This window comes from Cupriavidus sp. H19C3 (assembly GCF_049393815.1).
Classification (GTDB): Bacteria; Pseudomonadota; Gammaproteobacteria; order Burkholderiales; family Burkholderiaceae; genus Cupriavidus.
Genome location: NZ_CP184985.1, coordinates 3,193,948 through 3,248,892 on the forward strand (window position 1 = coordinate 3,193,948; position 54,945 = coordinate 3,248,892).

General features: G+C 64.1%; 55 protein-coding genes and 2 pseudogenes (2 of these 57 cut by a window edge). 29 read left to right on the plus strand and 28 right to left on the minus strand.

From position 1 onward, the window contains the following. Positions 1 to 408, plus strand: partial view of a methyl-accepting chemotaxis protein gene (locus DFLDMN_RS14685; RefSeq protein WP_423195655.1) — the end only. Its footprint begins 1,224 nt before the window's first position; 408 of the gene's 1,632 nt are visible here — the last part of the coding sequence; its start codon lies off the left edge, out of view; the stop codon is at positions 406 to 408. A gap of 116 nt (positions 409 to 524) precedes the next feature. On the opposite strand, the gene DFLDMN_RS14690 is transcribed toward DFLDMN_RS14685, so the two are convergent. Further along, positions 525 to 1,940, minus strand: coding sequence for a carotenoid oxygenase family protein (locus DFLDMN_RS14690; protein WP_423195656.1), 1,416 nt, complete (start codon positions 1,938 to 1,940; stop codon positions 525 to 527). A 184-nt stretch (positions 1,941 to 2,124) separates the two neighbouring features. On the opposite strand from DFLDMN_RS14690, the gene DFLDMN_RS14695 reads away from it, so the two are divergent. Then, entirely contained in the window at positions 2,125 to 3,198 is a 1,074-nt protein-coding gene (locus DFLDMN_RS14695) for a LysR family transcriptional regulator (RefSeq protein WP_423195657.1), read from the plus strand. A 145-nt stretch (positions 3,199 to 3,343) separates the two neighbouring features. Here the strand turns inward: DFLDMN_RS14695 and DFLDMN_RS14700 are convergent, their stop codons facing one another. Next, entirely contained in the window at positions 3,344 to 3,859 is a 516-nt protein-coding gene (locus tag DFLDMN_RS14700; protein ID WP_423195658.1) for a DUF6630 family protein, read from the minus strand. A 19-nt stretch (positions 3,860 to 3,878) separates the two neighbouring features. Then, positions 3,879 to 4,568: an ArsR/SmtB family transcription factor gene (locus tag DFLDMN_RS14705; RefSeq protein ID WP_423195659.1), complete on the minus strand. Its 690-nt coding sequence runs from the start codon at positions 4,566 to 4,568 to the stop codon at positions 3,879 to 3,881. 193 nt (positions 4,569 to 4,761) lie between these two features. Between DFLDMN_RS14705 and DFLDMN_RS14710 the strand changes: the two genes are divergently transcribed. From DFLDMN_RS14710 to DFLDMN_RS14725, 4 genes and pseudogenes are all read left to right on the plus strand, one after another. After that, positions 4,762 to 5,298, plus strand: coding sequence for a hypothetical protein (locus DFLDMN_RS14710; RefSeq protein ID WP_423195660.1), 537 nt, complete (start codon positions 4,762 to 4,764; stop codon positions 5,296 to 5,298). 360 nt (positions 5,299 to 5,658) lie between these two features. Continuing rightward, complete coding sequence (locus DFLDMN_RS14715; protein ID WP_423195661.1) at positions 5,659 to 7,359, plus strand: AIPR family protein; 1,701 nt, start codon at positions 5,659 to 5,661, stop codon at positions 7,357 to 7,359. A gap of 137 nt (positions 7,360 to 7,496) precedes the next feature. Continuing rightward, positions 7,497 to 8,547 (plus strand): annotated as a pseudogene (locus tag DFLDMN_RS14720) (IS3 family transposase). A gap of 225 nt (positions 8,548 to 8,772) precedes the next feature. Then, positions 8,773 to 9,384: a hypothetical protein gene (locus tag DFLDMN_RS14725; protein ID WP_423195662.1), complete on the plus strand. Its 612-nt coding sequence runs from the start codon at positions 8,773 to 8,775 to the stop codon at positions 9,382 to 9,384. Positions 9,385 to 9,464: 80 nt separating this feature from the next. On the opposite strand, the gene DFLDMN_RS14730 is transcribed toward DFLDMN_RS14725, so the two are convergent. The 3 genes from DFLDMN_RS14730 to DFLDMN_RS14740 form a co-directional block, all read right to left on the minus strand. After that, entirely contained in the window at positions 9,465 to 10,502 is a 1,038-nt protein-coding gene (locus DFLDMN_RS14730) for a Bug family tripartite tricarboxylate transporter substrate binding protein (RefSeq protein WP_423195663.1), read from the minus strand. Then, a complete protein-coding gene (locus tag DFLDMN_RS14735) occupies positions 10,472 to 11,338 on the minus strand; it encodes an NAD(P)-binding domain-containing protein (RefSeq protein ID WP_423195664.1) in 867 nt (288 codons plus the stop codon). Before DFLDMN_RS14735 ends, DFLDMN_RS14730 begins: the two co-directional genes overlap by 31 nt. 139 nt (positions 11,339 to 11,477) lie before the next feature. Next, positions 11,478 to 12,161: a GntR family transcriptional regulator gene (locus DFLDMN_RS14740; protein ID WP_423195665.1), complete on the minus strand. Its 684-nt coding sequence runs from the start codon at positions 12,159 to 12,161 to the stop codon at positions 11,478 to 11,480. A gap of 283 nt (positions 12,162 to 12,444) precedes the next feature. Here DFLDMN_RS14740 and DFLDMN_RS14745 point away from each other — a divergent pair, with 283 nt between their 5' ends. The 3 genes from DFLDMN_RS14745 to DFLDMN_RS14755 all read left to right on the plus strand — a co-directional run bounded on the left by DFLDMN_RS14745 (position 12,445) and on the right by DFLDMN_RS14755 (position 15,071). After that, the gene (locus tag DFLDMN_RS14745; protein ID WP_423195666.1) at positions 12,445 to 13,086 is read left to right on the plus strand and encodes a 4-carboxy-4-hydroxy-2-oxoadipate aldolase/oxaloacetate decarboxylase; all 642 of its coding nucleotides are present in this window, start codon (positions 12,445 to 12,447) and stop codon (positions 13,084 to 13,086) included. Positions 13,087 to 13,167: 81 nt separating this feature from the next. Continuing rightward, positions 13,168 to 14,127, plus strand: coding sequence for a Bug family tripartite tricarboxylate transporter substrate binding protein (locus DFLDMN_RS14750; RefSeq protein WP_423195667.1), 960 nt, complete (start codon positions 13,168 to 13,170; stop codon positions 14,125 to 14,127). Between the two features lie 83 nt (positions 14,128 to 14,210). After that, complete coding sequence (locus DFLDMN_RS14755; RefSeq protein WP_423195668.1) at positions 14,211 to 15,071, plus strand: amidohydrolase family protein; 861 nt, start codon at positions 14,211 to 14,213, stop codon at positions 15,069 to 15,071. 58 nt (positions 15,072 to 15,129) lie between these two features. Here the strand turns inward: DFLDMN_RS14755 and DFLDMN_RS14760 are convergent, their stop codons facing one another. The 3 genes from DFLDMN_RS14760 to DFLDMN_RS14770 form a co-directional block, all read right to left on the minus strand. Next, complete coding sequence (locus DFLDMN_RS14760) at positions 15,130 to 15,570, minus strand: MarR family winged helix-turn-helix transcriptional regulator (RefSeq protein WP_423195669.1); 441 nt, start codon at positions 15,568 to 15,570, stop codon at positions 15,130 to 15,132. A gap of 182 nt (positions 15,571 to 15,752) precedes the next feature. After that, positions 15,753 to 17,417 carry an MFS transporter gene (locus DFLDMN_RS14765; protein ID WP_423195670.1) on the minus strand — a complete coding sequence of 555 codons (1,665 nt, stop codon included), beginning with the start codon at positions 17,415 to 17,417 and terminating at the stop codon, positions 15,753 to 15,755. Positions 17,418 to 17,472: 55 nt separating this feature from the next. After that, positions 17,473 to 17,913: a tautomerase family protein gene (locus DFLDMN_RS14770; protein ID WP_423195671.1), complete on the minus strand. Its 441-nt coding sequence runs from the start codon at positions 17,911 to 17,913 to the stop codon at positions 17,473 to 17,475. A gap of 279 nt (positions 17,914 to 18,192) precedes the next feature. Here DFLDMN_RS14770 and DFLDMN_RS14775 point away from each other — a divergent pair, with 279 nt between their 5' ends. Beyond that, complete coding sequence (locus DFLDMN_RS14775; protein ID WP_423195672.1) at positions 18,193 to 19,233, plus strand: LysR family transcriptional regulator; 1,041 nt, start codon at positions 18,193 to 18,195, stop codon at positions 19,231 to 19,233. Here the strand turns inward: DFLDMN_RS14775 and DFLDMN_RS14780 are convergent. After that, on the minus strand, positions 19,178 to 19,825 hold the full coding sequence (locus tag DFLDMN_RS14780) for an HD domain-containing protein (protein ID WP_423195673.1): 648 nt from the start codon (positions 19,823 to 19,825) through the stop codon (positions 19,178 to 19,180). The genes DFLDMN_RS14775 and DFLDMN_RS14780 overlap by 56 nt on opposite strands. Before the next feature lie 215 nt (positions 19,826 to 20,040). Then, the gene (locus tag DFLDMN_RS14785; protein WP_423195674.1) at positions 20,041 to 20,670 is read right to left on the minus strand and encodes an HD domain-containing protein; all 630 of its coding nucleotides are present in this window, start codon (positions 20,668 to 20,670) and stop codon (positions 20,041 to 20,043) included. Between the two features lie 430 nt (positions 20,671 to 21,100). Here DFLDMN_RS14785 and DFLDMN_RS14790 point away from each other — a divergent pair, with 430 nt between their 5' ends. The 9 genes from DFLDMN_RS14790 to DFLDMN_RS14830 all read left to right on the plus strand — a co-directional run bounded on the left by DFLDMN_RS14790 (position 21,101) and on the right by DFLDMN_RS14830 (position 29,975). Next, positions 21,101 to 22,276, plus strand: a complete 1,176-nt coding sequence (locus DFLDMN_RS14790; RefSeq protein WP_423195675.1) for a branched-chain amino acid ABC transporter substrate-binding protein — start codon at positions 21,101 to 21,103, stop codon at positions 22,274 to 22,276. An 87-nt stretch (positions 22,277 to 22,363) separates the two neighbouring features. After that, positions 22,364 to 23,293: a branched-chain amino acid ABC transporter permease gene (locus DFLDMN_RS14795; protein ID WP_423195676.1), complete on the plus strand. Its 930-nt coding sequence runs from the start codon at positions 22,364 to 22,366 to the stop codon at positions 23,291 to 23,293. Beyond that, positions 23,280 to 24,488, plus strand: a complete 1,209-nt coding sequence (locus DFLDMN_RS14800; protein WP_423195677.1) for a branched-chain amino acid ABC transporter permease — start codon at positions 23,280 to 23,282, stop codon at positions 24,486 to 24,488. The genes DFLDMN_RS14795 and DFLDMN_RS14800 overlap by 14 nt, the downstream gene beginning before the upstream one ends. Then, positions 24,485 to 25,267 carry an ABC transporter ATP-binding protein gene (locus tag DFLDMN_RS14805; protein WP_423195678.1) on the plus strand — a complete coding sequence of 261 codons (783 nt, stop codon included), beginning with the start codon at positions 24,485 to 24,487 and terminating at the stop codon, positions 25,265 to 25,267. The genes DFLDMN_RS14800 and DFLDMN_RS14805 overlap by 4 nt, the downstream gene beginning before the upstream one ends. After that, on the plus strand, positions 25,264 to 25,977 hold the full coding sequence (locus tag DFLDMN_RS14810; protein WP_423195679.1) for an ABC transporter ATP-binding protein: 714 nt from the start codon (positions 25,264 to 25,266) through the stop codon (positions 25,975 to 25,977). The genes DFLDMN_RS14805 and DFLDMN_RS14810 overlap by 4 nt, the downstream gene beginning before the upstream one ends. 35 nt (positions 25,978 to 26,012) lie before the next feature. Next, positions 26,013 to 27,314 (plus strand): amidase, encoded by a 1,302-nt coding sequence (locus tag DFLDMN_RS14815; protein WP_423195680.1) that lies wholly within the window; start codon positions 26,013 to 26,015, stop codon positions 27,312 to 27,314. 171 nt (positions 27,315 to 27,485) lie between these two features. Beyond that, a complete protein-coding gene (locus tag DFLDMN_RS14820; protein WP_423198426.1) occupies positions 27,486 to 28,781 on the plus strand; it encodes a M20 family metallo-hydrolase in 1,296 nt (431 codons plus the stop codon). 54 nt (positions 28,782 to 28,835) lie between these two features. Then, on the plus strand, positions 28,836 to 29,429 hold the full coding sequence (locus DFLDMN_RS14825) for a helix-turn-helix domain-containing protein (RefSeq protein ID WP_423195681.1): 594 nt from the start codon (positions 28,836 to 28,838) through the stop codon (positions 29,427 to 29,429). Between the two features lie 30 nt (positions 29,430 to 29,459). Then, entirely contained in the window at positions 29,460 to 29,975 is a 516-nt protein-coding gene (locus tag DFLDMN_RS14830; RefSeq protein ID WP_423195682.1) for a BON domain-containing protein, read from the plus strand. Positions 29,976 to 30,042: 67 nt separating this feature from the next. Here DFLDMN_RS14830 and DFLDMN_RS14835 read toward each other — a convergent pair whose 3' ends face one another. Further along, on the minus strand, positions 30,043 to 30,879 hold the full coding sequence (locus DFLDMN_RS14835) for an alpha/beta fold hydrolase (RefSeq protein WP_423195683.1): 837 nt from the start codon (positions 30,877 to 30,879) through the stop codon (positions 30,043 to 30,045). A gap of 389 nt (positions 30,880 to 31,268) precedes the next feature. Between DFLDMN_RS14835 and DFLDMN_RS14840 the strand changes: the two genes are divergently transcribed. The 4 genes from DFLDMN_RS14840 to DFLDMN_RS14855 all read left to right on the plus strand — a co-directional run bounded on the left by DFLDMN_RS14840 (position 31,269) and on the right by DFLDMN_RS14855 (position 35,001). Further along, positions 31,269 to 31,580, plus strand: coding sequence for a DUF485 domain-containing protein (locus DFLDMN_RS14840; protein WP_423195684.1), 312 nt, complete (start codon positions 31,269 to 31,271; stop codon positions 31,578 to 31,580). Continuing rightward, positions 31,577 to 33,250, plus strand: coding sequence for a cation/acetate symporter ActP (gene actP, locus DFLDMN_RS14845; RefSeq protein ID WP_423195685.1), 1,674 nt, complete (start codon positions 31,577 to 31,579; stop codon positions 33,248 to 33,250). The genes DFLDMN_RS14840 and actP overlap by 4 nt, the downstream gene beginning before the upstream one ends. 93 nt (positions 33,251 to 33,343) lie before the next feature. Then, positions 33,344 to 33,898: a cytochrome b gene (locus tag DFLDMN_RS14850; protein ID WP_423195686.1), complete on the plus strand. Its 555-nt coding sequence runs from the start codon at positions 33,344 to 33,346 to the stop codon at positions 33,896 to 33,898. A gap of 5 nt (positions 33,899 to 33,903) precedes the next feature. Beyond that, positions 33,904 to 35,001: an NAD(P)H-dependent flavin oxidoreductase gene (locus tag DFLDMN_RS14855; protein ID WP_423195687.1), complete on the plus strand. Its 1,098-nt coding sequence runs from the start codon at positions 33,904 to 33,906 to the stop codon at positions 34,999 to 35,001. Here DFLDMN_RS14855 and DFLDMN_RS14860 read toward each other — a convergent pair. Then, a pseudogene (locus DFLDMN_RS14860) lies at positions 34,906 to 35,775 on the minus strand (LysR family transcriptional regulator); the annotation flags it as partial. The gene DFLDMN_RS14855 and the pseudogene DFLDMN_RS14860 sit on opposite strands and share 96 nt — an antisense overlap. A 77-nt stretch (positions 35,776 to 35,852) precedes the next feature. Between DFLDMN_RS14860 and DFLDMN_RS14865 the strand changes: the two are divergent. Continuing rightward, positions 35,853 to 36,533, plus strand: a complete 681-nt coding sequence (locus tag DFLDMN_RS14865) for an MOSC domain-containing protein (protein ID WP_423195688.1) — start codon at positions 35,853 to 35,855, stop codon at positions 36,531 to 36,533. 35 nt (positions 36,534 to 36,568) lie between these two features. Here DFLDMN_RS14865 and DFLDMN_RS14870 read toward each other — a convergent pair whose 3' ends face one another. Together DFLDMN_RS14870 and DFLDMN_RS14875 are read right to left on the minus strand one after the other, a co-directional pair. Next, on the minus strand, positions 36,569 to 37,210 hold the full coding sequence (locus DFLDMN_RS14870) for a DUF1109 domain-containing protein (protein WP_423195689.1): 642 nt from the start codon (positions 37,208 to 37,210) through the stop codon (positions 36,569 to 36,571). Then, the gene (locus tag DFLDMN_RS14875; RefSeq protein WP_423198427.1) at positions 37,207 to 37,800 is read right to left on the minus strand and encodes a sigma-70 family RNA polymerase sigma factor; all 594 of its coding nucleotides are present in this window, start codon (positions 37,798 to 37,800) and stop codon (positions 37,207 to 37,209) included. The genes DFLDMN_RS14870 and DFLDMN_RS14875 overlap by 4 nt, the downstream gene beginning before the upstream one ends. A gap of 404 nt (positions 37,801 to 38,204) precedes the next feature. On the opposite strand from DFLDMN_RS14875, the gene DFLDMN_RS14880 reads away from it, so the two are divergent. The 3 genes from DFLDMN_RS14880 (at position 38,205) to DFLDMN_RS14890 (ending at position 39,989) form a co-directional block, all read left to right on the plus strand. Continuing rightward, entirely contained in the window at positions 38,205 to 38,483 is a 279-nt protein-coding gene (locus DFLDMN_RS14880; RefSeq protein ID WP_423195690.1) for a pentapeptide MXKDX repeat protein, read from the plus strand. Between the two features lie 82 nt (positions 38,484 to 38,565). After that, positions 38,566 to 39,192: a cytochrome b/b6 domain-containing protein gene (locus DFLDMN_RS14885; RefSeq protein ID WP_423195691.1), complete on the plus strand. Its 627-nt coding sequence runs from the start codon at positions 38,566 to 38,568 to the stop codon at positions 39,190 to 39,192. A gap of 44 nt (positions 39,193 to 39,236) precedes the next feature. Then, positions 39,237 to 39,989, plus strand: coding sequence for a molybdopterin-dependent oxidoreductase (locus DFLDMN_RS14890; protein WP_423198428.1), 753 nt, complete (start codon positions 39,237 to 39,239; stop codon positions 39,987 to 39,989). A 29-nt stretch (positions 39,990 to 40,018) separates the two neighbouring features. Here the strand turns inward: DFLDMN_RS14890 and DFLDMN_RS14895 are convergent, their stop codons facing one another. The 8 genes from DFLDMN_RS14895 to DFLDMN_RS14930 all read right to left on the minus strand — a co-directional run bounded on the left by DFLDMN_RS14895 (position 40,019) and on the right by DFLDMN_RS14930 (position 47,774). Next, entirely contained in the window at positions 40,019 to 40,669 is a 651-nt protein-coding gene (locus tag DFLDMN_RS14895; protein ID WP_423195692.1) for a 3-hydroxyacyl-CoA dehydrogenase family protein, read from the minus strand. A 1-nt stretch (position 40,670) separates the two neighbouring features. Then, complete coding sequence (locus tag DFLDMN_RS14900) at positions 40,671 to 41,546, minus strand: 3-hydroxyacyl-CoA dehydrogenase family protein (RefSeq protein WP_423195693.1); 876 nt, start codon at positions 41,544 to 41,546, stop codon at positions 40,671 to 40,673. 37 nt (positions 41,547 to 41,583) lie between these two features. Continuing rightward, complete coding sequence (locus tag DFLDMN_RS14905; RefSeq protein WP_423195694.1) at positions 41,584 to 42,363, minus strand: enoyl-CoA hydratase-related protein; 780 nt, start codon at positions 42,361 to 42,363, stop codon at positions 41,584 to 41,586. Positions 42,364 to 42,371: 8 nt separating this feature from the next. After that, the gene (locus tag DFLDMN_RS14910) at positions 42,372 to 43,601 is read right to left on the minus strand and encodes a CaiB/BaiF CoA transferase family protein (RefSeq protein WP_423195695.1); all 1,230 of its coding nucleotides are present in this window, start codon (positions 43,599 to 43,601) and stop codon (positions 42,372 to 42,374) included. A gap of 35 nt (positions 43,602 to 43,636) precedes the next feature. Then, the gene (locus DFLDMN_RS14915) at positions 43,637 to 44,980 is read right to left on the minus strand and encodes a sigma-54 interaction domain-containing protein (protein WP_423195696.1); all 1,344 of its coding nucleotides are present in this window, start codon (positions 44,978 to 44,980) and stop codon (positions 43,637 to 43,639) included. 81 nt (positions 44,981 to 45,061) lie between these two features. Beyond that, complete coding sequence (locus DFLDMN_RS14920; protein ID WP_423195697.1) at positions 45,062 to 46,027, minus strand: Bug family tripartite tricarboxylate transporter substrate binding protein; 966 nt, start codon at positions 46,025 to 46,027, stop codon at positions 45,062 to 45,064. A gap of 59 nt (positions 46,028 to 46,086) precedes the next feature. Then, complete coding sequence (locus tag DFLDMN_RS14925; RefSeq protein WP_423195698.1) at positions 46,087 to 47,295, minus strand: CaiB/BaiF CoA transferase family protein; 1,209 nt, start codon at positions 47,293 to 47,295, stop codon at positions 46,087 to 46,089. Then, positions 47,295 to 47,774: a MaoC family dehydratase gene (locus DFLDMN_RS14930; RefSeq protein WP_423195699.1), complete on the minus strand. Its 480-nt coding sequence runs from the start codon at positions 47,772 to 47,774 to the stop codon at positions 47,295 to 47,297. The genes DFLDMN_RS14925 and DFLDMN_RS14930 overlap by 1 nt, the downstream gene beginning before the upstream one ends. A 200-nt stretch (positions 47,775 to 47,974) precedes the next feature. Between DFLDMN_RS14930 and dgcA the strand changes: the two genes are divergently transcribed. Further along, complete coding sequence (gene dgcA / locus DFLDMN_RS14935; protein ID WP_423195700.1) at positions 47,975 to 48,964, plus strand: N-acetyl-D-Glu racemase DgcA; 990 nt, start codon at positions 47,975 to 47,977, stop codon at positions 48,962 to 48,964. A gap of 4 nt (positions 48,965 to 48,968) precedes the next feature. On the opposite strand, the gene DFLDMN_RS14940 is transcribed toward dgcA, so the two are convergent. The 4 genes from DFLDMN_RS14940 to DFLDMN_RS14955 form a co-directional block, all read right to left on the minus strand. After that, positions 48,969 to 49,919, minus strand: coding sequence for a LysR substrate-binding domain-containing protein (locus DFLDMN_RS14940; protein ID WP_423195701.1), 951 nt, complete (start codon positions 49,917 to 49,919; stop codon positions 48,969 to 48,971). 45 nt (positions 49,920 to 49,964) lie between these two features. Next, positions 49,965 to 51,140, minus strand: a complete 1,176-nt coding sequence (locus DFLDMN_RS14945) for an acyl-CoA dehydrogenase family protein (RefSeq protein ID WP_423195702.1) — start codon at positions 51,138 to 51,140, stop codon at positions 49,965 to 49,967. Between the two features lie 21 nt (positions 51,141 to 51,161). Next, positions 51,162 to 51,932 (minus strand): enoyl-CoA hydratase/isomerase family protein, encoded by a 771-nt coding sequence (locus DFLDMN_RS14950; RefSeq protein WP_423195703.1) that lies wholly within the window; start codon positions 51,930 to 51,932, stop codon positions 51,162 to 51,164. A 215-nt stretch (positions 51,933 to 52,147) separates the two neighbouring features. Then, positions 52,148 to 53,653 carry an amidase family protein gene (locus tag DFLDMN_RS14955; RefSeq protein WP_423195704.1) on the minus strand — a complete coding sequence of 502 codons (1,506 nt, stop codon included), beginning with the start codon at positions 53,651 to 53,653 and terminating at the stop codon, positions 52,148 to 52,150. A gap of 209 nt (positions 53,654 to 53,862) precedes the next feature. Between DFLDMN_RS14955 and DFLDMN_RS14960 the strand changes: the two genes are divergently transcribed. Further along, positions 53,863 to 54,762, plus strand: a complete 900-nt coding sequence (locus DFLDMN_RS14960; protein ID WP_423195705.1) for a LysR substrate-binding domain-containing protein — start codon at positions 53,863 to 53,865, stop codon at positions 54,760 to 54,762. Positions 54,763 to 54,808: 46 nt separating this feature from the next. On the opposite strand, the gene DFLDMN_RS14965 is transcribed toward DFLDMN_RS14960, so the two are convergent. After that, a protein-coding gene (locus tag DFLDMN_RS14965; protein WP_423198429.1) for an N-acyl-D-amino-acid deacylase family protein crosses the window boundary here: on the minus strand, positions 54,809 to 54,945 show its end. 1,339 nt of this gene lie beyond the right edge of the window; only the last 137 of its 1,476 coding nucleotides appear in the window; its start codon lies beyond the right edge, outside the window; it ends in the stop codon at positions 54,809 to 54,811.

The window sequence follows — 54,945 nt, forward strand, 5'->3', positions numbered from 1 at the left end:
CGCTCGTCCACGGCAGCCAAGGAGATCAAGGAACTGATCGAGGCATCGGTCGGCCAGGTGCAGGCCGGCGCGACGCTGGCGAGCGAGGCGGGTCAAACCATGAGCGCGGTGACGGAGGCGGTGGGCCGCGTGACCGCCATCGTCAACGAGATTGCGGCGGCATCCGCCGAACAGAATCGCGGTATCGAGCAGGTCAACCAGGCCATCGTGCAGATCGACCAGGTCACGCAGCAGAATGCCACGCTCGTGCATGAGGCAGCCACTGCGTCGCGCTCGCTGGAGGAGCAAGGCCATGAACTCAATCAGGCTGTATCGTTCTTCCAGTTACCCGCCGGTAGAGGGGCCGCCATGCGTCTGATTGCGGCCGATTCGCGTGCGAGCGGCGGCTGGGAGCCCGTGGCCGCCTGACGTGCGTGGCGGTTACCTGGCCGCAGTTGGCAGTTGCCGTTGACGGTTGGCAATTGGCGGTCAGCAGGTACCGTCGGGCAGCAGGCTGCTAGCGCGCCTTGGGCGGTCGCCGTACGTCAGATCCCGCCCGCTACCCAGTTCCCGTGGAAACCGAACGGCACCCGGTGCGACAGCTGCACCGTGGCCATCGGTCCGGCCGAGATATCGCCGGCTTCGAAGACCACCAGGTCGCTACGGTGCTCGTGGCCACGATAGACCGTGGCCAGCAACCATCCATCGCCTTCTTCCGCATCTGCCCGGCGCGGCACGAATACCGGTTCCGATATCGCATCGCCGGCGGGCAGCGTATGCATGCGCCGCTCGCCACGCGCGTGGTCGAGATGGACCAGCGTGTCGTACGTCGACCTGCCGGAGGATTCATGCATGCGCGCCGCGAAGTAGCCATGCCGATAGGGGTGCATGGCATGCCGGTCATCGAAGCGCGGGAATTCGCCGCCCAGATCGTCCAGCCAGGTGCGCGTGAACTGGTCGCTGTGGCTCGCCATGTCGAAGGTCCACCGGCATAGCCGGGCGCGCGTGCCGGGGCCGCTGGCATTGGGATTGAACATGCCGGGGTTGTCGTATTGCAGGACGTCGGCGTGGATCAGGTCGCCGTCTTCCCAGGCGTTCATGGTGTGGAAGACATAGCAGGCATCGCCGCGGAACCAGCGTAGCCGCGCGGTATCGCCGTTGCGGGGCAGGATGCCGATATGCGCGCCGCGCTCCGGCTCCCAGGCATAGGCCGACTGACCCTGCATGGCGCGCTGCATGCTGCCGACAATGGGCAGGATCGGCAGCAGCGCATAGCGCGGCGTGACCATGAAGTCGTGCACCATGCTCGAATAGGGCGCATCGAACGACGCCGTGCGGGTGAGAAAACCGTCGCCATCGACCACGCCATAATCCATTCCCGTCGAGAACGGCCCGGTGGCGGAGTAGGCGAAGTACACCATCTCGCCGGTGACCGGGTCGATCTTCGGATGCGCGGTCATGGCGCCACGCAGTGGCTTGCCCCATTTGCCGCCGTAGCGAAACTCCCCACGCGTGTCCAGCGTATGCCGATCGAGTTCGACCGGCGCATGCGCTTCCTCCAGCGCGAGCAGGCGTCCGCCATGCCAGACGATATTGGTATTGGCGAGGTTGCCGCTCTGGTCGAGCACGGCGGGATCGCTGGTGGCGGGATTGCCCCAACTGCCGAACAGCGCCTGGCCCGCGGCGCGTTCCAGTTTGAACTTGTCCGTTTGCACCCAGCGGTTGCGATAGCGCACCCGTCCGTCGGCGATGTGGAACGCGTGAATCATGCCGTCCCCGGTGAACCAGTGGTAGTCATTGTCCCGCGGGGCGAACTGTGGATTGGGACCGTTGCGATACAACGTGCCATGGAGTTCACGTGGCAGCGTGCCGACGACGGGCAGGTCGTGGGCGTCGCACTCCACCAGTAGCGGCGCGAAATTGCCGGATAGGTACGGGTGGACGGGAAAGGGCAGGCTCATGAGCGGCTCCCGGGGGATGGGTTTTGGCAAGTCTGCCAATTGTCGAGCCATTCCGTAAGGGCTGCCGCATCGAGTGTGTCGAATATGACACTTAACCTTACTCGGGGCGTGGACTCCATCATTGTTCACGATGTGGGACAATCGCGGCGGCGTCTCGCTGGCGCCCGATGAACGGAGTGGCTGCATGAAATCGATCGACTGGAAGGATTGGGAAATCTTCTGCCGGGTGGTGGAAGGGGGTGGTTTCACCCAGGGCGCCGAACTGGCGGAAGTCCCCAAGTCGTCGGCAAGCGCGGCCGTGGCGCGCCTTGAAGGTCAACTGGGCATCCGCCTGTTCGAGCGCACCACACGGCGCGTTCGTGTGACCCAGCGCGGCCAGCAGCTCTACGAGCGGGTCTCGCCGCTGTTCAGCGAACTGCGCGAGATCAATGCGGAGGCGGCTTCCGTCAGCGCGGAAGTCAGCGGCACGCTGCGTATCGCCACGCCGTATGAAGTCGGCTCGCAACATCTCTCCCCATCCATCTCGCGCCTGCTCAAGCTGCATCCGTCGTTGCGCGTGCAACTGGACGTCAGCTGGGATCAGCCCGACCTGGTCCGTCATGGCTACGACCTGGCGTTTGTGATGACCGATAGCGGGCTGCACGACAGCTCGTTCGCGAGCAAACGCGTGGTGCTGATCGAGCGCGGCTTCTATGCGGCGCCTGCACTGATTCGTGAACGCGGCCTGCCGCGTGTGCCGCAAGACCTGGAAGGATGGCCGACGCTCGGCCATATCGACGACGGCCGCTGGGAATTCCTGCGCGATGGCGTGGAGACCTATGCATGGGATGTGGAGCCGCGCATCTGTACGCATAACGCGGAGGTCAGGCTCAAGGCAGCCATCGACGGACTTGGCGTTGCGCGCCTGTCGCCACGTTTTGTGCACGAGCAACTGGCGCAGGGCCAGCTGGTTCGCGTGTTGCCCAACTACATGTCGTCGCCGCTCAAGGTGTATGTACTGATGCCGGCGCGCAAGCTCATGCCGGCCAGCGTGCGCGCGTTTCTCGATGTCCTTGAGGAAACTCTCGGCGTGCCCGACGGGCGCCGGCCGGCATCGCGCCCGCGCGCCGCGGCGGGCGCCGCCGGTGCGGAAGCCGCTGTGGCCGGGACCGTGGGTACAACGGGGGCGGCTCTTGTGACAGGGGCAGCCGGTACGGCTGACGAGCCTGCCAAGGGCGAAGCCGACGGGCCGCCGGCAATCGTCACCCTGCAGGACTGAGCGGCACCGCAGCCGGCACCGCTCGACACGGTCACGCCGGCCCAATGGTTGTCGTGGTTGGCGTGGTGGGCGGGATTGGCGTGATTGGCGTGATTAGCGTGATTGGCCTGGTTCGTGTCAATCGCCCCAGCATGAGCCTGTCAGGCTAGTAGGGCTGATCGGCCGGGCGCAGATCGAGGCTCAGTATCTCGGCAATCTCGATCACTTCCTCGTCGTCCTCGCTGCGCGTGATCCAGCCCGCGAACGCGTCGCCGCCGGTATCCCAGTTCCACAACGTGTAACCCGCCACGCGCAGCTGATTAAAGGCGAGCTCCATCAGTTCGGGCACGCTGGTCCCTTCGAGGAAGTCCTCATCCTCGGTATCCTCGGTATCCTCGGTACCCCAGTCGATTTCCACGTCGATGCGCTCGCACAGTTGATTGAGCGAGCCGATAAGCGACTCCGCATCTTTCCATTCGACGTAAAAGCCGGACTCCCAGTCGATGACGTCCTTGAGAATCCAGAGCAGTTCCTCGCCATCGGCGGCGTCGTGCTCGTCGTCTTCCAGCGCTTCCTCGAACAGCGCCTGCTGACGCTCCGTCTGCGCGGTGTCGCCCAGGTTGATCAGTCCGATCAGGCGGATGATCGCGTCCTGTGCATCGTCTTCCAGTTCAATCGCCATCGTTTGGCCTCCTTCTCCGCTATGCCGCCAACCGCGCAATCTCGCGCTGACCGCGCGGGGTCACCCGCAACGCGCGCGAGGTGGTGGTCGGCTCGATCCAGCCATGCGCCAGCAAGCTTTGCAGCAGCGCCGCACCGAGCGCGCCGCCAAGGTGTGGCTTGCGCTCGCTCCAGTCCGGGCAGCTACAGGCAAACTGCCGCCGCTTGCGCCGTGCGCCGCCCAGATCGATGCCGAGCTGCGTCATCGCCAGCGCGCCGTTCTCGGTCAGGTCGACCGCGGTACCTGCCACGACGATCCAGCCCGATTGCCTCATACGATCAAACAGACCCACCGCAAGTTCACCGGCCAGGTGGTCATAACAGGTCCGCGCCTGCCTGAGCGCAGCCGGCGCGGAACGCGACACCGGCACCGCCCGCGTGCGCGGCGGCTGGCTGGCAATCGACGCGGACGCCAACGCCTCGATCGCCACGCCGATCTCCGGCGTGGAAAGTCTGTAGTAACGATTGCGCCCTCGCGTTTCTACCGCGAGCAGGCCGCCTTCCGATAATCGCGACAGATGGCCGCTGGTGGAGGAGGCCGACAGGCCCGCGATCAGGGCGAGCTCACCTGCCGGCCGCGCGCTGCCGTCCATCAGGGCCCAGAGCATGGCGGCGCGGCCAGGGTCGGCAAGCAGACCGGCGAGCTGGCTGATGCCGGGGGCGTATTCCATAGTTCAGTGGGAGGTGAAGGGACGGATGCAGTATAGGAGGAATTGACGGCGTTGCATCTGGGCTGCGCGCCGCATCCATGCAACATTCGTTTGGCGTTGACACGTGACGCCATGATCTTCGATCTGCCGCCTCCCTATGAGGCTGCCCGAGATTCCCAGTTTTGAGGTACGGCTGCCGCAAGCCGTTTCCCGCATGATGCTTGAGATGTTCTTCGCCGAAACCTATGGCGCAGACCTGCACGATTCGATATACGCTAAACCCGTTGGACCGCCCCGCATTGGCTTGCGGTTGCGCTGCGCCAGTCCGATCGCACACCATGGCCCCGATCATTGGGTGTCCAAAGATCAACGATGTAGGAATGACAGGGCATTTGTGAATGTCAATTGCAAGTGCAGATTTAGTTTCAAGGTCCATCGCTCTCTCTCGCGGTGTGAGATCGCGCCTGCGGACATTGTCCGCATCAACCGATATGGCGAGGGGTACCAGGCCTATATACGTCAACGCATTGACGATGCCGCGTCGATTAGTCAGATCGCGAAAGAGCTGGGAATCGGCAAGGGTGTGGTGATCCAGCTTTCGCGGCGGAAGCCGCTTCCCGTTACGCAAAGGTATGCGACAGGCGCCATCCTGCCAACCGCTTCGACATCCCGCAAATCGTCCGATAGCGTGTCGAAAAGTGACGCAATATTCACTATTGTCATGCCGGGAGCCCGCGCCGAAAGTCCGTAACGCACTGGCGGGCCAGCAGCGCTTGAGGTCGCTCGGCGCAGGGACCCCTGGTCACCGATGACGTGGGCGTAGGCGATCCGCGCGCTCCCATGGACAGGCTCCGTGGGGCCTAGCTTGCAGCCTCTCATAGATTGCGTCGCCTCGCGCGCGCGGCCGGTACGGCCTTCCGCCAATCCATCTTTGGTGCCCGCGCATTCCATCATTTTTTTAGAATCTAGTTTCTCGGAGCGGGGAATGGGACGATATAAAGGGAGCCCGAATATTACGTCGAAGCACTTCCGGTCAACCCCCCCTTGAGTTTGGCATGACAGCCGTCGTCCCACGGTAGAATCGAGAGTCGATGTCAAGTTTGCGAACGGTATGGCAACCAGCAAGAAAACAATGGGTTCCTCGGATACGAGAAAAGAACTGCTGACGGCCATTGACGGGCTGGCGAAGCGCGGTGGGATGACGCGGGATAAAGCGCTTGCCGCATGGTATGCGTCCACGCTTCTTGGCATTGAAGAGGACGAGGCTATTGATGCCGCTTCCGTTGACGGACCAGGGGATAATGGTTGCGATCTGATCTATGTCGATGACGAGCAGGCGCAGGTAATTGTTTTGCAGGGCTATGTGTCAGACCGGGTTGAACGAGCCACACCCGTAAAAAAATGGAACGCCTTAACAGCGTCAATCGGTAGCGTAAAAGACCCGGAGAGTTTTCAGCACGGTGGTCGCGCCGATATCTATGAGCGACTTAAAGATGTGAACCTGGATGACTACAGTCTCGTCTTTGGGGTGGTCTCCGTCTCGGGACACAACGACGAGATCGGTCGACATGTCGAGGCGGCGCGGCGCTCGAAGGCCTACGGTAGCAATACGACTTTCTTCTACGAGTCGCAAGACAGTCTCTATGACAAATACGTAGTTGCAAAGGCGGCAGGGCGGTCTGTCGATACGGACACCATAACCTTTTCTAACGGGGTGATACAGCTCAAAGGAGAGTTTGGGCAGGCGGTGGTGGGAAGTGTACGGGCTTCCGAGTTGAACCGTCTTTATACCCAACATAGGAACAAGCTGTTTGAGGGCAATGTTCGACTCTTTGTAGGACAGCGGAAGGGCGGTATAAACGAAAAGATCATCGAAACCGCCGAGCAGAAGCCTGGCGTGTTTTGGGCCTTGAACAATGGCATCACGATTGTGGCTGACAGCTACGAAGGCTTGAGCGAAAGCCGCTATCGTCTCAATCAGTTCTCAATCGTCAATGGCTGCCAGACAACCGTCAGTCTTTGTAAGGCCATAGAGCGGTCTGCGGCGGCTGAACAATCTGAGGTGATGGTGCGAATCGTCGGCGCCCGTAAGGCGCTCCTCACCGAGATCGTCCGTTACAACAATACACAAAACCCAGTGAAGCTCTCGGCGGTTCGACTCTTGGATCCCATCCAGGAATCGTTGCGATCGAAACTTACACCTTATGGCTACACTTACGCTCCCAAGCAGGAGGGGGCGAAGCTTCAACGAAGCTCCACCAAGATTGACTTGGAGCGAATCACGCAGTATCTGGCGGCTTTGTCAGACGATACGATCCTTGAGGCGGTAGCAAAGAAAGCAGACTTATACGATAAATCCTATAAGACCATATTTCCTCGCGGCACGACGGCGGAGCGGGTCCTTTTGGTTTGGCTCTTGGCGTTAAAGATCGAAGAGGAGCGTATGAAGATGCTTGAGCAGATCGGTGACTCTGACCCCATCATGTCGGCGATCCTCGGTATTCACGGCACCCCATGGGGCATATACGTGGCCGGGCAACTCATTGAAAGAGGCGCCAACGACTTGAGCCGTTTGACGCTTCAAAAGATCACCACGCCAGAATTTGGGGCTGCCGTTGGCAAGTACGCCAAGAAAGCCATGGATTTGTACACGGAGCTGGCGGTTAACATCCTTTCCGTGGAGGAGGATGATTCGAATCCTCGTAATCGCATGCGCATCCGCAGTTTCCTGGACAAGCTCAAGCGACAGCTTCAGTTGAGAACCACGAAGTTCGCGTCATTCAAGCTACCGAAGCTCCATGGAGTCGGTTAGCTTACGGATCCGTCTTATTCATCGAAGCCATGGTCGAGCTGCCCGTTCGGCTTCCCTACGTCCCGGTCGATCAGTAATCCCCCCCGCTGAATAAGCGGGTCGGCAAGTAGAATATTCCAGCAAAGGGAGTTCTACGGATGAAGAGGTCGAAGTTCACAGATAGCCAGATCATGGACGCGCTCAAGCGCGCGGAGTCGGGCACTGGCAGTGCCGGAGATCTGCCGCGAGATGGGCATCAGCACGGCGACCTTTTATAGCTGGCGTGGAAAGTATGGTGGCATGGATGTGTCGCTGATGGCGCGGATGAAGGAGCTGGAGGCGGAGAATGCCCCGCTGCGCAAGGTGTACGTCGAGGAAAAGATCAAGGCCGAGATCGTTGCCGAGGCACTGGCAAGAAAAGACTGAGGCCATCTACCCGCCGCGAGATGGCCAGGGACGCAGTGGCGCGCCGGGGAGTGTCGATCCGGCTTGCGTGCGAGGCATTTGGCGTAAGCCAGATGTGTTACCGCTATGAGCGTCAGCGCAATGCGGAGAACGAACAGATTGCCGATTGGCTGCTACGGCTGACCGACAATCACCGCAATTGGGGCTTCGGCTGGAACCATAAGCGCGTCTACCGGATTTACCGGGAGCGGGAGCTGGACCTGCGCATCAAGCCGCGCAGGAGACTGGTGCGTCAGGCGCCAGATCCGTTGATCTGTGCCGGTGTCGGTGAACGAGGTATGGTCGATGGACTTCATGCACGACCCAGCTGAAGGACGGGCGCTGTAATCCGGCTGTTCAACGTGATCGACGACTTTAACCGTGAAGCACTTGGCATCGAGATCGACTCTCGCTATCGTCTGCGCGCGTCATCCGGGCACTGGACCAGATCATTGATTGGCGGGGAACGCCGGCCGCAATACGTTGCGACAACGGTCCGGAGTACCTGAGCGACGCGATCACGCAATGGGCAACGACGCGGGGAATCGCTTTGAACTACTCCAGCCGGGCAAGCCCCAACAGAACCCTACGTCGAGCGATTTAACCGGACCGTGCGATATGAATGGCTGTCCCGGTATTACGGGGATGACCTAGGACACGTGCAGGACTTCGCGACGCAATGGATGTGGCAATACAATCATGAGAGCCCGAATCATGGGCCTTGGTGGCATGACGCCAAAACAGCGGCTCTTGGCCACAGCATAGTCTCTACTTTCGCCTCGCGTTAAAAGCGGGGAGATTACCATCTACATAGCCAGCCTCACAAAATCCGCCAAACCATCCCTGTCAATCCTTCCTCGGATGGGAGCAATAATATTCAAGAAATTCCCGAAACGGCCGTTGATCATGCCTGATGGTACTCCCACCACTGGGGTCAGTTGCGACCATTCTTATTAGGGCCGGAAGTTTGGGATCAAACGGGTTGATAACATGAAATTTCAGTCGCTTACAACGAAAGCATCCAAACACTATCGTGTCGCTCTGTCAGCCACCGCACTGAGTGCCGTGTTGCTTGCGGGATGCGCCGCGCCGCCTATTCCCACGAACTACGCTCCCAGTTCGGTGATGAGCGCAAATGGGTCCCTTAGCGTATCGGACTTCAAGTATTTGCCTGCGGAACCGTCCGCTCAGGGCCAAGTCCCCGTTAATGTCATCAAAAATACCGCGATCGGGACGATCAAGATCGATAAGGACGTTAGCAAATACGTCCGCGACGCGGTGTTTGCGGAACTGCGTTTCGTTGGCATACAAACTAACGACAAGCGCCACGTTCTGTCGGGAGAAATTCAGGAGTTCCTTATCGACGATCTCGGTTATAGCGTCGACTGGACACTCACAATCAAGTATGTGCTCACTGACGCGTCGAGCAAGACTGTCGTCTTCGATGCCGTCAAGGAAACGAAGCGCAAGACAGCAAAGTTCGTAAATGTGTTTGGCGCCATGAACGAAACCGTAAAGCTAAATGTTGAGGAATTGCTCAAAGATTCGCGCTTCCAGGCGGCCATCGAATCAGACAAAAAACTGGCGAGCGGCGCACGGTAGTTGATGAGTCCGGGCGGGGTCGACCAGCTAGCCATCCCCGCCGATCGCGGCACGAGGCGGTGCTCAAGATGAATGCCACCCTACTCGACCTTCGCACCAGATTCCTTGATCACGCGCGCCCAGCGCACAGACTCGCTCTTCATGTACTGGGTGTACTGCTGAGGCGTTCCGCCCAGAATTTCCGAGCCCTGGCTTTCCAGCTTCGTGCGCACGGCTTTGTCCGCGAGGGTGCGCTCGGTTACTTCGCGCAGGCGGGAGACCACCGCGTCGGGCGTTCCCTTCGGAACGAGGATGCCCTGCCAGGCCCCCATCACGAGCGAATCCAGGCCGGTGGCTTCCTTGATCGTCGGCACATCGGGCAGAAGCGGCGTGCGCCTGGTGCTCGTGATCGCCAGCGGCTTCAGCTTGCCGGCCTTGACGTGCGGCGCCGCCTCATTCAACGGTAGCAGCATGAATTGCGTGGCCCCGGCCATCAGGTCCGTGATGGCGGGCGCGCTGCCTTTGTAGGCGACGTGCGTTACGTCGATGCCCATTTCCTTGGCGAACAATGCGCCGCCGAGGTGAAGCAGGGCGCCGGCCCCCGACGATGCATAGTTGAGCTTGCCCGGATGCGTCTTGGCATACGACACGAGCTCCTTGACGTTGCTGACGGGAAGGGTGGGTGTCGTGACCAGGACCAGCGGGATGTTTGCCGTCAGGCTGATCGGCACGAAGTCGGTGAACGCGTCGAATTGCACGTTCTGGTACAGCGATGGCGCCAGCACGATGGCCGAGGTGCTGTAGAAGATCGTGTAGCCATCGGGGGTGGCGCGCTTCGCTTCCGTGGCGGCGATATTGCCACCCGCGCCGGGTTTGTTGTCCGGGACAATCGACCCGGACAATTGCGAGGCCAGGCCTTGCGCCACGATGCGTGCGTTGATGTCGGCGGAACCGCCCGGAGGAAATCCGACCAGCATGCGGACTGGCTTGCTGGGGTAATGGTCCCCGGCGAAGGCCATCGGCGCGACGAACGTGGTCGAGAGCATGGCTGCCGAGGCGGCAAGAATGAGCTTTTGCATCGGTTGTCTCCGGAATGCTGGTTGGTCTTTTACTGTGATGCGGCTTGCTTGAGCAGCCATTGCAAGGCGTCTTCCAAAGTCGGGTTCTCCCCAACCGGATCCGCCTCGATTGCCGCGGCAGTGCTGGCGAAGCGCGCTTCCACGCCGGGCAGGACGAGCGACGTCAGCCCGGCGCCCATCAGCTCCTTCTGCGCCTCTGCAACCTCATGCGTGCGTCGCCGGGCGTGAATGGTGTGCGTGCGCACCAGCATGTTGATGAAGTTCTCGAGCGGACTGTCGTCGATGTCCTTGAGCACGCCATACAGCTTGTCGCGAACGCCTTGCTTCTCGGCCGCCATCAGCAACTCCACGGACAAGGCTTCCATGCCCTTGGTGAAGACGCTGCGTAGCACCTTCAGCGAGATGGCGTCGCCGGCCGCTCCGTCTTCCACGACGCGCGCATTGCCGCCTGCCCGTTGCATGAGTTCGGCAAACTTGTCGGCGCCATCGCCGGCGCATAGCAGTGGCGTGCGCGCCCACGCCAGGGAGATCGCTCCCATGACGGCGACATCGATGTAGTCGAGCCCCTTGCCCTTGGCCCGAACAGCGGCCACGCGCTTGTCCGCCGGGCTCGCCGTCGTCAGGTCGGCGTATCGGGCGCCCAGTTTCATATGGTCGAAACAGCGGCCAGCAACATCCAGCGAGACGGCGCCGAACACGCACGAGATGACCCAATCGGCATCGGCCAGCCAGTCCCCGATATCTTCGCGAACCGCTACGCCAAATGTACTGACGAGGTCCTGCCCCGCCTGCGACAGTCGGGTGTCGCAGAACTGGAAAGTCGTGCCGGGGACGGTGGCGAGGGCCTTCGCGTAACAGCGGCCCACTTCGCCCAGACCAATGATTGCGATGTTCAAGACTGTCTCCTTGCTATTGAAGCGGGAGAGTACAAAAAAAATACAGTCAGAACAACGGAAAATTGCAAAGGCGCGGGTAAACGCTTGGCTGGGCTGCGCTCTGTTAAGCAGAGATATGCCGTAAGAGACGCATGTTGTTCTATTTTTGTACGGCTGCCGGAGGTGGCTGGAAGGCATCCAGGCGCTGGCTCATGAACCGTTGGTTCGAGATCAGCAGGTGCACCGACATGAGTCGCTCGGCCAGGTCGCCATCATGCAATTCCACTGCCATGGCGATGTCCTTGTGGTGCTGGAGACTGCGCAGCAGATCGTCGGGCTCGTAGAGAAAGAACGAGCGGGTGATGATGGGCATATCGATCATGGTCTCCAGCATCATCTGCAGTCGGTGCGAGCCCGCGGCTTCCAGCAGCAGGCGATGGAAGCGACTGTTGGCGGCCTGGACCTCGGCGATGCCATCTTCGGTCTTTCCCGCGTTCTGGATGGCGAGCGCCATGTCGTCATTGCATTTCTTCAGCCGCTCGACGATAGCGGCGTCCGCGCGCTCGGCCGCGAGTCTGGCTGCAAAAGGCTCCAGACGGATACGCAGGCGGAACATGTCCTCGATATCCCACCGGGTCCAGCCTGCCACAAACACGCCGCGCCCTGCCTCCTGGACTGCCAGGCCATCCTCGATCAGCCGCTTGAGCGCGGACCGCACAGGCGTCCGGCTGACGCCCATGTCTTCGGCAATGTGCTCCTCCTTCAGCTGCGTGCCTGCCGTGTAGTGTCCTGCAACGATGCGCTTTTTTAAGACTTCATAGGTCTGTTCGCTGCCTTTTTTCATCGCCTTCTCAATGTTCGTGACGGCCCGGCCGCGGGTCTTCCGGCACCGTCTGACGCTCAACGCGAGCCGCCATCCTACCAAACACCGACGATCGCCAGCTACCGGTGTCCGATGAGGGCTGCTTTGGCTTGAATGTACTTGCAATGTATTGACGGCGAGCTGTCTGCGCAATAATTCCACGTAAACCCGCAGGCATGCTGTTTTGTCTTGCGGTTGATTGTTTTTATTTTGTACTATCAGGACGCCAAGCAACCATACCAACTTCCTCGACACAGGAGCACACATGTCCGTCGACGACCCGCGAATCGAGCGTCTGAAAGCCCTCGGCACAGCAACCATTCATGAAGCCCAGGGCCAGAAAGGCGCGCTGGACGCCGGACTCAAGCCGCTCGACCCTACCGTGCGCATGGCAGGGCCCGCGGTGACCGTGGACCTGCGGCCGGGTGACAACCTCATGATTCACTTTGCCCTCACCAAGACCAAGCCAGGGGATGTGCTGGTGGTCGATGCCAAGGGCTTTCTGGAAGCGGGGCCGTGGGGCGACATCCTTACGCTCGCGGCACTGGAGTTGGGACTTGCCGGTCTGGTCGTGAACGGCGCGGTGCGCGATGGCAACGCCATCATCGACATGGGCTTCCCGGTTTTCTGTCGTGGCCTTTCCATCAAGGGCACGGGAAAGAATCAACCTGGCAAGGTCAACGTGCCGGTGCACATTGGCGGCGTTCAGATTCATCCCGGCGACATCGTGGTCGGTGACAGAGACGGCCTGGTAGTGGTATCGCCGGGAGAGGTGGACAGCGTTATCGACAAGAGCCTCGAGCGCGAGAGCAAGGAAGACGCCATGCGGGTCGCGCTCAAGCAGGGCAAGACCATGGTCGAACTTCTCAATCTCGGCGAGACGCTGCGCCGCTTTGGCCTGCAGTGAGTGATGGCGCCCGGCAGGGCGCGATCCGACGGTCCTCATGAGCGCTCGCAGAAGCGCCCACCCCATTATCTGGAGACAAACATGCACATCCTCGTGCGCATGCTGGTAGCACTCGCCATGAGCGCCACCGTATCGACGGCGGCCAGCGCTGCCGGGTTCAGCGGTCCGATCCGCATCGTCGTGCCATTCGCCGCGGGCGGCGCGACCGATGCGCTCGCGCGACTTCTCGCGCCCGGCCTCGCGAAAGAGCTTGGCCATACCGTCGTGGTGGAGAACAGGCCGGGCGCGAGTGGCCAGATTGGCACCGCATATGTGAAGAACGCGCCGGCGGACGGCTCCGTGTACCTCCTGGCCCTGGACCACTCGGTGGTGATCGTGCCGCTGATCACGCCATCGGCCGGCTACGACGCCCTGCGTGACTTCTCGCCCGTGGGGACCGTTGCGCGCTTCCAATGGGTGTTCTCCGTCCCCAACACCAGCCCGGCGGCAACGCTGCAGCAGTTCATGGACCTCGCCAGGAAGGACGCGTCCAGGCGCAACTATGGTGTACCGCTAATGGGCGGCATGCCGGACCTGCTCGGCAGCAGCATCGGACGCAAGGCAGGCATCGCGATGGAAGCCATTCCGTTCAATGGCTCGGCGCAGATGATGCCGCAACTCATCGGCGGCCAGCTCGCGTCGGGCGTCACCGGTTCGCCGGAAGCCGTGACCATGTCGCGCGCGAAGAAGGTCCGCTTGCTGGCGGTGACGGGCGACAAACGCTCGCCGCTACTGCCGGATGTACCGACCTTTGCCGAGGCTGGCGTACCGGGCCTGAACCTGAGCAGCTTCAATGCGTTCTTTGCGCCCAAAGCGCTGCCGGCGTCCGTAGCCGAGACCTTCAATGCCGCGCTGCGCAAAACCCTGGCGGACCCGGACGTGCGGAAGCAGGTGAGCGATATGTCCCTGGAGCTGGTCGAGTCGGCTTCGATTCCCGAGGCGAAGTCTGAACTCGAACGGACGTATCGATTCTGGAATTCGTCGGCTTCGGCCCAGCGCTGATGGCCATGGACGAGCGCGACCGCAAGTCTGGCGGCTTTCCGGCCACGCCTCATTCGGCCGGCAACGATGCGCCGTCCTTTGCCATGCCGATCAACGCATGTGATTGCCATATGCATGTGTTCGATGCGACCGCGCCGTTTGCCGCCGGTGCCGTGCTCACGCATGAAGCCGCCACCGTCGCACAGTACCGGCGCCTCCAGAAGCGACTCGGCACGACGCGCAACGTGGTGGTCCAACCGTCTTCCTACGGTACGGACCATCGCGTCATGCTTGCTGCGCTAAGGGATTTTGGCGATGCCGCGCGCGGCATCGCGGTGGTGACGCCCGACACGCCAGATGCCGAGCTGGAGCGGCTGGCCGCCTCGGGCGTGGTCGGTGCGAGGATGAATCTGGTTCAACGCGGCGCCACCGACATCGCCATGGCACGACCGTTGGCCGCTCGCCTCGGTCGCCTCGGTTGGCACCTGCAGGTGCACATGCTTCCCGAGTCGTTCCTGCAGGATGTCGACTTGCTATTGTCCCTGGGTATCGACGTGGTCGTTGACCACTTTGCGCGCGTTCACAGCGATGCGGCGCTGGCGCCGCTGGTAGTGCGCGCCATCCATCGATTGCTGGCAAGCGGGCGCGCCTGGCTCAAGTTGTCCGGTGCCTACATGGCCGTACCGGAGGGCGGCGGCAATCCGGGGCATCCGGGGCATGTGGGGCATTTGGTGCATCTGGAGCAATTGGGCGACTTCGTGGCGTCCGTCACCGCGCAATTCCCTTCCCGGCTGGTATGGGGAACGGACTGGCCGCATGCGACCGAGGCCGAGAAACCCAACGACGCGACCCTGGCCAATCTCCTGGCAGCCTGGATTCCCGACCCGGCGGTCCGTCACCAGATCCTTGTGAGCAATCCAGGCCGGCTCTACCACTTTGACCGGCGGATGCTGTCGGGCGCTTAGAGGCCGTTCCCGGAAGGGGCGGTCATGATGTACGGCGGGTGGATCAAGCCATTCCCTGCTAGTGACCTTTGCGCTGGCTGCCAACCTGCTGGAGGCTTTCGAGCGCGTCAAGCAGCACCGCCTTGGCGGGACCCTTCAGATACTTCTTGAGTTCGCGTTCAACCTTGGCTTGCGCGGCGCTCCAGTGCGGCTCCGCCTGCTTCAACATCCGGGCCCCTTCGTTGCTGAGGCTTGCCACCTTGATTCGGGCGTCCTCATCGCCAGATATCTGCACCCAGCCCGCATCAATCAGCAGCTTGATGTTGCGGGAAATGGTGGTCTTGTCCAGCGAGAGCTCCGCGGCGATTTCGTTGTATGTCGCAGATCCCAGCCGATCCAGACTGCGCAACAGGCTGAGCTGAGTGATCTTGAGGCCGATCGGGCGCAGCGCGTCGTCATAGATGTTGGTGAGCGCATTGGCCGAGCGCCGGAACTGGGTGCAATAGCATTCGGTAAACATCGAGAAGCCCCCGCGGGATGCGATATGGTGTATATGCATCCAGTCTACTACATAGATCCCTGGCCGATCGGCCCGCCACGAATATGCCTGGGCAGGCAATGCGGGGGACTGCTGGCGTAGCGGAAGGCGTCGACGCACCGCACTGCTTACCGGGACGCGTCGACGCCATGATGGCGCGTCAGTTAGTCGGCAATGCTCCGGCCTCTCGTTTCCGGGAGAAAAAAGACAGCAACGACGAACGAGACCGCCGCGATGACCACGGGGTACCAAAGTCCGGCATACATGTCTCCGGTCGCCGCTACCAGAGCAAATGCGGTCGTGGGAAGAAATCCGCCGAACCAGCCGTTACCGATGTGATAGGGCAGAGACATCGCGGTATATCGAATCCGGGTGGGGAACAGCTCTACCAGCACCGCAGCGATCGGGGCATAGACCAGTGCGACGAGTGTCACCAGGATCGTAAGAATCACCATGACCATTGGCAGGTTCATGGCGTCGAGGGTTGCTTTTGTCGGATAGCCTACGGCCTTCAGTGTCGTACCCAATTCCGCTTCGAACACGGCGGTTTTTGCGTGGCGGGCGTCCTTATCCAGTGCGCCGCCTTCAAAGCTATGCACGACCTGGTCGCCAACCCGGACATACGCGGTAGTCCCCGGCGGAGCGACGGCGTTGTGGTAATCCACCGAAGCCTTGGCGAGGTACGCCTTGGCAACGTCGCAGGATTTGGTGAACTCCGAAGTCCCGACGGGGTTGAACTGGAACGAGCATGATTGCGGGTCCGCCACCAGCGTAACGGGCGCGCTCTTCTGTGCCGCATCCAGCGCGGGATTGACGTAGTGAGTCAGGGCCTTGAAGAGAGGGAAGTAGAGCACGGCGGAGAGCAGGAAGCCCGTAATCATGATGGGCTTGCGTCCAATCCTGTCAGCCAGCTTGCCAAAGAAGATAATGAGCGGGACCCCGATGAGCAGTGCCCCGGCGATCAGGAGATTCGCCGTCACGGGGTCGACTTTCAACGATTGGGTCAGAAAGAAGAGCGCGTAGAACTGCCCCGTGTACCAGATGACGGACTGCCCGGCGACGAGGCCGAAGAGCGCAATGAGTACGATCTTGACGTTCTTCCAGTTTCCGAAGGCTTCGCTGATGGGAGCTTTGGAGGTCTTTTTTTCCTGTTTCATCTTGAGAAAGACCGGCGATTCACTCAGGGACAAGCGAATCCACACCGAGATGCCGAGCAGGAGTACCGAGCAGACAAAGGGCACGCGCCAGCCCCATTCGGCAAAGGTGACCTCGCCGAGCAGCAATCGCGTGCCGAGGATCACGAGAAGCGACAGAAAAAACCCAAGGGTCGCGGTAGTTTGAATCCACGAGGTGAAGTATGAGCGCTGCCCGTCAGGCGCATGCTCGGCTACGTATGTCGCCGCGCCGCCATACTCGCCGCCCAACGCCAGCCCCTGAGCGAGGCGCAATATGATCAGGGCGATCGGGGCGGCGATGCCGATGGAGCTGTAGGTCGGCAGCACGCCAACCAGGAAGGTCGACGTACCCATCAGAAGAATCGTGACCAGGAACGTATATTTCCGTCCGATGAGATCACCGAGCCTGCCGAAGAAGAGGGCGCCGAAGGGGCGAATGGCGAAGCCGGCAGCAAATGCCAGCAGTGCAAAGATGAAGGACGTTGTCTCGTTCACCCCGGAGAAGAACTGCTTGCCAATGATGGCGGCCAGGGAGCCGTAGAGATAGAAGTCGTACCATTCAAAAACGGTACCGAGTGAGGAAGCGAAAACAACCTTTCGCTCCTCTTTGGTCATGCCATTCGTGCCGGCCATGGTCAGCGTTGTCGTGCTCATGAGTCACCTCGAGATTGGGCAGGGCGTACTTGATCGGGAAAAAAAGAACGCGAGGTTACTTCTCGACGTTCTCCATGAATTCCCGTACATGGGGATCGAGGGACGCCATCCATTCCGCTTCCTGCCCCGGTTCAGGTAGAACCTCCCCGTACTCGATCATGTGGCTCGGCGGCAGCTCCGAGATATACCCCCATACGCTCACGGCAGGCACATCGACGACGGCACAGATCCTTGCGACGATGCGTTTGAGGAGATCCGCCTTCTGTTCGCGAGTGCGCCCGGACCGTACGTGGCCATGGAAGAAGATCTGGTCGTGGCGGAGTTCCCGGCCACCCATGAAGTGGTTGCCCGAAGCGATGTCGTGGAAGATCACCTGGGCAAAAAACAGGTTCGCGCCCGTGACGTGGTTGTGCTCTTCCGTAATGGCGGCTGCGATGGAGCGCTTGTTCTCCTGGCTCAGCAGGCTGGCCTCGGCAGATACGATGTATGTCGGCATGTCTTTCTCCTGTGGTAAATCTGCTGACGACGACTAAGGTTCGCTCGACAGATTGTTGTATATGCATCATGGATGGTATCGACGGCCCGGCGCGTGGTGTTTACCCCCATTCATGAACGTTCCGGGCCGCCCAAACGAGGTACTGTGACAAATATAGTTGTACCTACGTCTAATGTCAGTCTAAGATCCACGCAAGGATGACCGCAACATGGAAATCTCGACACACTGTTGAGGCAACTCGACAATGAGACAAGGCGCGCGGGCAGAGAGGAGCGAACGATGAATACAGCGGAAACCTCGCCGATCTGGGTGAACGTCCATTCGCTGGTCGTCCTGGGCATGCTTGGCAGTTTCACCGCAGCTGCAATGCGGCTCGGCATCAGCAAGTCTGCCGTGAGCCTCCGGATCTCGGAGTTGGAAAGGCTCGCAGGCGTAAGCCTGGTGCAACGCACCACCCGCGCGGTTCGCCTTACGGAAGCGGGGCAACGGCTCGTGTCGATGACGAAGGGGGCGTTCGAGCAGATCGAGCACAGCTTTCTGGATATCAGGGATACCCGGGCCGAGCCGCGCGGCATTGTGCGCGTGACCGCGGGGGTGGCCGTAGGCAGGCAGGAGATTGCGCCTCGCCTGTCGGGGTTCTTGCGCCGCTATCCTGAGATCAGCGTCGAGCTGGAGCTGTCCGACCAGCTGTTATCCATTGCCCAGGAGGGCTTCGATCTGGCGATCCGACACACGTCGTTCGCACCCGAGACGCATGTCGCGTGGAAGTTGCGCGCCTCGACGGCCGTCCTCGTGGCCGCACCGTCGTACGTCGAAAGAAACGGGGCCGTCGAGCATCCCATTGATCTGCACCGGCGCAACTGTCTCTGTTATTTCCGGCGCGGCGAGCAGGCGCTGTGGACGTTCAAGTCCAAAGACGCGGAGGAGCGCCAAAGCGTGCGCGTGATCGGCACGCTGTCAGCGAATAACAGTGAGGTCCTGAGGGAGGCAGCCATCCAGGGGCTCGGCATCGCGCTCCTGCCAGACTTCAGCGCCAAGTTCGATCTTGCAGGCGGGCGCCTGATCAGCCTGTTGGAGCAGTGGGAACCGGTAGGGCCTTTCGGTGCGAGTCTGTATGCCATACATCCGTATAGCGCCTATACGTCGCGCCCGGTACGGCTGCTCGTCGAGTTCCTGCGCGAGGAGTTCAGTCAGACAACAGCGCAGGATCGGCGCGGCGCGCCCGTATTGGCCGCTGCGCCAAGCCCGCCGGCCTCTCACCCATCTACTTCGCGCGCGTCCACGGCGAGCGGATCAGCAGTCCGGCGAAATCGCGCCTGACGAAGCCCGGATCCTTGAATGCCATGACGTCGGCCAGTCCGGTGCCCTGTGTGGTTTCGGGCCGATGCCTGATGCCGTTGTACAGCGCGTCCATGAAGCTTTCCGCGAAATGGGCCGGGCGCGGATGGGCGGCCTCGACGGCGTTTCGTTCCGCCTCGCTGTACTGGTCGTATCCGAGTCCGACGAGGTCCATATTGGCGCCCTCGGCCAGCAGCGACGCGAGCGGCGACAGGTTTGCGGAAATTCCGTTGGTGGTATGCAGCGCGATCGCCAGCCAGACGGCCTGGAGTTCGGCGTCCGACGCGCCCTGGCCGCGCAGGAAATCGCGCGCGGCATTCGCACCGTCGACTTCGAAGCGCAGGTGGCTGCTGCCGTAGCGCGACGTCAAACCGTAGTCGTGAAACATGGACGCGATGTAGAGCAGTTCGGGATCGAACGCCCAGCCTTTGCGCGCGCCGCTCAGTGCGGCCCAATAGTAGACCCGGGTCGAATGCTCGAACAGCAGTTCGCCTTCCGCCTCGCGGATCAACACGGCCGCCGCGCGCGCGCGCGGGGTGCCGGGAACGCTCGCGAGCTTCTTGTCGCCCTGCACGCTGGCAGCGGCTGCCGTGGGTGCCGCCGATGCCGCGGGTGCCTTTGCGTTCTGGGCGTGACCGCCTGCCGCCGCAGCCATCCCAAGGCAAAACATCGACAGCGCGGCATATTTACGAATCGAGATGCCAAACGTCTTCATCAATAACCTTCTCTAGCACGTTGTTTCTGAATCGGTGGGAACGCGTCCTGGCGACGGCCATGCGGGCTCGGCCGTTACGCTTCCCAGCGGGAATTGAGAATGACCTGGCACAGGTCGACACGCGCAAAGGAAGGATCCTTGTAAGCGAGGAAGTCGTCGTTGAAGGTGCCAAAGGTGCTGAACGGCCGATGTGCCATGCCGTCGTAGAACGCGTCGATCATGCGCTTGCCAAAGGCCTCGCCGCGCGGGTAGGCCGAAACCACGGCGTGCCGTTCCGCTTCGGTGAAGTCCTCGAAGCCGCGCCCCGCCACGTCCATGCCGGCGCCCCGTTGCACGAGCGCGATCTCCGGATGCATATGTTCGGGAATGCCGGGGGTCGTATGGAGCGCGATTGCCAGCCACACGCGCTCGACGTCTCGCTCGTCGAGGCCATGACTACGCATGAAATCGCGCGCCGCGTTGGCGCCATCGACTTCAAAGCGTAGCTGGCTGCCCCGGTACCGGTCGGTGAGACCCAGGTCATGGAACATCGCTGCGATATACAGGAGCTCCGGATCGAAGGGCAGCTGCTGGCGCTTGCCCGTCATGGCGCCCCACAGGTAGACGCGGACGGAGTGGCGATACAGCAGCTCGCTCTCGGTGTCGCGGATGAATTCGGCAGCGGCGCGGGCGATGGCGCTGTCGGGTATGTGAAGGGCTGTCATGGTGGTATTGCGGGTAACTGCTGACTTGACAGCCTAGCGCCGCCGCGCGCTTGCGGCAAAGGCGCGGATACGGTGAAAACCGACGAAAACTGCAAACCCGGCCGCAAATCGACCCGCAAATCCGGTCGTCAGCGGCGCCCGTGCGCCGATGCACCGAAAACGCCGCTCCTGCACCGATATGTCCCATGTCGGCACGAGTTCCGCACGGCGGCCGGCTAAAACAGCCTTCGTTCACCCCAAAAAGCCTACGGGTAATCGCTCGTTGCCACTTGGCATGTCTGTTGCATAGCATTCAAGTGACTTGAATTTGGTGCAGATGGCTTTCATCAAGCTTTCGCCGACCGTGCGGATGCCATGGCCGGCGTCTCGCGCCCGTTCAGTCCTGACGCCGGGCCTGCCGCCCGTGGACATCTCAAACAAGGGGAACAGAGTGCTGAAGAAGAGAACCGCGGCTGCAGCCGCACTTGCCGCCGCCACCACGGGAGTGGTTCTGATGTCCACGCCGGTGCAGGCGAAGGAAGTCGTCAAGATCGCCTTTGTGGGGCCGCTGACGGGTGGGGTATCGTCGATCGGCCTCGGTGGCCGCAACTCGGCGGACCTGGCCGTACGCCTGCGCAATGCCGACCCGAAGGCCAAGTACACGTACGAACTGGTCGTCCAGGACGACGAATGCCGGCCCAACGTGGGCGTGCAGGTTGCCACCAAGATCGCCGCGGACAAGTCGATCGTGGCTGGCGTCACGCACTTCTGCTCGGCGGTGGCAATGGGCACGGTGGGCGTCTACAGCCGCTTTGGCATGCCGGCCGTGGTATGGGGCGCGGTGTTGCCGGAAGTCACGTACGGCAACAACTTCAAGGAGATCCATCGCGTCAACGGCACGATGATCAACCAGAGCGAAGTGGCCGCCAAGTTCATGACCGGCCTGGGCTACAAGAAGTGGGCAATCATTCATGACACCACCGACTACGGCAAGGGCCACAACAAGTATTTCAGTGAATTCCTGAAGAAGGACGGCGGCACCATCGTGGGCACGTTCGGCGTCACGGCCGACCAGCAGGACTTCACCACCGAGCTGACCAAGATCCGCGAACTCAAGCCGGACGTGGTCTATTTTGGTGGCCTCACGCCGCTCGGCGTGCGCATCCGCACGCAGATGGAGAAGCTGGGCATCAAGGCGCAGTTCGAAGGGACTTCGGGCATCAAGTCCGATGCCTATATCGAAGGCGTGGGCAAGACGCTGTCGGAAGGCTCGCTCGCCTTTATCGAAGGCGCCCCGGTCGAAAAGCTGGCCGGCGGCCAGTTCTTCATGGAGCGCTATACCCAGCAGAAATATGGCGAGCCGCCGGAAGCCTACGGTCCGTTCGCGTTCGCCGCGGCCAACCTGATCATGGATGCCGTCGAGAAGGTCGGTCCGGATCGCAAGAAGGTGCGTGACGTGCTGAACAACACGAAGAACGTCGATACCGTCATCGGCAAGGTCACCTTCGACGAGCACGGCCAGAACGTGGTGCCGCTGATCACCAAGTACGTCGTCGAGGACGGCAAGTGGGTGATCTGGGAAGAGAGCGCCTACGCCAAGGGCACCAAGAAGCTGAGCGGGCTGTAAGCGTGTTGCCGGCGCGCGGGACCGTGCGGTGGCGGTCGCGGCGCCGGTGCTTCTGGACGGGCCATACCGGCCATTCTGGGGATACCGATGAGTGTATTGGGACAGTACGTCTTCAACGGGCTGATGCTCGGCATGATCTACGCCATGGTGGCGGTAGGCTTCACGCTGTTCTTCGGCGTGCTGGATGTCATCAAGTTTTCGCACGGCGATGTGCTGATGGTCGGCGCCTTCGCGGGCCTGGCCGCATCGGCCGGCGTGGTGGCCCTGCATGTGGATTCGCCATGGCTGCAATTGCTCGCCATCGTGGTGTGCGCGGTCCTGGTGACCGGCACGCTGGGGGTGGTCATTGCGCGCTGGCTGATCCTGCCACTACGCAAGGCGCCACCGTTGAATACGCTGCTGGCCACGCTGATGCTGGGCACCGTGCTGCGCGAGGCCGTGCGCCTGTTCTATCCGGATGGATCGAACCCCAAGCCGTTTCCGGCGCTGCTGCCCACCACCGAGCTGTCGCTCGGGGCGCTGACGCTGCGCGCGGATAACCTGATCCTGCTCGCGGCCGGTGTCGCCATCATCATCGGCGTCCACCTGCTGATCACGCGTACGCGCTTCGGCATGGCCATCCGTGCCGTGGCGCAGGACGGCGAGACCGCGCGCCTGATGGGCATCAACTTCGAAGTGGTGGTGCTGGCCACGTTTGCGCTGGGCTCGGCCATGGCGGCGCTGGCGGGCGTGATGAACGGCCTGTACTACAACGAAATCAATTTCAACGTCGGCCTGCTGCTGGGCGTCATTGGCTTTGCGGCGGCGATTCTGGGTGGTCTGGGCAATCTCTATGGCGCCATCCTGGGCGGCTTTCTGTTTGCCGCGCTGCAGGTACTGGGCAGCGCGACCTTGCCGGCGCTGATTCCCGACATCCCCAGCGCCTACAAGGATGTCTTTGCCTTTGCCGTGGTCATCGTGCTGATGGCCTTCAAGCCCACCGGTCTGATTGCGGAGAAAGCCAGTGAACGTGTCTGACGATATTTCGAATCCGCTGCCCCCGGCCGCCGCCGGTGCCGCCAGCAGGCAGCGCAGTCCGGCGCGGGTGTTGGCCGTTGCGGCCATCGTCGTCGTGACCTATCTCTATCTGTTCCTGCACGCGGAGTCCCAGCTCGCCGTGGCCGCACTGCTGGCGGTTGCCGTGGTGGCCGCGGTGCTCGCCGGCAAGTTCAAGGTGACGCAGACCGTGGAGGTCGCCGCGGCGCGCCGCCCGGGTTTGTCGCGGCTATGGTCGGTGATGGGCACGCTGGCGCTGATCGCGCTGTTCCACGAGAGCCACTTTGTGCTGCTGATGCTGTGCGGCGTGCTGCTGTACACCACCGCCTGCCTCGGGCTGACCGTGCAGTTCGGCTACTCGGGCGTGTCCAACTTTGCCGGCGCGGCATTCTTCGGCATCGGGGCCTATGCCACGGCGGTGCTGGGCGCGCATACGCCCATCCCGTCGATCCTCGTAATCGTGATCTCGGGCATCGCGGCGGCGGTGATCGGCTCGCTGCTGATCGCGCCTGTGCTGCGCACCCGCGGCCACTACGCGGCGCTGGTGACCATTGCGTTCGGCATCCTGTTCAAGACGTTCCTCGAGGTCAACGACGTGCTCGGCGGTCCGCAGGGTCTGCAGGTGCCCGGCATGACGCTGTTCGGCTTCCAGTTCAACGAGGGCGTGACACTGTTCGGCGCCGACGTGTCGTTCTATGCCAGCTACGCGCTGCTGAGCCTGGCGATCTGCGGCGGCACGTTTGCCGTGGTGACCGCGCTGGAGCGTTCGTGGGTGGGGCTGGCCATGGATGTGGTGCGCACCGACGAGACCGCCGCCGCGACGTTCGGCCTGCATATCGCGCGCTGGAAGGTCATCGCGTTCATGCTCGGCAATTTCTTTGCCGGCGTGGCGGGCAGCGTCTACGGCATGGTCACCGCATTCGTGGCCCCCAACAACTTTACGTTCGCGGATTCGCTGCTGATGCTGTCCATCGTGATTCTGGGCGGCCTGGGCAACGTGGTGGGCCTGATCCCGGCCGCGATCATCGTGCTGGTACTGCCGGAGAAGCTGCAGTTCATCCAGGAGTATCGCTTCCTGTTCTACGCGGCGCTGGTCATCGCCATCCTGCTGTTCCGTCCGGATGGGTTGCTGCCGCGCAAGATCCGCCTGTTCTTCCCGACCAAGGACGCCCAATGAGCAACGCGATGATCGAGGTGCGCGACCTCACCATGCGCTTCGGCGGCCTGACCGCGCTGGACAGCCTGCGGCTCGATATCCGCCGCGGCGAAGTACTGGGACTGCTCGGGCCCAACGGCTCCGGCAAGACCACCTTCTTCAACGTGCTGACGGGCCTCTACAAGGCCAGCGCGGGCAGCATCACCTACAACGGCGAAGAGGTCGTCGGCAAGACGCCGCAGGACATCTACCGCAGCGGCGTGGCGCGCACGTTCCAGCGTTCGCGCCTGTCGCTGCCGCTGACCGTATTCGACAACATCGTGATCGGCGACTACCAGCACATGCAGCATGGCCTGGTGTTCAACCTGTTCCGGCGCAAGGCGTTCCGCGCCGAGTACGAGCGCTATGTGGAAGCCGTGCGCGAATTGCTGGGCATTTTCAGTCCGCCGCTGGTCGGCAGGCTGTTCGAACCGGTGGAGTCGTTCACGATGATCGATCGTCGCCGTATCGAGGTGTGTCGCGCGCTGATGAGCCGTCCCCGGCTGCTGCTGCTCGACGAGCCCTCCGCCGGCATGACGCACGACGAGACCCATGAACTGATGGACGACATCCTGCAGGTGCGCGGCAAGCTGCAGGACCTGACCGTGGTTCTGATCGAGCATGAAATGAACGTGATCGAGCGGATTACGGACCGGTGCGTGGTGCTGAACTATGGCAAGAAGATCGCCGAAGGCACGTACGCGGAGATCACCGCCGATCCCGACGTCCAGACCGCCTATCTCGGGGAGGAAGCGGCATGAGCGATAGCACATTGCGGGTGGAAGGCCTGACCACGGGCTATGACAAGGTCAACGTGCTGCATGACGTCTCGATCGAAGTGCCGCCGGGCAAGATCACATGCATTCTGGGCGCCAATGGCGCCGGCAAGAGTACGCTGATCCGCGCGATCCTGGGCCTGACGCCGGCGCGCAAGGGCCGCATCCTGTGGGATGGCGTCGATATCGCGGCAGAGAAGACGCACAACATCATTGCGCGCGGCATCTCGTGCATTCCGGAGGGACGCAAGGTCTTTCCGCGCATGACCGTCGCCGAGAACCTGGCCCTGGGCGCCTTCCTGGAAGCCGACCCCGAGAAGGTGCGGGAGCGCATTGCACGCGTCTACGAGATTTTTCCGCGCCTGCGCGAGCGGTCCGGCCAGCTGGCCGGCACGATGTCGGGCGGCGAGCAGGCCATGGTGTCGATCGGTCGCGGCCTGATGGCGCAACCGCGGCTGCTGGTGATCGATGAGCCGTCGCTGGGATTGTCGCCGCTGTATGTGAAGGAAAACTTCAAGGTCATCCAGCAGATCAATGAACTCGGCATGACGGTGCTGCTGGTGGAACAGAATGCGCGCCAGACCCTGGCGATCGCGCATCAGGGCTATGTGCTGACGCAGGGACGCGTGGTGGCGCAAGGCTCGGCGCAGGCGCTGCGCGAGAACGACGAAGTGCGTGCGGCTTATTTTGGCTAGGCCGCGCCGATACATCGAATCCGGAGACCCCAGGCTTGGACTCACTACTCGATCTTTCCGTGCGCGATCTGGTCGCGCGCATGTCCCGCCGCGAACTGCGCGCGGAAACCCTGGTGCGCGCGGCGCTCGATCGCATCGCCGCGCGGGATGGCGTCATTCAGGCCTGGCAGCACGTTAGTGCCGAGGCGGCCATCGAGCAGGCCCGTCGCCTCGATGCGGGCACCGTGTCGACGCCGTTGCATGGCATTCCGCTCGGTGTGAAGGACCTGATGGATACCGCCGATGCGCCGACCACCTATGGTTCGCCAATCTACGCGCGGCATCGGCCCGAGCGCGATGCCGCCGCGGTGGCGCTGGCGCGCGATGCCGGCGCGATCGTGTTGGGCAAGACCGTGACTACCGAGTTCGCGACGTTCCAGCCCGGTCCCACGCGCAACCCACGCGCTTCCGACAGCGCGCCGCGCACGCCGGGCGGGTCGTCCAGTGGCTCGGCGGCGGCCGTGGCGGCGGGCATGGTGCCGCTGGCATTCGGCACGCAGACCGCCGGCTCGATCATTCGCCCTGCGGCCTATTGCGGCGTGGTCGGCTACAAGCCGACCCACGCGACGCTGCCGCTGGCGGGGATCAAGCCGCTATCGCCCAGCCTCGATACGGTCGGTGTGCTGGCGCGGCGCGTGGACGATGCCGCCTTCTTTATCGGCACGCTGGCACGCGACGCCGCGCTTGTCGAAGCCTGTGCCGGGGCGCCCGCGTCGCTGCGGGTCGGCATCGTACGCACGCCGCATTGGGACCGTGCCGGCGCGGGTGCGCGCGCTGCCCTGGAGACTGCCGCGCGGGCATTGATGGGGGTGGGCGCCTCGGTGGAGGACGTCGACCTGCCGGCCGCCTGCCAGGGCCTTACCGAGGCCCAGATGGACATCATGGCGTTTGAGGCGGCCGCGGCGTTCGCCCCGGAGGCGCGTGACGCGGCCGCCGGCTTCAGTGCGGCCTTCACCCGCCAGCTGGAGGCTGGGCGCACGGTCACGGGCACGCGCTTTCGCGCGGCGCTGGCGCTGGCGGAAGGCGCGCGGGTGGCGCTGGCGACGGCACTCGAAGGATTCGATGTGGTGCTCGCACCGAGCGCGGAAGGCGAAGCGCCCGAGGGCCTGGCCGCGACTGGCGATCCGATTTTTTGCCGCATGTGGACGCTGCTCGGTACGCCTTGCGTCCACGTGCCGACGGGTACGGGAGCCGCCGGCATGCCGTTGGGCGTGACCGTCACCGCGCCGCGTCATGCCGACGCCCGTGTACTGGCCGTGGCGCACCGTCTGCATCAGGCGCTCGCTGCAGCAGCCTGACCCGAGCGTGCAGAACCCTATGTGGCCCGACCCGATGGGGGCGGCCTTGAGGAGAAGACTTTGAATCCGACATTTCCGCCGCAGGGTGACCACGGCGACCGCGGCAACAACGGTGCCGACCGTTCCGATGGCGCTGCTCGTTCTGCCGCCCCCGACCGCGCGGTACAAGCGATCGCGCAACGCGCGCAGGATCATGTGGACGGCCCGCGTCTGACCGCTTCGCTCGCGGCGCTGGCGCGTTTTGGCGGTCGTGAAGATGGCGGCGTGTCGCGCCAGACGCTGACCGAGATCGATCTGGCGGCGCGCCGGCATCTGGTGGCGCAGGCGCGTGCATTGGGATGCGAGGTCCGCATCGACGATTGCGCCAACCTGTTCTTTCGCCGGCCCGGACGCGAAGACCTGCCGCCGGTGCTGACGGGAAGCCACGCCGATACCCAGCCTGTGGGCGGCAAGTACGACGGCGCCTACGGCGTGCTGGCAGGGCTGGAAGTCATTGCCGCGCTCAATGCCGCCGGCATCGAAACGCTGCGACCGATCGAGGTGGTGTCGTGGACCAATGAGGAGGGTAGCCGTTTCGGGCCCGGCACCATGGGGTCGAGCGCGTTTGCCGAGCCAGCGCGGCTGGCCACATATCGCGAGTCGGTCGACCAGGCCGGCATCCGGTTCGGTGACGCGCTGGATGCGGCGCTTGCCGCCAGCGACGACGTGACGCGCGTGCCGATGGCACGGCCCATGGCCGCCTGCGTCGAACTTCATATCGAGCAGGGGCCGGTGCTCGAGGCCGCCGCCGTGCCCCTCGGCGTGGTGACCGGCATTCAGGCCGTGCGCTGGTTCCGCGTGGAATGCGCCGGCACCATGGCGCATGCGGGCACCACGCCGATGGCCGTGCGCCGCGATGCGATGGCGGTGGCGGTTGCCATCGCACAGGACCTGTATGCCCTGGCACCGCGCGCCGCCGCGGGCTCAGGCGACGCCGGCCAGCCCGGTGCCGCCGAACTGCGCCTGACGCTTGGCCAGTGGACGGTGGCGCCGAATTCCGTCAACACCATCCCGGGCAAGGTCACCTTCACCGTGGACATGCGCTGTCTCGACGATGCCATGCTGGACCGCGCCGAAGCGGCGTTGCGGCTCGCCTGCACGCGGCATGCGCCGGCCACGGACGTGGTGGTGACGCGTTTCTTCCACCGCGGACCGACGTACTTTCCCGAGGCCATGCTCGCGTCGGTCCAGCGCGCGTGCGAGCGCGCCAGCGAGGTTGCCGGCCGGGGGGCGCCGGTGCGGCTGACCTCGGGCGCCTTCCACGACGCCATGTATGTGGCCGACCTGTGCCCGACGGCGATGATTTTCGTGCCGAGCAAGGGCGGTATCAGCCACAACGCCGCCGAGGACACCGATGCCGCGGACCTCGTTCTTGGTGCCCGCGCGCTGGCGTACACTGTCGCCGAACTGGCCTGCCGCCAGCCGTGACCGACCGGGGCGACGGTTGCCCTTCGAACGCAAATCGATATACGACAAGCCCGCATGCCGAAGACCGCGAGCCCTATCCCGCAAGAAGCGGTCGACAGCAAGTCGGCCACCGTCACGCTGGGCGTCAAGCTGCGCCACGCGCGCCTGGTGGCCGGCTACACCCTGCTGCAACTGGCAACCAAGGCGGGTTGCTCCGAAAGTCTGATCTCCAAGGTCGAACGTGGCCTGGCCACGCCGTCCTTCACCACGCTGCACCGGCTCGCGGTGGCGCTCGATACGAATATCGGTGCGCTCACCAGCGAAGACGATATCCATCAGTCCCCGGTCCTGCGCCAGGGGGAGAGGCCCGTCATCCGCGTCGGTGGCGTGGCGCTTGAGCGCGTGGTGTTGCCCAAGCGCGGCGGGCTGCTGCAGGCCAATATCCACATCGTATGGCCGGGCGAGGCCAGCGATGGCCAGATCGAGCATCAGGGCGAGGAAGTGGGCTATGTGCTGGAAGGCGAGCTTGAGCTGATGCTCGGTGACGAGATCTACCCGATCGGCCCGGGCGATGCGTTTACGTTTTCGAGCCAGGTGCCGCACGGCTACCGCAATGTCGGTGACGTGGTGGCCAAGGTGCTCTGGGTGAATTCGCCGGCAACGTTCTAGCGGCGTTGCCGTGCGGTGGGAGGGGGTGTCATGCTGACCCGGTTTGGACCACTGCTGCTGGTTGCGATCGCCGTCGCGCCGATCCACGCGGAAGAACTGAAGAACCGCGGCAACGATCCGTTCTTCCAGGTTTCGTCCGCCATCAAGAATTGCCCCGAACCCGCCGGTCCGCGCACGACCGAGGCGGAATGGATCCGCGAATCCCATCACCGTACCGAGCACGGCAATCATTGCTGGCTGGAGGGACGCTGCCGGCTGCCCAATGCCTTTGCCTATGACAACGATATTGCCGAAACCGCACGGCGGCGGCTGCAATGGCTGTCGCGCGAGATGCCGGGCTGGGAGCAGAGCACGCTGTGGATCACGGTGTGGCAGCGCTGGCTGTTCGTGCAGGGCTGCGTGAAGCCGGGTTTTCCCACGGCGAAGTTTATGAAGGCGATGGGCGAGGTGCCCGATGTCGAGCGCCTGATCGACCAGACCACGGCCAGGCCCGAGGTCGGCGTGCCGTATATCCGGTTCCAGCCCTCGGCGGGCGACGCGCGCTGAAGGCTGAAAGCCGGCATCCGCGGACGCCGGCCTGGTTTTGGTGCATCAGCGCCTTGTCAGTCGCGCATCATCCCTTCACGAACGCCAGCAGGTCCGGATTGATGACGTCGGCATGCGTGGTGCACATGCCATGCGGAAACTTCTCGTACACCTTGAGCGTGGCGTGCTTCAGCAGTTTGGCCGAGAGCAGGGCGGAATCCGCGATCGGCACGATCTGGTCGTCGTCGCCGTGCATGACGAGGGTCGGCACGGTAATGGCCTTGAGGTCTTCGGTGAAGTCCGTCTCCGAGAAGGCCTTGATGCCGTCATAGTGCGCCTTGGCGCCGCCCATCATGCCCTGCCGCCACCAGTTGTTGATCACGGCCTGGACCGGTTCCGTGCCGGGGCGGTTGAAGCTGTAAAAGGGGCCGGCCGGCAGATCCGTATAGAACTTGGAACGGTTGTCGGCAAGCGCCTTGCGCAGGCCGTCGAACACTTCGAGCGGCAGCCCGCCCGGGTTGGCCGGCGTCTTGACCATGATCGGCGGCACCGCGCCAATCAGCACCAGCCTGGCGACGCGACCTTGCGGCTGGCCGTGCCTGGCCACATAGTGCGCTGCCTCGCCGCCGCCGGTGGAGTGGCCGATATGCACGACGTTCCTGAGGTCCAGATGCTCGACCACGGCGGCGGCATCGGCGGCGTAGTGATCCATATCATGACCGTCGCTCACCTGCGCCGAGCGCCCGTGCCCGCGGCGGTCGTGGGCCACGACGCGATAGCCGTGGTGTACGAAGAACAGCATCTGCGTATCCCAGTCGTCGGAGGACAGCGGCCAGCCGTGGTGGAACATGATGGGCTGGGCGGTCCTGGGACCCCAGTCCTTGTAGAAAATCTCGACGCCGTCGCGGGTGGTGATGATAGGCATGCTTGGATTCCTTTCAGAGATGATCTGCGGAGATGGCGCTGCGGGATGTCGCTGCGGGGTGGAGCTGCGGAGTGTCGCTGCCGGGTGTCGCTGCCGGATGTCGCTGCCGGATGTCCCTCCAGACGGCGGCGCTGAGGTGCGTGGTCCGAACCTCGATGCGTATCATTGACGATTTATTGCGGGGCAGCAAGAAAAGTCTCCTTTGCCCGCCCGCGTGGCCAGTGCGCGGGCGCGCTGCCGCGGGCCAGACTTCACTGTCAAAGATGGTGTCCATCACCATTCATCATTTGTAGCGATACGCCTCCGGGCATATCGTCGATGCACAACAGGACGTCGTTCGTTGGCATGGACAACCGCAGGGGCTGTGGCCCGGATGGATGGAGACAATGATGGAGACAGGTTCAGTCAGGGGGATTGCCGAGCACCCCTCGTTCGTCGCGCTGGTCAGGCGGCGCGGTCGCTTTGTGATGTCCCTCACCGCGGCGACGCTGCTGCCGTACTACGCGTTTATCCTCGTCGCCGGCTTCCGGCCGCAATGGCTCGCCACCAAGCTTGCGGGCGCCAGCGCCATCAATATCGGCTGGGCCATCGGCGTGACGCTGATCGTCGGGACGTGGCTGCTCACGGGGCTATATGTGCGCCGCGCCAACCGCGAGTTCGATGCGCTCGCCGCGCAAGTTCTCGGGGGAGCGGTCAAATGAGCTTCCTTCGTCTTGCCCTGTTGCTGTCGGTCTGGCCTGGCGTCGCCATGTCGGCACCGGCCGCGCCTGACGCCATGTCCGCGGTGGCGCGGCAACCGCTGAACGTCACCGCCATCGCGATGTTCCTCGTGTTTGCGGTGGCCACGCTTGGCATTACTTACTGGGCGGCCGCCCGGACCCGCTCGATGCAGGACTTCTACACCGCTGGCGGTGGCATCACCGGTTTCCAGAACGGCTGGGCCCTGGCTGGCGACTATATGTCGGCGGCGGCTTTGCTGGGCGTGACCAGCATGTTCTATTTCAACGGCTACGACGGCATGATTTACGCGATCAGCTTCTTTGTCGCCTGGCCGCTGCTGCTGTTCGTGTTTGCCGAGCGCATTCGCAATCTCGGGCGCGTCACCATCGCGGACATCGCGTCGTATCGCCTGGACCGCGAACGCATTCGCACGCTGATGTCCTTCGGCTCGCTGACCGTGGTCTGCTTCTACCTGGTGGTGCAGATGGTCGGCGCGGGGCAACTGATTCAACTGCTGTTCGGCTTGCCTTACCACTACGCGGTAATCGTGGTGGGGTTGCTGATGGCCGTCTACGTCACCTTCGGCGGCATGGTAGCAACCACCTGGGTGCAGATCATCAAGGCCGTGCTGATGCTCTTTGGCGGGACGTTGCTGGCGGTGCTCGCCCTGAGCAGGTTCGGCTTCTCGCTTGACCTGCTGTTCGAGAAGGCCGCCGCCACGCACAAGAGCGGGGCAGGCGTATTGCTGCCTAGCAAGCTGGTGTCGGACCCGGTTGCGATGATCTCGTTGTCCATCGGCCTGGTATTCGGGACCGCCGGCCTGCCGCATATCCTGATGCGCTTCTTCACCGTGCGCGATGCCAGGGAAGCCCGCAAGTCCGTGTTTGTCGCCACCGGCATCATCGGGTTCTTTTTCCTTGTCGTCGCGGTGCTTGGCATGGCGGCCATCGTGATTGTGGGCGGCGACCCGAAGTTCTTCGAAGGGGGCGAGCTTGGCGGCAAGCTGATCGGTGGCGGCAATATGCCGGTGATGCACCTGGCCAGGGCGCTGGGCGGCGATCTGCTGCTTGGCTTTCTGTCCGCGGTGGCGTTCGCCACCATTCTCGCGGTGGTGGCCGGCTTGACGCTGGCGGGCACATCCGCCATCTCGCACGACCTGTACGGCATGGTGATCAAGCAGGGGCGGGCCAGCCCCGACGCCGAGCGCCGTGTCTCGCGCATCGCTTCGGCGTGCATCGGCATCGTCGCCGTGGGACTCGGCATCCTGTTCAAGGAGCAGAACATCGCGTTTCTGGTTGCGCTGACCTTCGGCGTGGCCGCATCGGTCAATTTCCCGATCCTGGTGCTGTCGATGTACTGGAAGGGCTTGACCACGCGCGGCGCGCTGATCGGCGGGGTGGCCGGCCTGGTCAGCGCCGTCACGCTGGTGGTGCTGTCGCCGGCGGTGTGGGTCAAGGTGCTCGGCCACGCGCACGCGATATTTCCCTATGACTACCCGGCCATCATCTCCATGAACATCGCGTTCGCCTTTATCTGGCTCGGCTCGGTCACGGACCGGAGTGCCAGGGCGCAACGCGAGCGCGGTGCGTTCGACGCACAGTGCGTCCGTGCGCAGACCGGCCTGGGCGCGTCGGTCGCCGCCAGCCACTGACGGCCCATGAGGACGGCATGACCGTCCCGGGCCCGTATCGAGAACAGGCCAAATCAACAAAACGCCAAATCAAGAAAACGCAAGGAGACAAGCATGCAACTGCGAGACAACGGGCTGCGCTTCTCGCCCGTCACGATTGTGCTGCACTGGCTGGTGGCGGCGCTGCTATTCACGATTATCGGACTCGGCATCGCACGCTCCGGCGCTCTGGCCGGCGAGCCAGCTGCCGCATTGGAGCGCTGGCAGAACCTGTCTGGCACGGTGCTGTTCGTGCTATCGCTCTATCGCTTCTGGGCACGCGTGACCTCGTGGCATCCGTTGCCGGTGGGAACGCCCAATCCGGTCGAGGTCATCGTCAGCCGTTCGGTGGCGACCTCGCTGGCCCTGGCGATGGTGCTGCTGCCCATCGCGGCATGGCTGTCGCACGCGGCCGCGGGCCAGGCCATGCCGTTGCCGGGCGGATTCCTGGTGCCGATGCCGATCGCGCCCAATGCCACGGTCAAGGCGGTCGTGGACATGCTCTTCAATCTCGGCGCCACGGCTTTTCTTGCCGGCCTGGCGTTGCATATGTTCGGCGCGTGCAAGAACCACTTCATCCTGAAGAACGCTGCGCTCAAGCGCATGCTTGGCAAACACGTGGAGCTTTGATCATCATGAGAACGACCAGGGAATTTGCCGGCAACCCGGTCACGGAGTTGTGTGGCGTGCGGTATCCGATCTTTCTGGCCGGCATGGCTGCCATCTCCGGTCCCCGGCTTGTCGCGGCGGTGGCGAATGCCGGTGGTCTTGGCACGGTCGGTGGCCTGCGGCTGCCGCCGAAGATGCTGCGCACGTGGATCCGGGAGACGCGCGAACTGACGGACCGGCCGTTTGGCGTCAACCTCGTGCCGTCGTTCGGCGGACCGGACGTATTCGAGGCGCAGTTCCAGGTCATCCTGCAGGAACGACCGCGCGTGCTGTCGCTGTTCTATGCGGAAGACTATGAGGACATGATTCCGCGCGCCAAGGACGCCGGACTCGTGGTGATGGTGCAGGTCGGCTCCGTCGCGCTGGCCAGGCTGGCCCTGTCGCGTGGTGCCGATATCGTGGTGGCGCAGGGCAGTGAAAGCGGCGGCCACCTCAACCGCGGCACGATCGGCCTGATGTCATTGCTGCCGGCGCTGTGCGAGGCCGCCGAAGGGCGCCCGGTGCTTGCGGCGGGCGGCATCGTGACCGGTGAGGATGTGCGCAGCGCGATGGCGATGGGGGCGTCGGGTGTTCTCGTCGGTACCGCCTTTGTCGCGTGCGACGAGTCCAATGCGCATCCGCTCTACAAGCAGAAGATCGTGGAGGCGACGGTCGACGACACCGAGTACCGGACCGGCTATTCGTTCGGCTGGAAGTACGGCACGCCGCATCGGGTGATTCCCAATCGCGACAAATGGAACCTGTTGCGGTTTATCGGTGGCGGCGCGCGTGCCATCGACAAGCCTCGCATGGCGCAGAAGCTGTCGCTCTATGCCGGGCAGGGCGTCGGCAAGATCTCCAGCGTCATGCCGGCGGCCGCGCGCGTGGCGGAACTGGTGCGCGGATTGCCGGTGTCATTCGGCGACCAGACTGCGCGCCAGCTCGACGAACTTGCCGAGCGCCGGCGTGGCAACGGCATCCTGCCGGCGGATGAATACGGTCTTGATATGGGCGAATTCGGGCGGCAAGGCGTGATAGCGGATCTCTTGCCGCGCGCCGTAGGTCTCGGCGATGGTGCGCGGTAACAGCGTCACGCCCATCCCGGCAGATACGCACGACAGGATGCCATCGAGGGTCCCGAGCTCCAGGATCTGGCTCGGGATAAGCCCCGCCTGATAGAACCAGTTCTCGAGCGTGGAGCGATAGAAGCAGCCGGTGCGAAACACCAGCACGGTCTGCTGCGGCATGGTCTCGGTCAGGGAGGACAGCGACGGGAATTCGCGACTGCTGAGGAGGACGAGTTCCTCCTCGAAGATTTCCTCCTGGATCAGCGCCGGAATCTGGTGGAGCCCGCCGACAAAGGCGCCATCGAGGCGGTGCGATTCGACGGCCTTGATGAGCTCCACCGTGGTGCCGGTCACCAGCGAGAGTTGTACCTGCGGACACAGCCGCCTGTACCTGGCCAGCACCTGGGGCAGCCGGATGGCCGCGGTGGTTTCCATCGAACCGAGGCGTAAGTGGCCGGTCGGGGTCACGTTGTCCATCAGGGCATTGCGGCCTTCGTCGGCAAGCTGCAGAATGCGCCGCGCATAACCGAGGAAGGTCTGGCCCGCGGACGTCAGCACGACGCCGCTTTTCTGCCGCACAAACAGTTGCTGATGGAGCTCGGTTTCAAGCTCCTTGATGCGCATCGTGACATTGGACTGGACGGTGTGCACCTTGTCGGCCGCCGCCGTAAAGCTGCCGTATTCGGCCACCGCACTGAAGATCCTGAGATGACGCAGTTCCATGTGACCCTCTGCAAGCAATCCATGACAGTGATTCGAAGCATCACCAATGGTGATGGATACCGTATTCATTCATCACTGTAATGGATTCGCATGGCAGGCCACACTCACGTATACACCTAGCAAGAACCACGCAAAGGCACCTCGCAATGCGCCATCTGACAACCACGATCGATCAACTGTTCGCCGGCGGCACCGGCTGCCTCGGCGACGAAGGGCACCGCAGCGGCATCTTCAAGACCCGCCAGTCCGGCCCGCTGCGCGTGGAGAAAGAGGGGATCGTCGGCGACGAGCAAGCCGACCGGCGCGTCCACGGCGGCCCGGAGAAAGCGGTGCACCACTACGCGCGCGAGCATTACGGCGAGCTTGCGCGGGCCTTTCCCCAGAGCCAGGCGCTGCTGGTGCCCGGTAGCCTGGGCGAGAATATCTCGGCGGGGTGGCTTGACGAGCGCAATGTCCATATCGGCGACACCTTCCGCGTCGGCAGCGCGATCATGCAGGTATCGCAGCCACGCAGCCCGTGCTGGAAGATCAATCACCGCTTCGGCGAGGCGCGCATGTCGGTGTTCGTGGCGCAACAGCGCATCACGGGCTGGTATTACCGCGTGATCGCGGCGGGGGAGATCCGGCCGGGCGATGCGATCACGCTGCTCGAGCGGCAGACCGAGCGATTCTCGATCGAACAGTTCTGGCACGTGCAGTTGACCCACCGCCCCGACGGCGACGATCTGGCCGAACTGATCGACGTGCCCGGCCTGGCGGCATCATGGAAACAGCGCCTGCGCGAGCGGCTCGCGTGGCTTCGCAAGAGCGCAAGCGATGTGTCGTGACAATCTGGCGGGTCGTGGCGGGGCCGCGTCGCAGCCTACCAGCGCAGGATGCGCTGTCCCAGCAGCCAGCCCACCGCCGTCGGTATGAGCATTCCGCCCAGATACCACGCCGCCCAGAACGGTACCTCCATCTCGGGGCAGTGCAGGCAATAGACAATGGTCGCGGTGGCGCCCGCCAGCAGGCCGCCCATCGCGCCCGCGGCGCGCAGGTTGGTGGGCGCCATCTGGCGTACCGCCCACTGGATGCTGACAAACAGTGGCACCGACAGCAGCGTGATATTGAACGGGCAGGTCTTCCACGTCCGGCCAAGGACCAGGACGGCCTGCTCGGCCTGCGCGGTATTGCCGAGGATCACGGCGGCGCCCACCCACACGGCGAGCACCGGTAGCGCCGGCGCGGCCCAGCGCTTGCCCACCCTGGCGCCCGGAATCATCAACCGGCGCAGCACCAGCATGGCTGCCACGGCCAGACCCAGCGGAAACGCGACCTTGAACCAGAAGATGGGCTGCATCATGACCTGCGCGAGGTCGTGACGTACACCGAATACGACGGCCATCAGCAGCGTGGCCGCCACCGTGCCCACGGTCAGGGCCAGCGCGAAAGTTTTCAGCGCGACATGCCGATCCACCGGCTTGACGCCGGCGGCAAGCATCGCGACAAGATCGTTGGTCTTCATGTTGTCAGAATCCTTACTTTGGCGGCCAATGCCTTCAGGCCGCGATGTATGCCCACCTTGACCGCCGACTCCGACAGGCCCGTCAACCGGGCCGTCTCGGCCACCGACAGCCCCTGCAACTTCACATGCAGGATGGGCAGGCGTTGCTTGTCCGGCAACTGTTCGAGCAAGCCATCCACGTCCAGCCTGGCATCGTGCGAGGGCATCGCCTCGCTATCGGCCAGGATGTCGATAAAGTCGTCGAGCGGCTCGAGCCGTGCCGCGTGGCGCATGCGCGAGCGCAGGAAGTCGAGAAGCTTGTAGCGCGCGATGGCATAGATCCACGCCGTCAGCGGTTGCTCGGGCTGATAGGTGTGGCGGGCATTGTGTACGGCCAGCAAGGTTTCCTGCACCACATCCTCCACTTCGTCCTGCATGGCATAGAGGCGCCGCCGGACGAAAGCCCGCAGATGGGCGGTCAATTCCAGCAGAAAGGTATGGTAGGCCGCCGCGTCGCCCTCCATGCCAGCCACCATCAGGGCGTGCATGCGCCGCTCGATGGGGTTGGTGACAGCCGCGTGCGTGTGGGTGTTGTCGTGAAGCGTGTTCATAAGGGGAAACGCTACAAGCCGAGCGGAGCGCTGAGCGGCGTCGGCGAAGGAAGGAGCAAGCGTTTCGGGATGATATTTGAGCACACCCATGGCAGCAACCATGAAGTCCGGTGATGACTAGTTCGGTGCCGGCATGCGCACGGTTACAGCGACGAACAAATAAAAACGGGTTCGCTTGTCTGGACATCCGAAGTGTATCGCCGCGTCCGGCTGGCGACTTGTTCCGTCCATATTTTCGTCTGCGTCACGAATAAATTTGCCGATCGCTGTAACCTCCCGGGCGGTACCAGCGAATCCCCCAGCAGACGCACACATACCGTGTGACTCTGGCGCCGTCGACCATGACTGGCGCGGTATTCCATCCGCCGGCTCTGCCCGGCTCAACGCAACTACCAGGAGTCGAGATGAACAAGACCGCTATCGCCGTGATGTCCGCAGCTGTCCTGATGTGTGGCACTGCCTTCGCACAACCGAGCGGAGACGCCATGTCCAAGGACGCCATGTCCAAGGATGCGATGCACAAGGACGCCATGTCCAAGGACAAGATGTCGCACGACAAGATGGGCAAGGACGCCATGTCCAAGGACAAGATGTCGCATGACAAGATGGGCAAGGAAGGCGACGCGATGGGCAAGATGTCGCACGACAAGATGGGCAAGGGCGGCGACGCGATGAGCAAGTAATTCAGGGCCTGCCACGCCCTCTCGGGTGCCCGCGCGTCGCGATCGCGCCAGGCGGGCACCTGATCCTCCGGAGAAAGCCGACATGGAACTCTCGCAAGACGCTGCGGCATCCGGCACGGCGCCGCGTATCGTCCAGCCAGTCTGGGTGCGCATCTCGCACTGGCTCAACGCCCTGGCGGCAGTGCTGATGATGCTGTCCGGCTGGCGCATCTACAACGCGTCACCGGTGTTTGCCGGATTCAGATTTCCAGCGGACATCACACTGGGCGGATGGCTCGGTGGCGCACTGCAATGGCATTTCGCGGCCATGTGGCTGCTGTTTTTCAACGGCCTGTTCTATCTGCTGATGAACGTGGTGACGGGCCGGTTTGCGCGGAAGTTCCTGCCGCTGACACCCCGTGCCGTACTGGGCGACCTGACGGCCGCGCTGCGTGGACGGCTGTCGCATGCGGACCTCAGTCACTACAACGCCGTGCAGAAGCTGGCCTATGTGGTGGCGATCCTGCTGCTGATCGTGCTGGTGCTGTCCGGCATGGCGATCTGGAAGTCCGTGCAGTTTCCGCTGCTGCGCGACTTGATGGGCGGCTACGACGCGGCACGCGTGGTTCACTTCTGCGCCATGTCCCTGCTGGCCGCCTTTGTGGTGGTGCATGTGGCGATGGTCGCGCTGGTGCCGCGCAGCCTGCTGACGATGATCCGCGGACGCTGAATTCGAAGGGAGCCTCGATCGTGAGCGCAAAATCCTCCAAACGGATGAACATCGACCGCGAGTCGTTGCTCATCGATGTCCGAAAAGAACTCGACGTGCCGTCCCGGCGCCTGTTCGGCAAGCGCATCCTGACGCTTGGCGGGCTGGCCATGCTAAGCGGCTGCAGCCTGACGGACGATGCCTCGGTGGAGACGTTCCTGTCGCGCGTCTCCCGCATGAACGACAAGGTGCAGGGCTGGCTGTTCGATCCCAATCGCCTTGCGCCGACCTATACCGAAGCCGATATCACGCGGCCGTTCCCGTTCAACGCCTTCTACGGTATCGACGAAGTCACCGTGGTCGATGGCGACGACTACCGCCTCAAGGTGAGCGGACTGGTGCGCGACAAGAAGAGCTGGTCGCTGGACGAGCTCTACGCCCTGCCCAAGGCCGAGCAGATTACGCGGCATATCTGCGTGGAAGGCTGGAGCGCGATCGGACGCTGGGGCGGCACGCCGTTCGCGGGCTTCCTGGAGCGCATCGGTGCCGACACCACGGCAAAGTACATCGGCTTCAAATGCGCCGACGACTACTACGAGAGCATCGACATGGCCACGGCGCTGCATCCGCAGACGCTGCTGACTTTCACGTATGACGGCGAGCGCCTGCCACCAAAGTACGGCTTCCCGATGAAGCTGCGCATGCCGACCAAGCTCGGCTACAAGAACCCCAAGCACATCATGGAGATGTATGTCACCAATACCTACCCCGGGGGCTACTGGGTAGACCAGGGGTATAACTGGTTTGGGGGCGCCTGATAGCCAGGTCGACGCTACGTCGTTCCGGCTTACCCGGCAAGCGCCCGGTCGAATGCGACGCGGGCGCGTCGGGCCGGGGCATACGCTTCCTGGCCGAGCGCTTCGAACAGCGCGTAGCTGACCTCGAAATGATGCGCAAGGCCGGTCCGCTCCAGTAGCGCGATCGGCCCCTCGGGATAACCGAGTCCAAGACACAGGGTCTTGTCGAGATCGTCCGCGTTGGCGAGCTTCTCGTCCAGCCGCCGTAGTGCCGCGTTGAAGTAGGGCCGGATCAACCGGTCGACAATACGACCGGGAACATCGTTGCATACCGCCACCACCAGGCCCGCGGCTTCGAATGCAGCCTTGGCCGCCGCCAGCGCGGCGGGAGCGGTGCCGGGCTGCCTGACCAGTTCCACCAGCCCGCTCGGCGCGGCGTCGCCAAGGCGGAACCGTGCGAATCCGACCACGTTCGAGCCCTCCTGGCCGCGGTGCTCACCAGTGTGATAGCCAAGACATTCGGCAGCCAGTTCAATGGCGACGAACGACCTGTGCGCGTGTCCCTGCCCGGCGGCATAGGCCGCGCCCGCGTCTGCACCGACGTAGACGACCGCTTCCCCATCGTCGGTGGCGTGGTCCAGGAATGCGTGCGGCGATGGAAAAGACCGGCTCTGACCGGCCGTGATAATTCGATAGCGCATATCAGGCTCCATACATCTTGCTGTCGGGGTAAGCGTGAAATCCCATGCCTGTCTTTTTGCCCAGGCGGTTCGCCGCGATCATGCGACGCACCAGCGGCGGGCACGCGGCGCGCGGTTCGTGCGTCAGGCCGTGCATGGCCTCGCACAGGAGCCGCTGCGTGTCGAGCCCGATCAGGTCCAGCAGTTCCAGCGGGCCCATCGGATACTGCAGCGCGGTCTTGATCGCCCTGTCGATATCGGCCGGCTCGGCTACCCCTTGCTCGACCAGGCGGATCGCATCGTTATTGAAGGGGATCAGGAAGTAGTTGAGAACGAAGCCCGGGGTGTCCTGCGTCGCGACCGGCTTCTGTCCCATGGCCTCGGCCAGGGCCCAGGCCGCCTGGAAGGTCTGCTCCGATGTGCACAGGCCCGGCGACATTTCGATCAGCTTCATGAGCTGGGCCGGCAGGCAGAAGTGCATCCCCACGAAGCGGTCGGGCCGGCCTGACCCACCTGCGATCTCGGTGATCGAGATCGTCGACGTGTTCGACGCAAAGATCGTCTGCGGCGGACAGATCTCGTCAAGTTGCGCGAATAGCCGGTGCTTGGCGGACAGGTCCTCGTATATGGCTTCGATGATCAGGTCGCATTGGGCCATGTCGGCGAGCCGTGTGGTGCCCTGCCAGCGCGCCAGGGCTGCCGCCGCGCCACCAGCGGGCAGCTTGTTGCGCGCTTCGGACTTGTGCAGGAATGCCTCGGTCTGATCGCGCGCACGGTCCAGCGCGTCCTGTCTGGCATCGAAGACCAGCGTGCGAAATCCCGCACGTGCGGCTACGATGGCAATGCCGGCGCCCATGGTGCCCGCACCCGCAATGCCTACAGTCTTGATATTCGTCATGTCGGTGCTCTCATCGTATGGCATCGCCCCGGGGGCATCAGCGGCCGAAGCGGGCCGGGTCGGCCTTGCGGCGTTCGGCGAACGCAGTCGCGAGTTCATCATGCTCTGCGGTGTCGAGGTAGCCGCGCAGCAGCAGGTCGTGCGCCATGCGCGACAGTCCGCTCACCCCGCCGTGACGGGCATTGAATGCGCTCTTGAGCGAGGCAAGCGCGAACGCGCCACGTTCGGCGACCTCCAGCGCATACTGGCGCGTCGCCTCGCCGAGCGCGTCGTCGGGAACGACGCGATTGATCAATCCCATGTCGAGGGCCTCGCGCGCGGTGATCTTGGGATTGCGGTACCAGATATCCTTGGCGCGTTTCTTCCCGACCAGATCTTCCAGGTACCACGTGCCATAGCCTGCGTCGAAACTGCCGACCATCGGACCGACCTGGCGGAACACCGCGCTCTCCTTGGCGATCGTCAGATCGCAAACCACCTGCAGTACATTGCCGCCGCCGACCGCAAAGCCATTGACCGAGGCGATGACGGGCTTCTGCAGGCGGTCGATCGACTCGTACATCTCGAGCGTGGGCAGCACGCCGGCGTACAGCAGCGTGTCCTGCATGCCATCCTTGCGACCGCCGGTGCAGAAGTACCTGTCGCCGGCGCCGGTGATCACGACCACGCGCGTGCGCGTCTCGCGGCGGATCTCGTTGATGCAATCGCGAATTTCGTGGCACATGGTCTCGGTGAACATGTTGCCGTCCTCGGGACGATTCAACGTGATCGTGCCAATCGGGCCATCTTCCCGGTAAAGGATTTCAGAGTAGGACATGTGGTCTCCTAGACGATGTGTGAGTCGATAAGTGCGGCGATGCGGCTCGCCGGCAGGCCGAGCCGGTCCGCGAGAATGCGGTGGGTGTCCTGCCCGAGAGCAGGGGGTGGGCGGCGCAGCACGTCGCTGGCGCCGTCGAAGCGAATGCCCAGGCCGACCTGCGGCACCATGCCGGCGGTACCGTGGGCGGCAAAGAAGAGCCCGCTGGCGCGCAGCGGAGCGTCCGCCACCAGTTGTTCGATGCTGTAGATCGGGCCGGCGGGAATGCGGTGTGCGGCAAACAGGTCGAGCCAATGCGCGCGCGGTCGGGTGGCCAGCAACTCCGCAATGGCTGCCACGAGCCGTGGCCGAGCATCACGCCGCTTTGCATTGGTGTCGAAGGCGGGCTGCCTGCCTCGGTCGGGTTGCCCGACCGCCATCCAGAAGCGCTCCCAGATTGCGTCATTGCCCAACCCCAGCGTAAGCGGGAAATCGGCGGTATCGAACACCTGGTAAATGGCGATGACCGAATCGGTACCGCCCGAACGGGTGGGCGCCTCGCCCGAGCCGAGATAAGGCACGATGCGCGGGGTCATGAAGCGTGACATCGTCGCCACCATCGATATATCGATCTGTTTGCCCTGGCCCGTGCGCTCACGTTCGCATAGCGCCGCCAGCGCGGCCATCGCGACGTCCTGTCCGGACAGCAGATCGGCGGCCGGCGTGCCGACCTTCTGCGGTGGCCGGTCGGCCTGGCCGGTCAGGTGCATGATCCCGGAGTAGCCTTCGGCGATCAGGTCGTAGCACGGCAGGTCGGCCCGTTCGCCGGCCAGGCCGAAGCCGGTCACCGACACGTGGATCAGGCGCGGATTGAGGGCCCGGAGCGTGCCGAAATCGAGGCCGAGCTTCTCCTGCACGCGTTGCGTGGTATTCAGGACCACGATATCCGCCTGCTGCACGAGGGCGTGCGCCAGCGCGCGTCCCTCGGGCTGGAGCAGGTCGATGGTGATGCTCTGCTTGTTGCGGTTCATGCTCAGGAACCACAGGGACTCGCCGTCGAGAAACGGCGGCCCCCAGCTACGCGTGTCATCGCCGCTGCCGCGCCGTTCCACCTTGACGACGTCGGCGCCGAGGTCGGCGAGCAGCAAGGTGCCATAGGGACCGGCGACCGAGGTGGTGAAGTCCACGATCCTGACGCCCGCCAGGCAGGCCAGACCGGAACCGGCATCTTGAACAGGAAGCCAAGGGGACGCCGTCATGTGAGGTATGTCATCAGAAGAATTCGGTAGGCCCGTTACGCGGCGGCGATCTGGTCGAGCCGCTTGTACAGGTAGGACCGCGAAATGCCGAGCGCGGCCGCGGCGCGTTTCTTGTTGCCGCCGGTGCTTTGCATGGCCCGCAGGATGAGTTCGGTCTCGAGTCGGCTCTGTGCCTCGCGGATAACGCGCGGCCCGGCGATGCGCGGCGCCCCGTCGGGTTCCGCCGGCAGGGACGGCGCGGCCCAGTCGTCGAGATGGCGGAAGTCGTGCACATCGAGCACAGTGCCGTCGCCGAAGATGGCGGCACGCTCGACGGCATGCTGCAGCTGGCGGATGTTTCCCGGCCAGTCCATGGATGCGAGCCAGGCAAGCGCGCCCGCATGCACGCGCTTCCTTGCCACGCGGTGACGCGCGGCAAACGATGCCAGGAAGGTATCGACCAGCGCCGGAATATCGTCGGCCCGTTCGCGCAGCGGCGGCACCCTGAGCGTGACGGCGCTGATCCGGTAGAACAGGTCCAGGCGGAACTGCGTCGCGGCGATCATCGAGCGGAAATCGCGGTGGCTCGCCGAGATGAGGCGGAAGTCCGAGTGCCGTGGCTGGTCGTCCCCAAGCCGTTCGAAGCGGCCGTCCTGCAGGACCCGTAGCAGCTTCACCTGGGTGTCGACCGGCATATCGCCGATTTCGTCGAGAAACAGCGTACCCATGTCGGCGGCCTCGAACTTGCCCTTGCGGCCCTTGCGGTCAGCACCGGTAAAGGCGCCGCCCTCATAGCCGAAGAGCTCGCTTTCCACCAGGCTCGGCGGCATCGCCGCGGCATTCAGCAATACCATCGGCTTGCCGCATCTGCCGCTCAGGCGATGAATGGCGTGCGCCACCATTTCCTTGCCCGTACCGCTTTCCCCGATCAGCAGTACCGGCACGTCGAGCGGGGCGATACGCAGGATGTCGGCCTTCAGCAGCCGTACCGCGACGCTGTCGCCCACGATGTGATCGAGGTCGTACCGGGCACCGCCGTCGCCATTACCGTCGCCGCCGGTGTCGCGGGCGGAACCAGGATGTCCGTCGGTGGCATCGCTGCCCTCGGCCGTGGCGCACATCCGGCCAAGGCGAGCGAGGATATCGTCGAGGGCGCCGAGGGCGCCGGCCCGGCCGCTGCATAGCACCACGAACAGCACGCCGTCGGAGGACGGCATCGCGCCGACCACCACGGGCGTCCCGCCTTCGCTCAGCGAGAACATCTTCCGGACGGGCAGACGGCGTCGATCGGCCCACATCCGGGACAGCGGCATTGCGATGCGGCTGTCTCGCGCGATGCCGGTGGCAAGCAGCGTAGTCGCATCTGCGTCCAGTAACAGGACGCCATCTTTATCGTGCATGATGACACCATGCCGGGGCGGTTGGCTGAGCGGGCTCAGGGGCAGTAAGGTAAGCGTGTTGCGCGGTGGCGGCGGCGGGAACTATTGCTGCTCCATCTTTGCCGTCTTGATGATTTCCGCCCACTTCAGGGTCTCGCTGGCCTGGAACCTTGAGAGCTCCGCAGGCGTGGTCGGATACGGCGCGAGGCCACCGTTGTCGAGGATCTGCTGGACCTCGGCCGTGCGCAGGGCGCTTGTGATGAGCTGGTTGAGGCGTTCCTGAATCGCGGCCGGGATCTGCGCGGGGGCATAGGCCGCGAACCAGTACGTCAATTCATAGCCCTTTACGCCGGCCTCGTCGAGCGTCGGTGTGTCGGGCAGGAGTTTCGAACGGGCCCTGCTCGATACCGCCAGCGCCCGCAGCTTGCCTCCCTTGATGAGCGGCAGCGCGGTGGGAATGTCAGCCATCATCATTTGCACCTGGCCGCCCATCAGATCCTGCAGCGCGGGTGGGTTGCTCTTGTAGGCGATCGGGGTCACGTCGATGCCGGTCATGCTCTTCAGCAATTCCGAGGCCACCTGGCTCGACGATGTGCCACTGGCATAAGCAAGCTTGCCGGGCGCGGCCTTGGCGTCGGCAATCAATGCATGCACATCCTTCGCCGACGAAGCCGGGCTTACGACCATGACGAGACTGCCTTTGGCCAGCCCCGTCAGCGGCGTGAAATCCCTGACCGGGTCGTACGGCAGCTTGCGGAACAGCGATTGATTGGCGGCGTGGGTGGTGTTGGTGGTTATGAACACCGTATAGCCGTCTGGCGCGGCCTTCGCCACCGCGAGCGCGCCGATAAAGCCGTTGGCGCCAGGCTTGTTGTCCACCACCACGGCCTCGCCGGTTTCCCTGGCGATGCTGTTGCCGACCGCCCGCGCAATCAGGTCGGTACTGCTGCCAGCGGTAAAGGGCACCACAAAGCGCAGGGGTTTGCGCGGAAATTCGGCCGCCGCTGTGAGGAAAGGCATTGCACAGAGCGCGATGCCCGCGGCAAGGTGCTGGATCCGGGTTTTCATGATCAGTCTCCGTTATCTGTTTGTTGTGCAGGTCGCGCCGGTCGATGGCGCGCCTGATGCTACGTCGATCCTTGCGGTGTGCTGGCGCAGCCGACGCTTCGCAGCACTTCCTCGGTGTGCTCGCCCGGGCGCGGCGGTGGATATCGATGGTTGACCGGCGACGCCGAGAAGGTGATCGGATTGGCGGTCATGACGAGCTCGCCTTCCGAAGGGTGCAGGTAGGTCTGGAAGAAGTTCGTGCTGACGAGATATTCATCCTTCGGGAGCGCGTCGACGGTCTTCAGCGGGCCGCACGCGACATCGTGGCGGGCAAAGATCTCCATCCACTCGGCCGTCGACTTCGTCAGCAGGCGCTGGCCGAGGCAGCCGTAGAGCTCGTCGATGTTGCGCATCCGCGCGGACATGTCGGCGAAGCGGGGCTCGCGTGTCAAGGATTCCAGGTCCGTCGCCACCAGGAGCCGCCGCCACTGGATATCGTTGACGGCAAGCACGCAGATGTAGCCGTCGCTGGTGGGATAAGGCTTGCGATTCGGGGACAGCATGCGGCTATAGCCCAGCCTGGCGTCCTCGTGCCCGAATACGCCTTCCCACAGATGCTCGAAGAAGCAGAACTGCAGCATCGTTTCATACATCGGCACCTCGACCTTCTGGCCGGTGCCGCTGCGCTCGCGGTGAAACAACGCCATGGCGATCGACGAGGCAAGGACGTAGCCGCACAGCTTGTCCGCGATCACGGTCGGAAAATAGCGGGGGGCGCCGTCCGCGTCGCGGTTGAGATCGGCCAGGCCGCATGCGCCCTGGATGATGTCGTCGAACGCGGGAGCGTCGCGCCGGGGCCCGTCGCCCCGAAATCCCGGGGCCGAGGCATAGACGATGCCCGGATTGCGTTCGCGGATCCGTTCGTAGGTGATGCCGAGCCGCTCCGCGGCGCCGGGACGGAGACTGTGGACGAAGACGTCGGCGGTCTCCACGATCCGCATGAGGGCTTCCAGGCCCGCCGGTGTCTTCAGATCCAGCACGACGCTACGCTTGTTGCGGTTCATGATCAGGTAGAACGCCGACATGCCGGGGTTGCGCGCGGGGCCGTTATGCCGGTTCTGGTCGCCATCGGGCGATTCGATCTTGATCACATCCGCGCCCATGTCGCCAAGAATCTGCGTGCATACCGGGCCGAGGACGTTGATCGTGAGATCGACCACGCGCAGGCCCGCGAGCGGACCGCTCGGCGTGCGCTGCGGATCGAACACGTCGCTGGTTGCGGTTGCCATCACTGTGCTCCGTGACGTCCCTTGATCAGCCGCAACGGCGTGTAGGTCTGTACGATCTCGCCCCGCTGGTTGACGATATGGTTGCGCGTGCGCACGATGCCGAATCCCGGGCGGCTATTGCTGGCGCGGCACTCGAGGACCTCGCACTCGACGTGGATGGTGTCGCCCACCAGCACCGGTCCCTTGATATTGAGCTCCATGTTGAGGAACGCGAAGCCCGTGCCCTGCATCGTCGACTGCACGAGCAGCCCTTCGGCAAAGGCGAATACCAGCGCGCCGGGTGCCACCCGGCCTTGAATCGCGGATTCCCTCGCGAGGAACTCAAGATTGTTGAACAGGACTTCCTGCTGCCCGGTGCAGCCGATGAAATTGACGATGTCCGCTTCGAATACGGTGCGGCCGACGGTCTTGAAGGTCCGTCCCACCGGCAGGTCGTTCCAGTGGAAGCCAATCCCGACGGTCTCGATGTTTTGTGTCATGCTCCGGTCTCCTCTTGTGAAGCGTTGGCGTGCGCCGTTCGCTGCCGCCCTGGTGTCGCTCGATGGACGGAAGTATGAGAAGAGAACCGCGCTGCAAATGCTATGGATCCATTTGGGCGATTTATAGCTGACCATGCTCCAATCGAGAGATCCATCACGGCGATCCGAAGCGGCTCGCCTGCTACCGGAAGGCATTTCTGATGACGCAGCGCACCATGTGCATCGAGCACCGAATCTTCCCCATCCGCGGCGTGTTCCGCATCAGCCGGGGCGCCAAGACCGAGGCGCACACGGTCGAAGTGACGATCCGGGAGGGCGCTGTGATCGGGCGCGGGGAATGCGTCCCGTATGCGCACTATGGCGAGACGGTAGCCTCGGTACTCGCCGAGCTGCAACGTGTGCGAGATGACGTCGAAGCCGGCATGGACCTCACCGCGTTGCAGGCGGCGCTACCGCCGGGCTCCGCGCGCAATGCGGTCGACTGCGCGCTGTGGGACCTGCGTTCCCGGCTTACCGGGGTGCCGGTGGCCACTTATGCGAACCTGCCGGGGCCGCTGCAGCCGGTCACTACCGCGTTCACGATCAGCCTCGACACGCCCGAAGTCATGGCCAGGCAGGCGTTGGCGTGCGGGGATATGCCGCTCCTGAAGCTCAAGCTCGGTGGCGATGGCGACGATGCGCGCGTGCGGGCAGTGAGACAGGCAATGCCCTCGGCACGGATCATCGCGGATGCCAACGAGTCCTGGACTGTCGGACACCTGCACGCCTATCTGCGCGAATTTGCCGCGCTGGGTGTGGAGTTGCTGGAACAGCCGCTCCCGGCGGGCGCGGACGAGGCGCTGCGGATGTTTGCCAGCCCGGTCCCGCTGGCCGCGGACGAATCGTGTCGGGACGAGCGCTCGATACCGTCGCTGGTCGGTAAATACGCGTTCGCGAACCTCAAGCTGGACAAGGCCGGCGGGCTCACCGAAGCGCTGCGCATGGCGGCTACCGCGCGCGCGGCCGGCTTGCGTGTCATGGTGGGCTGCATGGTCGGCTCGTCGCTGTCGATGGCGCCTGGCATCGTGCTGGCCCAGTTCGCGGAAATGGTCCATCTCGATGGACCGCTCCTGCTGGCGCACGACGCCGAGCCAGGCTACCGCTATGAAGGTGCCACGTTGCGGCCGGATGCCGGCGTGTGGTCGTGCTGAGCGCCTAAGGCGTCGACAGGTTCCTGATCGCCGCTTTCGCCACGTCGAGCACGCGCCGCACGGCGGGGTCCTTCTCGCGCTTTCGCCATGCGAGGAACAACGGCAGGCTGAGATGCTCGCTGGTGTCCTCCAGATCGACCAGCGCGACGGCGCGGTCGGCAAAACGGCGGCAGTTGGCGGGCAGCAGTGACACCCCGAGCCCTTCGCCCACGAAGGGCAGGATGGTGGCCATCTCGACCACCTCGAGCGAGGTGTGGGGCTGAAATCCCGCGTCGGCGCAGGCCGCCAGCACGCGCGCGTTCAACGCCGGGGACCGTCGGTCGGGCACCATGACAAACACTTCGTCCCTGAGCGCCGACAGCGGCAACGTGGCTGCGCGAGCCAGCCGATGCGAGGCGGGCAGCGCGGCCACCATGCGCTGCTCATGCACGTGTTGCAGCGAAATGCCGGCAAAGCCATGGATCGCCTGGCGGATCAGGCCAACGTCCAGCTTGCCATCGCTCAGGCCGATCAACTGGTCGGTGGAGGTCGACTCGTGCAGCTCCAGCTTGATCTTGCCCGTGGTCTCCTGCAACGCCTTCAACACGGGCGGCACCACGTCGAACGAGGACGACTGGACAAAGCCGATGCGGCACAGGCCCTCGCGGCCCGAGGCGACCTCGACGGCGGTGCGCTCCACCTGGTCCATCAGCGCGAGGACGTCACGCGCCCCCTTGGCGTACGCTTCCCCCGCCGCCGTCAGTTCCACCATCCGGCTGGTCCGGCGCAGCAGTTCCACCCCCATGCTCTCCTCCAGTCGCTGGATGGCGATACTCAGCGCGGGCTGCGTCATGCGCAACTTGCTCGCGGCGGCGGTGAAACTGAGCGTGTCGGCAAGGGCAACGAAGTAACGGAGCTGCTTCAGGTCGGTATGCATGGGGCGCGCCGGCGCGCCGCCGGCAAAGGGCGGCGCCATGTCAGGATGCCTTATTGTAGCCAGCGCGATGTCGGCATCCGCGCGTCATGCGCGTCGCGGGGTCAGGAAGCTCCGGCCGATGAGCTGGCGGTGGATCTGATTGGTTCCTTCCCAGATCTGCGTAATCTTGGCATCGCGCATCAGGCGCTCGACGCGGTAGTCGCTGCAGTAACCATAGCCGCCGAGCAGTTGCACCGCATCGGTGGTGATCCGCATCGCGGCATCGGTCGCGCGCTGCTTGAGCATCGAGGCTTCGATGCCGAAGTCCGCCTCGCCGGCATCGATCAGTTCGCCGACCCGCCATAGCCACGACTCGCACAGCGCCAGTTCGCTCGCCATGTCGGCCAGCATGAACTGGATGCCCTGGAACTCGAGGATGCGCCTGCCGGATTGTCGACGCTCGTTGATGTAGGCGACGGCGTCTTCGAACGCGGCACGCGCGATGCCGAGTGCGTGCGCGGCAATGCTCGGACGCGAACGGTTGAGGGAACCAAACAGAATGCGCAGGCCGTCGCCTGGCGCGCCAACGAGGTTGGCCCGTGGCACCCGGCATGCGTCGAGCGCCAGGGTTGCCGTGCCCGAGGCGCGCGTCCCCATCTTGTGCTCGGTACCGACCACGCGCAGGCCATCGGTTCCCTTCTCGAGCACCAGGGCGGAGATCGCCTGGCGCGAGTCTTCGATTTCCGCCCACTTGCCGAACACCAGATAGAGGTCGGCAACATCGCCATTGGTGATAAAGGTCTTGCCGCCCTCGATGACGATATGGTCGCCATCGGGCGTGAAGCGCGTCTGCATGCCGGTCGCATCGGAGCCGGCGGACGGTTCGGTGATGGCGAGGGACGCCAGCGCTCCCCGGGCGATGCGTGGCAGAAAGCGATGCTTCTGCTCCTCGTTGCCATACTCGATCAGTGGCTTGGCCGCATGGAAGTTGGTGGCCCAGATGATGCCGGTCGATGCGCAGGCCTTGGCGATCTCGCGCACGCAGGCGAGGTAGGCGACAAAGGAGAGCGGCATGCCGTCATGGGCCTCGGGAATGAACATGGCATTGAGGCCGAGTTCGTTGATGGCCCTGACGTTGTCCCAGGGAAACACGCCAAGACGGTCATAGTCGGCCGCACGGGGTGCGATGCGCGTGGCGCAGAGGGACTTGACGCTGTCGAGCAACATGCGCTCCTCGGTGGACAGCGGCAGTCTGGCATCGATACGTTGCAGCAGGTTCATGGCAAGGGGGCGCGATCGCGATCATGCATCCTTGAACACCGGCGCCCGCTTGTCGAGGAAGGCACGCATGCCCTCCTCGGCATCCTGGGTCTGGTAGGCGAGCGTCGAGAGATCGGCCTCGATGTCGAGGCCCGCCGCCAGCGTGGTGTCCATCCCGCGTCTTACCGCCTCTCGCGCAAACCGCGAGGCGCAGCGGCTGAAGCCGGTAAATTCGGCCATAAAGGTCTTGCCCAGCTCGACGGGGTCGCCATCCGCCACCACCCGGTTGACCAGGCCCCAGCGCTCCGCCTCGATCGCGTCGATGGTCCGTCCGGACATCGCCAGTTCCAGCGCGCGCGCTTCGCCCACCAGGCGGGACAGGCGCTGGGTGCCCCCGTAGCCGGGAATCAGGCCCAGCTTGATCTCGGGCAGTCCCATGCGGCCGTGCACGGTGGCGATGCGGAACGTACACGCCATCGCGAGTTCCAGGCCACCGCCGAAGGCATGGCCGTGTATGACGGCAACCGACGGGATCGGCAGGTCTGCGAGCTTGGCGAAGGTCCGTTGCCCAAGCTGGGCACCGCGGCGCTGGCTGGCAAGGTCGCGCTCCAGCAATTCCTTGATATCGGCGCCGGCGCAAAATGACCTGGCACCGGCGCCGGTCACGATCAGCGCGCGCGCCGGCGACGCGGCGATCTGGTCGAGCGCATAGGAGATGGCTTCGATCATGGTGAACTGCAGGGCATTGCGCGCCTCCGGCCGGTTCAGGGTCAGGATGGCGTACTGCGCGTCATATCTGATATCAAACGACATGTTGTTCTCCTCGTCTGCCCGCATTGATGCAAAGCGTGTGCCACGACATGGCATGCGCCATGCACGGCGGCGCGTTGCTCGATGACAGGCGCGCTGGCACGGCCATGCGCCGTCATCGTCGAACCATGCAAGCTGGCGAGCTGCGCAGCCGCGGCGGTGTCCTCACCGTGTACGCGGCGGTCATGACTGTCGTCGCGGAGGACACGTCGAGAGGGTCACCCGCGCACCTGACCCGCCGATCGCCATGCAGGCGTGTGCGTGGGCGGCCGACGATGCCGCGTGACCTGCTCGAATGCCGCCGCCATCGCGAGCAGAGCGGCGTCGGTGCCCGCGCGTCCAAGCCAGGAGATGCCGGCGGGCACGCCGGCGGCGGTAAAGCCCATCGGCACACTGACTTCGGGCAGGCCGGTGGCGCTGGCAATATGCATGGCCGCCAGGGGTTGCGGGGCGCGGCAATGGAAGCTCGGGTCGTCCGGCATATCGAAGCGCGGCGAGGCGGGGCAGGCCTGGGTGGGAAAGACCAGTGCGTCGGCCTCATGCATGGCGAAGATACCCTCGACCACATGACGCACGCGTTGCAGGGCAGCCGCATCGGTCCCTGCTGGCTGGTCGCGGGTGGCGACGGCGTGCCGCAACGCCGCCAGCGTCAGCGGGTTGGTCGGGTGCGCGCTGGCGGCGGCGGTGGCGGCGGCGTCGATGCGGGCCACCAGTTCGGTCGCGCTGCGCGGACTGTGCTCCGGGCCATGCATGAGGTAGCGGTCCAGTTCGCGTGCCCACTGCGACCGGGTCATCTCTCCGAGCAGGTCTGCATAGAGACAAAGCAGGGCGTTGGGTAACCTGACCTCACACGTTGCGGCGCCGGCCGCTTGCATTGCCGTGACTGCCTGCGCAAACAATGCGTCGACTTCCGCGTTGCCGCCCCCGAGGTTCACGACGACCGCCACACGTCGCGATGCCAGGGTGGCGGGTTGCGCGCCGAAGCCATGACCGGGCGCCAGTACGTCCATGACCAGCTCGATATCGGCCACGTATCGGCCCATGGGGCCCACGGTATCGAAGGCGGACGCCAGCGGCAGCACGCCGGTGTTGTCGAGCAGCCCATGGGTGGGCCGCAAGCCCGCCAGCGCGTGCACGCATGCCGGGCCCCGTACCGAGCCAAAGGAATCGGTGCCCAGCCCGAACGCCGCAAAGCTGGCGGCGACCGCCGCGCCGGTGCCGCTGCTGGAGCCGCTGGCATTGCGCGACAGCCGGTATGGATTGAGCGTCAGGCCGCTGGCCGAGCTATAGCCGAAGCGGCCATTGGATGCCGCCAGTTCCGACATATTGGCCTTGGCCAGCACGAATGCGCCCGCGGCGCGCAGACGGGCCACGCACGCGGCGTCGGCATGCGGAAATGCCTGCGCCAGGGCAGCGCAACCGGCGGTGGTCGGCATGCCGACGGTGTCGATATTGTCCTTCACTACCATCGGCATGCCATGCAACGCGCTGCGTGGACCGCGCGTACGGCGTTCGTCGTCGAGTGCGCGCGCTTCCGCCATGAGCGTGGGGTGAATGCCGCTGATGGCGTTGATGGCGGGGCCGTTCCGGTCGAACGCATCGATGCGTGCGAGACATGCGGAGGCCAGCGCCTGGGCGCTGGTGCGGCCCGTGTGCAGGGCGGCCGCCAGCTCGGAGAGCGAGCGTTCGAAGGGGTCGAAGTCGGTATGCGGGTACGCGGTCATGCGGTGTCTCAAGCGGTGACGGGAGGCGCTGGATGAAATGGTTGGATACGAAGGCAGCCGAGTCAGGGCTGGTCCGCCCCGCTGGCATGTTGTCGACCTGCGGCGCCGCGGGCAATCGACGTTTTGTCGTACGTTCTTTCCTTCGCGGAATAAATGGCCGACAATCTGCGCGTGTTCCCCGCTACCGTGTCCCCATCACGTCCCCTCGCATGAAGAGCACCACCGGTCGTCATCTGCCCGCGCTCGCGAACCTGCTCGCCCTGGAAGCGACTGCCCGTCTGGGCAGCGTCACCGGGGCGTCCGGGGAGTTGTGCCTGACGCAAAGCGCGGTGAGCAAGCAGATCACCGAGCTGGAGGACTTTCTGGGAACGCGCCTGCTCAACCGGCGCAAGGGGGCGGTGGTACCCACGCCGGTAGGCGAGGAATACCTCAAGAGCGTGCGCAAGGTGCTGGCGATGCTCGAAGAAGCCACGCTCGAGGTCCAGTCCGGCCGTGCGGCCGGTGGCCGGCTCAACCTGTCGGTGCCAGTATCGCTGGGCAATATCTGGTTGCTGCCGCGGCTGCTGCGATTCGCCAAGGAACAACCGCATATCCAGCTCAACGTCACCACCAAGGTCGGCCCGGTCGATCTGGAAAGCGCCGCGCTCGACGCGGCCATCATGTACTGCGCGGGGCCGCCGCCGCGGCATTTCGCGCGCAAGGTCATGCCGCTGGAGCTTTATCCGGTCTGCGCGCCCGACCTGTTGCCCGGTGGCGGCACGCTGGCCAGGGCATTGAAGCGCCTGCCATTGCTGCACCAGAACGCGGCGCTGGAAGCATGGCCCGCCTATCTGCGGCAGATGGGCGTCAAGCTGGAGAACCCCGACGACGGGCCGCGCTATGGCCTGCTGACGATGGGGCTGCAGGCTGCCGTGAGCGGCATGGGGGTGGCGCTGCTGCCGGACTACGTGGCCGGTGACGACATTCGCGCGGGCCGCCTGCTGCGCCTGGGGTCGGTGCCGTACGTGTCCCCCAAGTCCTACTACTTCGTTTGCCTCGAAGAGAAACTCGACAGTCCGGCGATGCAGACGTTCATTGCGTGGCTGCAGGAACAAGGCGCCAGCGAGTAGTCGGCGGTTGGCCGGAGGCGCGCCGGCGCGGTGCCGCGCCAGGCGGTCAGGCCGGTGCGGCGGCGCTCGCACCGGCCCGTGCGTCGGTCTTGACCAGCGTGGACGTGACGAAGCGCCCGGGACGGGCGCTGACGGGAACGCCATCGCACAGCGTCGCCACGCCCGCCACCAGCACATGGCGCA

Excerpts from the sequence above, each read along its gene's own strand:
- DFLDMN_RS14690 (WP_423195656.1), bottom strand. The coding sequence starts at position 1,940 with ATGAGCCTGCCCTTTCCCGTCCACCCGTACCTATCCGGCAATTTCGCG.
- DFLDMN_RS14695 (WP_423195657.1), top strand. The coding sequence starts at position 2,125 with ATGAAATCGATCGACTGGAAGGATTGGGAAATCTTCTGCCGGGTGGTG.
- DFLDMN_RS14700 (WP_423195658.1), bottom strand. The coding sequence starts at position 3,859 with ATGGCGATTGAACTGGAAGACGATGCACAGGACGCGATCATCCGCCTG.
- DFLDMN_RS14705 (WP_423195659.1), bottom strand. The coding sequence starts at position 4,568 with ATGGAATACGCCCCCGGCATCAGCCAGCTCGCCGGTCTGCTTGCCGAC.
- DFLDMN_RS14710 (WP_423195660.1), top strand. The coding sequence starts at position 4,762 with ATGATGCTTGAGATGTTCTTCGCCGAAACCTATGGCGCAGACCTGCAC.
- DFLDMN_RS14715 (WP_423195661.1), top strand. The coding sequence starts at position 5,659 with ATGGCAACCAGCAAGAAAACAATGGGTTCCTCGGATACGAGAAAAGAA.
- DFLDMN_RS14725 (WP_423195662.1), top strand. The coding sequence starts at position 8,773 with ATGAAATTTCAGTCGCTTACAACGAAAGCATCCAAACACTATCGTGTC.
- DFLDMN_RS14730 (WP_423195663.1), bottom strand. The coding sequence starts at position 10,502 with ATGGCTGCTCAAGCAAGCCGCATCACAGTAAAAGACCAACCAGCATTC.
- DFLDMN_RS14740 (WP_423195665.1), bottom strand. The coding sequence starts at position 12,161 with ATGAAAAAAGGCAGCGAACAGACCTATGAAGTCTTAAAAAAGCGCATC.
- DFLDMN_RS14745 (WP_423195666.1), top strand. The coding sequence starts at position 12,445 with ATGTCCGTCGACGACCCGCGAATCGAGCGTCTGAAAGCCCTCGGCACA.
- DFLDMN_RS14750 (WP_423195667.1), top strand. The coding sequence starts at position 13,168 with ATGCACATCCTCGTGCGCATGCTGGTAGCACTCGCCATGAGCGCCACC.
- DFLDMN_RS14755 (WP_423195668.1), top strand. The coding sequence starts at position 14,211 with ATGCCGATCAACGCATGTGATTGCCATATGCATGTGTTCGATGCGACC.
- DFLDMN_RS14760 (WP_423195669.1), bottom strand. The coding sequence starts at position 15,570 with ATGTTTACCGAATGCTATTGCACCCAGTTCCGGCGCTCGGCCAATGCG.
- DFLDMN_RS14765 (WP_423195670.1), bottom strand. The coding sequence starts at position 17,417 with ATGAGCACGACAACGCTGACCATGGCCGGCACGAATGGCATGACCAAA.
- DFLDMN_RS14770 (WP_423195671.1), bottom strand. The coding sequence starts at position 17,913 with ATGCCGACATACATCGTATCTGCCGAGGCCAGCCTGCTGAGCCAGGAG.
- DFLDMN_RS14775 (WP_423195672.1), top strand. The coding sequence starts at position 18,193 with ATGAATACAGCGGAAACCTCGCCGATCTGGGTGAACGTCCATTCGCTG.
- DFLDMN_RS14785 (WP_423195674.1), bottom strand. The coding sequence starts at position 20,670 with ATGACAGCCCTTCACATACCCGACAGCGCCATCGCCCGCGCCGCTGCC.
- DFLDMN_RS14795 (WP_423195676.1), top strand. The coding sequence starts at position 22,364 with ATGAGTGTATTGGGACAGTACGTCTTCAACGGGCTGATGCTCGGCATG.
- DFLDMN_RS14805 (WP_423195678.1), top strand. The coding sequence starts at position 24,485 with ATGAGCAACGCGATGATCGAGGTGCGCGACCTCACCATGCGCTTCGGC.
- DFLDMN_RS14810 (WP_423195679.1), top strand. The coding sequence starts at position 25,264 with ATGAGCGATAGCACATTGCGGGTGGAAGGCCTGACCACGGGCTATGAC.
- DFLDMN_RS14825 (WP_423195681.1), top strand. The coding sequence starts at position 28,836 with ATGCCGAAGACCGCGAGCCCTATCCCGCAAGAAGCGGTCGACAGCAAG.
- DFLDMN_RS14830 (WP_423195682.1), top strand. The coding sequence starts at position 29,460 with ATGCTGACCCGGTTTGGACCACTGCTGCTGGTTGCGATCGCCGTCGCG.
- DFLDMN_RS14835 (WP_423195683.1), bottom strand. The coding sequence starts at position 30,879 with ATGCCTATCATCACCACCCGCGACGGCGTCGAGATTTTCTACAAGGAC.
- DFLDMN_RS14840 (WP_423195684.1), top strand. The coding sequence starts at position 31,269 with ATGGAGACAGGTTCAGTCAGGGGGATTGCCGAGCACCCCTCGTTCGTC.
- actP (WP_423195685.1), top strand. The coding sequence starts at position 31,577 with ATGAGCTTCCTTCGTCTTGCCCTGTTGCTGTCGGTCTGGCCTGGCGTC.
- DFLDMN_RS14850 (WP_423195686.1), top strand. The coding sequence starts at position 33,344 with ATGCAACTGCGAGACAACGGGCTGCGCTTCTCGCCCGTCACGATTGTG.
- DFLDMN_RS14855 (WP_423195687.1), top strand. The coding sequence starts at position 33,904 with ATGAGAACGACCAGGGAATTTGCCGGCAACCCGGTCACGGAGTTGTGT.
- DFLDMN_RS14865 (WP_423195688.1), top strand. The coding sequence starts at position 35,853 with ATGCGCCATCTGACAACCACGATCGATCAACTGTTCGCCGGCGGCACC.
- DFLDMN_RS14870 (WP_423195689.1), bottom strand. The coding sequence starts at position 37,210 with ATGAAGACCAACGATCTTGTCGCGATGCTTGCCGCCGGCGTCAAGCCG.
- DFLDMN_RS14875 (WP_423198427.1), bottom strand. The coding sequence starts at position 37,800 with ATGAACACGCTTCACGACAACACCCACACGCACGCGGCTGTCACCAAC.
- DFLDMN_RS14880 (WP_423195690.1), top strand. The coding sequence starts at position 38,205 with ATGAACAAGACCGCTATCGCCGTGATGTCCGCAGCTGTCCTGATGTGT.
- DFLDMN_RS14885 (WP_423195691.1), top strand. The coding sequence starts at position 38,566 with ATGGAACTCTCGCAAGACGCTGCGGCATCCGGCACGGCGCCGCGTATC.
- DFLDMN_RS14890 (WP_423198428.1), top strand. The coding sequence starts at position 39,237 with ATGAACATCGACCGCGAGTCGTTGCTCATCGATGTCCGAAAAGAACTC.
- DFLDMN_RS14895 (WP_423195692.1), bottom strand. The coding sequence starts at position 40,669 with ATGCGCTATCGAATTATCACGGCCGGTCAGAGCCGGTCTTTTCCATCG.
- DFLDMN_RS14900 (WP_423195693.1), bottom strand. The coding sequence starts at position 41,546 with ATGACGAATATCAAGACTGTAGGCATTGCGGGTGCGGGCACCATGGGC.
- DFLDMN_RS14905 (WP_423195694.1), bottom strand. The coding sequence starts at position 42,363 with ATGTCCTACTCTGAAATCCTTTACCGGGAAGATGGCCCGATTGGCACG.
- DFLDMN_RS14910 (WP_423195695.1), bottom strand. The coding sequence starts at position 43,601 with ATGACGGCGTCCCCTTGGCTTCCTGTTCAAGATGCCGGTTCCGGTCTG.
- DFLDMN_RS14915 (WP_423195696.1), bottom strand. The coding sequence starts at position 44,980 with ATGCACGATAAAGATGGCGTCCTGTTACTGGACGCAGATGCGACTACG.
- DFLDMN_RS14920 (WP_423195697.1), bottom strand. The coding sequence starts at position 46,027 with ATGAAAACCCGGATCCAGCACCTTGCCGCGGGCATCGCGCTCTGTGCA.
- DFLDMN_RS14925 (WP_423195698.1), bottom strand. The coding sequence starts at position 47,295 with ATGGCAACCGCAACCAGCGACGTGTTCGATCCGCAGCGCACGCCGAGC.
- DFLDMN_RS14930 (WP_423195699.1), bottom strand. The coding sequence starts at position 47,774 with ATGACACAAAACATCGAGACCGTCGGGATTGGCTTCCACTGGAACGAC.
- dgcA (WP_423195700.1), top strand. The coding sequence starts at position 47,975 with ATGACGCAGCGCACCATGTGCATCGAGCACCGAATCTTCCCCATCCGC.
- DFLDMN_RS14940 (WP_423195701.1), bottom strand. The coding sequence starts at position 49,919 with ATGGCGCCGCCCTTTGCCGGCGGCGCGCCGGCGCGCCCCATGCATACC.
- DFLDMN_RS14945 (WP_423195702.1), bottom strand. The coding sequence starts at position 51,140 with ATGAACCTGCTGCAACGTATCGATGCCAGACTGCCGCTGTCCACCGAG.
- DFLDMN_RS14950 (WP_423195703.1), bottom strand. The coding sequence starts at position 51,932 with ATGTCGTTTGATATCAGATATGACGCGCAGTACGCCATCCTGACCCTG.
- DFLDMN_RS14955 (WP_423195704.1), bottom strand. The coding sequence starts at position 53,653 with ATGACCGCGTACCCGCATACCGACTTCGACCCCTTCGAACGCTCGCTC.
- DFLDMN_RS14960 (WP_423195705.1), top strand. The coding sequence starts at position 53,863 with ATGAAGAGCACCACCGGTCGTCATCTGCCCGCGCTCGCGAACCTGCTC.